The sequence below is a fragment of the Acinetobacter sp. genome (assembly GCF_036666595.1).
GTDB lineage: Bacteria > Pseudomonadota > Gammaproteobacteria > Pseudomonadales > Moraxellaceae > Acinetobacter.
Genome location: NZ_JAVWVO010000017.1, coordinates 1 through 48,892, shown reverse-complemented (window position 1 = coordinate 48,892; position 48,892 = coordinate 1). Strand labels below are relative to the sequence as shown.

At 42.0% G+C, this 48,892-nt stretch carries 46 protein-coding genes; 22 read left to right on the top strand and 24 right to left on the bottom strand.

The window, feature by feature from the left end; all coding sequences use genetic code 11:
* Positions 1-988 precede the first annotated feature (988 nt).
* Complete coding sequence (gene tyrS / locus RR876_RS16060) at positions 989-2,221, bottom strand: tyrosine--tRNA ligase (RefSeq protein WP_332481924.1); 1,233 nt, start codon at positions 2,219-2,221, stop codon at positions 989-991.
* A 63-nt stretch (positions 2,222-2,284) separates the two neighbouring features.
* Here tyrS and RR876_RS16055 point away from each other — a divergent pair, with 63 nt between their 5' ends.
* On the top strand, positions 2,285-3,412 hold the full coding sequence (locus RR876_RS16055; protein WP_332478405.1) for an anhydro-N-acetylmuramic acid kinase: 1,128 nt from the start codon (positions 2,285-2,287) through the stop codon (positions 3,410-3,412).
* A gap of 111 nt (positions 3,413-3,523) precedes the next feature.
* Here RR876_RS16055 and RR876_RS16050 read toward each other — a convergent pair whose 3' ends face one another.
* From RR876_RS16050 to RR876_RS16035, 4 genes are all read right to left on the bottom strand, one after another.
* A complete protein-coding gene (locus tag RR876_RS16050) occupies positions 3,524-4,807 on the bottom strand; it encodes a lytic murein transglycosylase (protein ID WP_332478406.1) in 1,284 nt (427 codons plus the stop codon).
* A gap of 763 nt (positions 4,808-5,570) precedes the next feature.
* Positions 5,571-6,692, bottom strand: coding sequence for a 5-(carboxyamino)imidazole ribonucleotide synthase (locus RR876_RS16045; RefSeq protein WP_332637105.1), 1,122 nt, complete (start codon positions 6,690-6,692; stop codon positions 5,571-5,573).
* A gap of 15 nt (positions 6,693-6,707) precedes the next feature.
* Entirely contained in the window at positions 6,708-7,220 is a 513-nt protein-coding gene (gene purE, locus RR876_RS16040; RefSeq protein ID WP_004697498.1) for a 5-(carboxyamino)imidazole ribonucleotide mutase, read from the bottom strand.
* Between the two features lie 192 nt (positions 7,221-7,412).
* On the bottom strand, positions 7,413-7,751 hold the full coding sequence (locus RR876_RS16035) for a DMT family protein (RefSeq protein WP_004977754.1): 339 nt from the start codon (positions 7,749-7,751) through the stop codon (positions 7,413-7,415).
* A gap of 255 nt (positions 7,752-8,006) precedes the next feature.
* Here RR876_RS16035 and mpl point away from each other — a divergent pair, with 255 nt between their 5' ends.
* Entirely contained in the window at positions 8,007-9,374 is a 1,368-nt protein-coding gene (mpl, locus tag RR876_RS16030) for a UDP-N-acetylmuramate:L-alanyl-gamma-D-glutamyl-meso-diaminopimelate ligase (RefSeq protein WP_332478409.1), read from the top strand.
* A gap of 58 nt (positions 9,375-9,432) precedes the next feature.
* On the opposite strand, the gene RR876_RS16025 is transcribed toward mpl, so the two are convergent.
* The 3 genes from RR876_RS16025 to RR876_RS16015 form a co-directional block, all read right to left on the bottom strand.
* Positions 9,433-9,810: a hypothetical protein gene (locus RR876_RS16025; RefSeq protein ID WP_332478410.1), complete on the bottom strand. Its 378-nt coding sequence runs from the start codon at positions 9,808-9,810 to the stop codon at positions 9,433-9,435.
* Positions 9,811-9,902: 92 nt separating this feature from the next.
* Positions 9,903-10,187, bottom strand: coding sequence for a GNAT family N-acetyltransferase (locus RR876_RS16020; RefSeq protein ID WP_332637104.1), 285 nt, complete (start codon positions 10,185-10,187; stop codon positions 9,903-9,905).
* Positions 10,188-10,226: 39 nt separating this feature from the next.
* Positions 10,227-10,511 carry a GNAT family N-acetyltransferase gene (locus tag RR876_RS16015; RefSeq protein ID WP_062031177.1) on the bottom strand — a complete coding sequence of 95 codons (285 nt, stop codon included), beginning with the start codon at positions 10,509-10,511 and terminating at the stop codon, positions 10,227-10,229.
* 398 nt (positions 10,512-10,909) lie between these two features.
* Here RR876_RS16015 and RR876_RS16010 point away from each other — a divergent pair, with 398 nt between their 5' ends.
* From RR876_RS16010 to RR876_RS16000, 3 genes are all read left to right on the top strand, one after another.
* The gene (locus tag RR876_RS16010) at positions 10,910-11,875 is read left to right on the top strand and encodes a TerC family protein (RefSeq protein WP_087015033.1); all 966 of its coding nucleotides are present in this window, start codon (positions 10,910-10,912) and stop codon (positions 11,873-11,875) included.
* Between the two features lie 184 nt (positions 11,876-12,059).
* A complete protein-coding gene (locus tag RR876_RS16005) occupies positions 12,060-12,422 on the top strand; it encodes a hypothetical protein (protein ID WP_332478412.1) in 363 nt (120 codons plus the stop codon).
* Positions 12,423-12,425: 3 nt separating this feature from the next.
* Positions 12,426-13,586, top strand: a complete 1,161-nt coding sequence (locus RR876_RS16000) for a glutathionylspermidine synthase family protein (RefSeq protein ID WP_332478413.1) — start codon at positions 12,426-12,428, stop codon at positions 13,584-13,586.
* Positions 13,587-13,967: 381 nt separating this feature from the next.
* On the opposite strand, the gene RR876_RS15995 is transcribed toward RR876_RS16000, so the two are convergent.
* Entirely contained in the window at positions 13,968-14,441 is a 474-nt protein-coding gene (locus tag RR876_RS15995) for a hypothetical protein (RefSeq protein ID WP_004697483.1), read from the bottom strand.
* Positions 14,442-14,769: 328 nt separating this feature from the next.
* Here RR876_RS15995 and guaD point away from each other — a divergent pair, with 328 nt between their 5' ends.
* From guaD to RR876_RS15980, 3 genes are all read left to right on the top strand, one after another.
* Positions 14,770-16,086: a guanine deaminase gene (gene guaD / locus RR876_RS15990; protein WP_332478414.1), complete on the top strand. Its 1,317-nt coding sequence runs from the start codon at positions 14,770-14,772 to the stop codon at positions 16,084-16,086.
* A gap of 226 nt (positions 16,087-16,312) precedes the next feature.
* Positions 16,313-16,840, top strand: a complete 528-nt coding sequence (hpt, locus tag RR876_RS15985; RefSeq protein WP_004697480.1) for a hypoxanthine phosphoribosyltransferase — start codon at positions 16,313-16,315, stop codon at positions 16,838-16,840.
* 173 nt (positions 16,841-17,013) lie between these two features.
* On the top strand, positions 17,014-17,265 hold the full coding sequence (locus RR876_RS15980; protein WP_004977734.1) for a GlsB/YeaQ/YmgE family stress response membrane protein: 252 nt from the start codon (positions 17,014-17,016) through the stop codon (positions 17,263-17,265).
* A 61-nt stretch (positions 17,266-17,326) separates the two neighbouring features.
* Here the strand turns inward: RR876_RS15980 and RR876_RS15975 are convergent, their stop codons facing one another.
* Together RR876_RS15975 and dmeF are read right to left on the bottom strand one after the other, a co-directional pair.
* Positions 17,327-18,028, bottom strand: coding sequence for a DsbC family protein (locus RR876_RS15975; RefSeq protein ID WP_005401779.1), 702 nt, complete (start codon positions 18,026-18,028; stop codon positions 17,327-17,329).
* Positions 18,029-18,134: 106 nt separating this feature from the next.
* A complete protein-coding gene (dmeF, locus tag RR876_RS15970; protein WP_332637103.1) occupies positions 18,135-19,154 on the bottom strand; it encodes a CDF family Co(II)/Ni(II) efflux transporter DmeF in 1,020 nt (339 codons plus the stop codon).
* A gap of 56 nt (positions 19,155-19,210) precedes the next feature.
* Between dmeF and RR876_RS15965 the strand changes: the two genes are divergently transcribed.
* Positions 19,211-19,477: a metal/formaldehyde-sensitive transcriptional repressor gene (locus RR876_RS15965; protein ID WP_332478417.1), complete on the top strand. Its 267-nt coding sequence runs from the start codon at positions 19,211-19,213 to the stop codon at positions 19,475-19,477.
* A 166-nt stretch (positions 19,478-19,643) separates the two neighbouring features.
* The gene (locus RR876_RS15960; protein WP_332478424.1) at positions 19,644-20,789 is read left to right on the top strand and encodes an MFS transporter; all 1,146 of its coding nucleotides are present in this window, start codon (positions 19,644-19,646) and stop codon (positions 20,787-20,789) included.
* A 43-nt stretch (positions 20,790-20,832) separates the two neighbouring features.
* Here the strand turns inward: RR876_RS15960 and mnmE are convergent, their stop codons facing one another.
* The 5 genes from mnmE to rpmH all read right to left on the bottom strand — a co-directional run bounded on the left by mnmE (position 20,833) and on the right by rpmH (position 24,944).
* Positions 20,833-22,188, bottom strand: coding sequence for a tRNA uridine-5-carboxymethylaminomethyl(34) synthesis GTPase MnmE (gene mnmE, locus RR876_RS15955; protein WP_332478418.1), 1,356 nt, complete (start codon positions 22,186-22,188; stop codon positions 20,833-20,835).
* Positions 22,189-22,287: 99 nt separating this feature from the next.
* Positions 22,288-24,051 (bottom strand): membrane protein insertase YidC, encoded by a 1,764-nt coding sequence (gene yidC, locus RR876_RS15950; protein WP_332478419.1) that lies wholly within the window; start codon positions 24,049-24,051, stop codon positions 22,288-22,290.
* A 5-nt stretch (positions 24,052-24,056) separates the two neighbouring features.
* Positions 24,057-24,377 (bottom strand): membrane protein insertion efficiency factor YidD, encoded by a 321-nt coding sequence (gene yidD / locus RR876_RS15945; RefSeq protein WP_279745446.1) that lies wholly within the window; start codon positions 24,375-24,377, stop codon positions 24,057-24,059.
* Positions 24,378-24,386: 9 nt separating this feature from the next.
* Positions 24,387-24,776, bottom strand: a complete 390-nt coding sequence (gene rnpA, locus RR876_RS15940; RefSeq protein WP_039890852.1) for a ribonuclease P protein component — start codon at positions 24,774-24,776, stop codon at positions 24,387-24,389.
* A gap of 33 nt (positions 24,777-24,809) precedes the next feature.
* The gene (gene rpmH / locus RR876_RS15935) at positions 24,810-24,944 is read right to left on the bottom strand and encodes a 50S ribosomal protein L34 (protein WP_000831329.1); all 135 of its coding nucleotides are present in this window, start codon (positions 24,942-24,944) and stop codon (positions 24,810-24,812) included.
* A 672-nt stretch (positions 24,945-25,616) separates the two neighbouring features.
* Between rpmH and dnaA the strand changes: the two genes are divergently transcribed.
* The 5 genes from dnaA (at position 25,617) to RR876_RS15910 (ending at position 32,414) form a co-directional block, all read left to right on the top strand.
* Positions 25,617-26,996 (top strand): chromosomal replication initiator protein DnaA, encoded by a 1,380-nt coding sequence (gene dnaA / locus RR876_RS15930; protein ID WP_332478420.1) that lies wholly within the window; start codon positions 25,617-25,619, stop codon positions 26,994-26,996.
* A 110-nt stretch (positions 26,997-27,106) separates the two neighbouring features.
* A complete protein-coding gene (dnaN, locus tag RR876_RS15925; RefSeq protein ID WP_004977721.1) occupies positions 27,107-28,255 on the top strand; it encodes a DNA polymerase III subunit beta in 1,149 nt (382 codons plus the stop codon).
* Between the two features lie 15 nt (positions 28,256-28,270).
* On the top strand, positions 28,271-29,353 hold the full coding sequence (recF, locus tag RR876_RS15920; RefSeq protein ID WP_332478421.1) for a DNA replication/repair protein RecF: 1,083 nt from the start codon (positions 28,271-28,273) through the stop codon (positions 29,351-29,353).
* 52 nt (positions 29,354-29,405) lie between these two features.
* Entirely contained in the window at positions 29,406-31,877 is a 2,472-nt protein-coding gene (gyrB, locus tag RR876_RS15915) for a DNA topoisomerase (ATP-hydrolyzing) subunit B (RefSeq protein WP_004697421.1), read from the top strand.
* Positions 31,878-32,045: 168 nt separating this feature from the next.
* The gene (locus RR876_RS15910) at positions 32,046-32,414 is read left to right on the top strand and encodes a hypothetical protein (protein WP_332478422.1); all 369 of its coding nucleotides are present in this window, start codon (positions 32,046-32,048) and stop codon (positions 32,412-32,414) included.
* 637 nt (positions 32,415-33,051) lie between these two features.
* Here RR876_RS15910 and RR876_RS15905 read toward each other — a convergent pair.
* Positions 33,052-34,992, bottom strand: a complete 1,941-nt coding sequence (locus RR876_RS15905; RefSeq protein ID WP_332481929.1) for an ATP-binding cassette domain-containing protein — start codon at positions 34,990-34,992, stop codon at positions 33,052-33,054.
* Positions 34,993-35,280: 288 nt separating this feature from the next.
* Between RR876_RS15905 and RR876_RS15900 the strand changes: the two genes are divergently transcribed.
* From RR876_RS15900 to erpA, 4 genes are all read left to right on the top strand, one after another.
* Entirely contained in the window at positions 35,281-36,234 is a 954-nt protein-coding gene (locus RR876_RS15900) for a putative solute-binding protein (protein WP_332478437.1), read from the top strand.
* A gap of 254 nt (positions 36,235-36,488) precedes the next feature.
* Positions 36,489-37,499 (top strand): putative solute-binding protein, encoded by a 1,011-nt coding sequence (locus RR876_RS15895; protein ID WP_332478430.1) that lies wholly within the window; start codon positions 36,489-36,491, stop codon positions 37,497-37,499.
* 219 nt (positions 37,500-37,718) lie between these two features.
* Positions 37,719-38,732, top strand: coding sequence for a putative solute-binding protein (locus tag RR876_RS15890; RefSeq protein ID WP_332478431.1), 1,014 nt, complete (start codon positions 37,719-37,721; stop codon positions 38,730-38,732).
* 118 nt (positions 38,733-38,850) lie between these two features.
* The gene (gene erpA / locus RR876_RS15885; RefSeq protein WP_004697409.1) at positions 38,851-39,186 is read left to right on the top strand and encodes an iron-sulfur cluster insertion protein ErpA; all 336 of its coding nucleotides are present in this window, start codon (positions 38,851-38,853) and stop codon (positions 39,184-39,186) included.
* 60 nt (positions 39,187-39,246) lie between these two features.
* On the opposite strand, the gene RR876_RS15880 is transcribed toward erpA, so the two are convergent.
* The 5 genes from RR876_RS15880 to grpE all read right to left on the bottom strand — a co-directional run bounded on the left by RR876_RS15880 (position 39,247) and on the right by grpE (position 44,267).
* Positions 39,247-39,621 (bottom strand): hypothetical protein, encoded by a 375-nt coding sequence (locus tag RR876_RS15880; RefSeq protein WP_005401765.1) that lies wholly within the window; start codon positions 39,619-39,621, stop codon positions 39,247-39,249.
* Between the two features lie 114 nt (positions 39,622-39,735).
* Positions 39,736-40,647, bottom strand: coding sequence for a matrixin family metalloprotease (locus RR876_RS15875; protein ID WP_332478432.1), 912 nt, complete (start codon positions 40,645-40,647; stop codon positions 39,736-39,738).
* An 81-nt stretch (positions 40,648-40,728) separates the two neighbouring features.
* Complete coding sequence (blaOXA, locus tag RR876_RS15870; RefSeq protein ID WP_332478433.1) at positions 40,729-41,553, bottom strand: OXA-211 family carbapenem-hydrolyzing class D beta-lactamase; 825 nt, start codon at positions 41,551-41,553, stop codon at positions 40,729-40,731.
* A gap of 114 nt (positions 41,554-41,667) precedes the next feature.
* Entirely contained in the window at positions 41,668-43,608 is a 1,941-nt protein-coding gene (dnaK, locus tag RR876_RS15865; protein WP_086210894.1) for a molecular chaperone DnaK, read from the bottom strand.
* Positions 43,609-43,727: 119 nt separating this feature from the next.
* Positions 43,728-44,267, bottom strand: a complete 540-nt coding sequence (gene grpE, locus RR876_RS15860; protein ID WP_332481931.1) for a nucleotide exchange factor GrpE — start codon at positions 44,265-44,267, stop codon at positions 43,728-43,730.
* Between the two features lie 922 nt (positions 44,268-45,189).
* On the opposite strand from grpE, the gene RR876_RS15855 reads away from it, so the two are divergent.
* On the top strand, positions 45,190-45,417 hold the full coding sequence (locus RR876_RS15855) for a hypothetical protein (protein WP_183176007.1): 228 nt from the start codon (positions 45,190-45,192) through the stop codon (positions 45,415-45,417).
* A gap of 137 nt (positions 45,418-45,554) precedes the next feature.
* Here the strand turns inward: RR876_RS15855 and RR876_RS15850 are convergent, their stop codons facing one another.
* Positions 45,555-46,103: a hypothetical protein gene (locus RR876_RS15850; protein ID WP_332481930.1), complete on the bottom strand. Its 549-nt coding sequence runs from the start codon at positions 46,101-46,103 to the stop codon at positions 45,555-45,557.
* Between the two features lie 198 nt (positions 46,104-46,301).
* On the opposite strand from RR876_RS15850, the gene RR876_RS15845 reads away from it, so the two are divergent.
* Positions 46,302-47,375, top strand: a complete 1,074-nt coding sequence (locus RR876_RS15845) for an alpha/beta hydrolase (RefSeq protein WP_125275021.1) — start codon at positions 46,302-46,304, stop codon at positions 47,373-47,375.
* A gap of 48 nt (positions 47,376-47,423) precedes the next feature.
* On the opposite strand, the gene RR876_RS15840 is transcribed toward RR876_RS15845, so the two are convergent.
* Positions 47,424-48,092 carry an acetoacetate decarboxylase family protein gene (locus tag RR876_RS15840; protein ID WP_332478435.1) on the bottom strand — a complete coding sequence of 223 codons (669 nt, stop codon included), beginning with the start codon at positions 48,090-48,092 and terminating at the stop codon, positions 47,424-47,426.
* Between the two features lie 96 nt (positions 48,093-48,188).
* On the opposite strand from RR876_RS15840, the gene RR876_RS15835 reads away from it, so the two are divergent.
* A complete protein-coding gene (locus RR876_RS15835) occupies positions 48,189-48,758 on the top strand; it encodes a peptidylprolyl isomerase (RefSeq protein ID WP_332478436.1) in 570 nt (189 codons plus the stop codon).
* Positions 48,759-48,892 lie beyond the last annotated feature (134 nt).

Sequence of the window (48,892 nt, the reverse complement as noted above, 5' to 3'; positions counted from 1 at the left end):
CCCCCAAATTCACTTATTTGAAACGGGCGTTGGTTTTTTCTACAAAATTTAAGAAAAACCGTATTTTTCATCTATTTTTTGATCATATTTATAATTTTTTCTCTTATTTCTTTCAATATGAGCCTTTCATTTCCAATCTTTAAAAGTCTTTTAAGCTTAAAATTTAAGCCTTAACATTTATTTTTTCTTTAGGATGAGTCTTATCAATCTTCTAGTAACGTTTTCAGACTTAAAATCACTCTGTATTTCTTTCATCTCTGTATTTTTGATAAATCATCTTTCTAAAGACATAGTTCTTTTATATTTAATACGCGCCTAAGCTGAAAAACTGCCACATCGCTATAAAAGCACCTAATATTTAGCAAGAATGGAATGCTTAGTCTGTTTTTATTTCATTCGCGTAATAGCAAAGCCCTCTTCTATCTATACCATGGTCAAGATAATTCAAGACAGAGCTGAAATAACAGCCACGATAAAGCTTGATGATACGAAGCATCTGGATATAAGTAAAAAACGCAGTGCTATATACCTGTAAAGCTGATGACCAGCTTTATTTAAAAGTCTGTTGCACCTAACTTTTATGACAGCTCGTTATTTGTCTGCGAGAAACTGATTTTAAAAACTAAATTTTTGCCAATAAAAAAGGAAGAGATCTCTCCCAAAACCTCTTCCTCGGAGTTAGATCGTTATCTGATCCATAGATGTCATTATTATAGTTATCTTAAAAAAAGTCCCTTGGGGAAGAGACTTGAAAACTGTGGAGAGTTATTCTTATTGACCCTTCTAGCGATGTTAAAAACATTGACTAGACGTTGAAATCTTATACACACTCATTTTAAATTGCAATATTTTTGGAAAAAATTAAGCATTGTTTTTATAAGGTTTTTTTTGAATTTGCTTATTTGATTTTTTTATAAAGATTAAAAAATTAAAAGCAGACCGAAGCCTGCTTTTATATCAATAACTTAAAGCATATATATGTACTGACTTAGTCAGTAAAAGTGACTTTCGCAATGGCTTTTTTACCCGACTGGATAATTAAAGTGACATTTTCTTTAACAGAGAAACTCATATCGACCACGTTCCAGTCGACTTTGACCGCGCCACGACCAACAGCATCTTTTGCTGCTGCAGCATTTGGGTTTAAGCCCGCTACGCGAAGAATCGTTGCAATAAACAACTCGCCACCGAATTCTGCACGTGAAATCGTCACTTCAGGTGTCCCTTCGGGTAGTTCACCCTCAGTAATCAGATTACCTGCACCTTTATGTGCATTTTCTGCCGCTTCTGCACCGTGGAAACGCTCTACCAACTCAAGGGCTAGAATTTTCTTCACTTCTTGAGGATTACGCCCTTCAGCAATTTCGTTTAGCAGGACTTTAATTTCTTCAACGGATTTAAAGCTGAGTAAATCGAAATAGCGTTCAATTAAAGCATCTGGCATCGAAAGAACTTTTTGATACATCGCCCCTGGTGCATCAAATACGCCAATATAGTTACCCAAAGACTTAGACATTTTGTTCACACCGTCTAAACCCTCAAGGATTGGCACAGTAATACAGACCTGCGCTTCTTGATCATAACGACCTTGAAGTGTACGCCCCATCAATAAGTTAAAGGTTTGGTCTGTACCACCTAATTCAACATCCGCCTCAAGGGCAATCGAGTCATAGCCTTGAACCAATGGATATAAAAATTCATGAATTGCAATCGGTTGATGGTTGTTATAACGCTTGGTGAAATCATCACGCTCAAGCATACGAGCAACCGTTTGCTGTGAAGCCAATTGAATCAGGTCAGCAGCCGTTTTTTCGGCAAACCATTCAGAGTTAAAACGCACTTTGGTTTTGTTCGGATCAAGAATTTTAAACACCTGTTCTTGATAAGTTTTTGCATTTTCAAGCACTTGCTCACGCGATAATGGTGGGCGTGTTGCACTTTTTCCAGTCGGGTCACCGATCATTGCGGTATAGTCCCCAATCAGGAAAGTCACGTCATGACCCAAGTCTTGGAAAGTTCTCAGTTTATTAATTAAAACCGTATGCCCCAAGTGCAAGTCAGGCGCAGTCGGGTCAAAGCCCGCTTTAATTTTTAAAGGACGATTTTCTTTTAATTTCTTCAGAAGATCTTCTTCAGAAATAATTTCATGCGTGCCTCGTTGAATGAGAGCAAGTTGTTCTTCAGCCGGCAGGAAATTTGACATCACAAAACCCAAACACATCAGTTATTCAATTTGTGCGATATACTAACACTTTTTCAGCACATTGCAGGCTTTAGAATAATCATGACAGCGATCTATATTGGGGTAATGACTGGCACCAGCATGGATGGTGTTGATATTGTTGCTGCTTCTTTTGATCCATTGCAGCTTCACGCCACCCTCACTCTTTCTTTCGACCCTGATTTACGCGATGAACTGATGGCACTCACTTTGCCTGGTGACAACGAAATCGACCGTATGGGCAAGGCAGATGTGGCTTTAGCAAAGATGATTGGCGAAGGCATCAATCAACTGATTGAACAAAGTCATTTAGATCGTAGTCAAATCAAAGCTATTGGCTCACATGGACAAACCATTCGCCACCGTCCAGAGCACGGTTTTACCCTGCAAATTGGTGACCCAAACATCATCACTGAAATCACCCAAATTCCTGTGATTTCAGATTTTCGACGTCGTGATATGGCCGCAGGTGGCCAAGGTGCCCCGCTGGTTCCTGCTTTTCACCAAGATATATTCCAACATGAGAGCATTCATCGCGTCATCTTAAACCTAGGCGGCATCGCCAATGTCAGCATGTTGCCCGCAGGCCAACCTGATCAGGTCTACGGTTTTGATACAGGCCCAGCCAACATTTTAATGGACGCTTGGTGTGAACGCTTTACTGGACAGCCCTATGATGAAAATGGCAATTGGGCAGCTTATGGCCATCCGATTCGTAGCCTACTCGATCGCCTACAATCACATGAGTATTTTTCCAAAGAACCACCGAAAAGTACCGGCCGTGAAGACTTCAACCTCGAATGGCTAGATGAACAAATTGCCGACTGGCGCAATGACCTTGAATACGACGAGCTTGAAGACAGTCCTGAAAATGTTCAGGCCACCTTAATGAAGCTCACCACGCGCGCCATTAAAAAAGCCATCTATCGCTCCGATATGGATACCGGTGAAGTCTACGTCTGTGGTGGTGGTGCCTATAATTCACACCTTTTAGAACAATTACGTTGGCGCTTACGTAAGCACAATTGGTCTGTACAAACCACCTCCGCGATAGGCTTAGCCCCAACGTGGGTGGAAGCAACCGCCTTTGCTTGGTTGGCCATGCGCTTTATCCAACAACTCAGTGGCAATTTGCCGACAGTGACAGGTGCACAAGGTAACCGTATTCTCGGGACAATTACCGCAGTTTAAACATCACAGTGCTTCTGACCTTTTAGTCGCAACCAGTGCAAATCAAAAAAGCCAGTCAGGTGAATAACCGACTGGCTTTTTATCTATCTCAGCGATTTTTTGCTGTTAATGTTAACGCATCATCGACTTGGCATTTTCCTGCCGAAAGGCTTTTAAAATTTGCTGTCCTGCTCGTCCAGTAGGACTTAAACCTAAACGGATTTGCTCCTGTCGAATCGCTTGACGAGTTTTATCACCAATCAAACCATCCACCGCGCCAATATCATAGCCACGATTCAGTAAAAACTGCTGAATTTCACGACGTTCAGAACGTGAAGTGCCTGCATCATCGGTTGGCCAAGTTGTACTAAACCCGCCTTGCCCTTGTAAGCGGTCTGATAAATGCGCAATCGCTAATGCATAACTTTCTGCAGCGTTATAACTATAGATTGCATCAAAGTTTTTAAACACTAAAAACAGTGGACCATTTTCACCAGCGGGCGCCATCAACCCCGCTTGCGAGCTAGAGGATAAATTACCTTGAATTAACGCTGAGCCATCTGCGCGTACCAAGCCATTTTGCATCCAGTAAGATAAGGACTTCTTATTGCGACGACTTTCACCACTCAGAGAGATCGCTTGTGGATTTTTCACTTCAAATCCCCAAGGTTGCCCAGTTTGCCAACCGCGTTTTTTGAGGAAATTGGCTGTTGATGCCAAAGCATCTGTGGTACTCGACACCAAATCACGGCGTCCATCACCATCAAAATCAACGGCCAGCTCTTCATACGTCGATGGCATAAACTGGGTATGACCAAACGCGCCTGCCCACGAGCCTTTCAGTTGTGATTCAGTTAAATCACCACGCTGTAAAATGCGCATAGCGGCAAAAAACTCACCACGGAAATAGCTTTGACGGCGCCCCTCACAGCTCAATGTACCTAGCGCTTGTAATAATGGATATTTACCTGAAATATCACCAAAATTACTTTCCACGCCCCACACAGCAACCACGGTCTCCGCAGGCACACCATACGCTGCCGCAACGCGATTCAGCACTTCACGATGCTGCGCCAATTTTTGCTGACCCACTGCAACACGCTCATCATCCACCAGTCCTGACAAATAATCCCAAATCGGCGTGGAAAATTCAGGTTGGTAATTTAATTTTTCAATCACAGAATAATCAGGCGCTAAATTTTGCGTGTAGCGATCATAAGTGAACGCAGACACCCCATTCGCCATCGCTTGGCTTTTTAAGTTGGCAATACAGCTTTGAAATGAGTTCTGAGGGCTATAATCGGAAGTTGCGACATTTGAACTGCCTGTAACTTTTTGACCATTAATAATGAGCTCAGCATTCGCCTGAGTCGCCGCTAAAAAAAATGAACCTAAAAGAAAAGCAAAACGGTGCATAAAATCCCTAATAATTCTTTATCTCTAAATTATGCTTTTTACCTTAACACTTTCGATTTCACTTTTCTGAATCAAAACGTAAATGAATATTCATTCTGGTTTAAATTCAAAACCCTCTTTTAAATTTAAAACCACTTATCCACAACACCACAGACCTCAACTTTTGAATTCAAAAACAATCTCTAGTTCAGCAAGTACTTTAAATTCAATCATCTTGTTTTAAATTCATTTTATCCATATTTTCTTTAACATTAATAATCAACAATATACAGAGAATTAAACTTCAAAACCCAAGCTCAATATTTTAAATTTAAAACTTTAAATTCATTCACCAGTCTTTAAATTTATTATTTTGAATTTAAATTCAAAACAGCATCAAAACTTTTAAATTCATTTTAAATTTAAACGCTCGATTTAAATTTAAAACTCACTTTTGAATTCAAAACATACTTAAAAAGATATCCACAAACCCAAGTTGACTGAGATTCCTGCTATTTCAGCATTTTTTAGGTGAAAATCAGGGTCACATTCAATTGTGGGCTCTGTTTTAAACGTGCTTCTCCACACAAAACTCGCTTTATTTTACTTTCAGTTTATTTTTCTATGCGCTGATTTTATCTAAACGGATAAAAAACACGCAATTTATTTTAATTTTGATCCGATTAACGGTCACTTTTTTCGAAGAGGCGCAATCATGCCTGAATGAATCCAAATAAAAAAGCGACCACTCTTGTGATCGCTTTTTTTAACAACAACTGAAGCTTTAGATGGTCATATCTTCACTCAGTGCCAATGGATTCGGTAAGATTTTTGCCAACTGACGACATAGAGTCGTGAGTTGAGCGGTATCATTCGGCATTAAAGTCAGGTGACCAATCTTACGACCTTCACGTTCTTCCTTATTATAAAGATGCAGATGTACACCGTCTAAGGCCAAGACTTGTTCAGACTGTGGATACTGACCAATAATATTGATCATGACCGTAGGGCGAACCACTTCAGTTGAACCCAAGGGTAAGCCTGCGACTGCACGAATATGGTTTTCAAACTGAGAGCATACTGCGCCTTCAATCGACCAGTGTCCTGAGTTATGCACACGTGGCGCCATTTCATTGGCATACAAACCTTTGTCTGTGACAAACAGTTCTAAGGTCAACACGCCAACATAATTCAAATGATTCAATAGGCGAGTGATGTAGTCTTGTGCAACGGGTTGTAAGTCCGCACTATTCGGTGCAGGGACAATCGAGTGCGACAAAATACCATGATGGTGATGGTTTTCAGCCAATGGCCACGTTTTCACATCGCCATTTTGACCCCGTACCGCAATGATCGAAACTTCACGCGAGAAGGTCACAAAGCTTTCTGCAATTAAACTGCCAGCAGGGCCCAATTCAGCCCATGCTTGTTCAGTTTGTTGTTCAGAACGCAATACAAACTGACCTTTGCCATCATAGCCACCTGTGGCTGTCTTCAGCACAATCGGTAAACCTAGCTCAGCAACCGCAGCACTTAAGCTTTCTAGGGAATCTACCGCTTTATAAGGCGCAACAGGAATCTCAAGCGCATCAAATAACGCTTTTTCAGACAAGCGATGCTGTGCAATGGCTAAAGCCTGACGCGGCGGATGCATATCTTTTTGCTTGGTCAAAACATCAACATCAGACAAAGGTGTATTTTCAAACTCAAGGCTGAAGACATCTGCACTAGCAATAAAGTCTTGTAAACCATTTTCAGTTTTGCTTGAAATCACCGTGCCTAAAGCTGCTGAAGGGCAGTCTGTACTCGCATCAAAGAACGTACATTGAATATTTAGTGGCAAAGCCGCTTGCGCCATCATGCGACCCAGCTGCCCACCACCAAAAATACCGATGGTTTTATTCATGAGGAATGCCCCGTATTAAGCTTGGCCTGGAATATTGTTGCTTGCGACTTTGTCGGTTTGTGCAGCACGGAAATCGGCTACATTTTTTGCAATTTCAGGACGTGTCAGACCTAAAATTTGCGCTGCCATAATCGCGGCATTGGTTGCACCTGCTGGACCAATCGCCAAAGTACCTACTGCAATACCTGCTGGCATTTGCACAATCGATAACAGTGAATCGACACCGTTTAAAATCGAAGACTTCACTGGTACACCCAGTACAGGCAAATCAGTTTTCGCCGCACACATTCCTGGTAAATGCGCCGCACCGCCTGCACCCGCAATAATCACTTGAATACCACGGTCACGTGCTTGTTCAGCATATTCAAAAAGACGATCTGGCGTACGGTGCGCAGACACAACTTCCGCTTCAAATGGGACACCAAGTTGCTTAAGCATATTGGCAGTGTGTTCGAGAGTGGCCCAATCTGATTGAGAACCCATGATAATTCCAACGAGAGGAGTGTCTTGTGAAGCGGCCGCATTCATTGCAATGTTTCCAGAGATAGTTAAGAGAGATAAATCTCGACTAGCGCCAAGCTTTAATAAGAGCCCCGTATTATAGACTGATTTTTCAGCTCTCCAAAATTTAACCGTGCAACTAAATGCAGATTTTTCTTGTTTTTTTATTTCGTAGCATAAAACTTAAATAAAAAGAGTACTGTAGCCTCATTTTTTGAATTATTGGCTGCGAAAAACAAAATACACACAACCAAATAAACAAAGTCCGGCCCACAAATAATCGAGCTTAAAAGGCTGTTTAAATAAGAAAAGCATAAACGGTACAAAAACCAATAACGTCACCACTTCTTGGGTGATTTTCATTTCGCCCATCGACCAGCCTTGCTGTGACAGCATACGGGTCGCAGGAATCATAAAACTGTATTCCACCAATGCAATGAACCAGCTAAATAAAATGGCTTGCCAAAGCGGCACACCCGGCAAAAATTTTAAGTGTCCATACCATGCAAGTGTCATAAAACAGTTGGCAATAATCAATAAAATAAAGGGCAGGGACATGAAGCAAGATCGCCGAATTTAGGAGCATTTTATTCTACGTTTTTTGCTAGAAAATTCAGCAAATATTGCACTTTTCAGCCGACTTTTTTACAAAATAAAAGCACTGCTCAAGCCGCAGAATAATTAAACGATTAGATACAAGAATCACTATCTTTTCGCTAAGCGCCTTGCTATGGTTGCTTTCACATCGAATTAATCACGACAACAGCACCAACAATACGTGATGTGTCTATAAAAGCAGTGGAGTGAGGCGGAATGCATCTGCATATTTTGGGTATTTGTGGCACCTTTATGGGGTCTTTAGCGCTTTTAGCACGTGATCTTGGCCACACAGTGACGGGTTCGGATCTAAACGTTTATCCTCCCATGTCCACCCAGCTCGAAAATGCAGGCATTACCTTAATGCAAGGTTATGACCGCAGTCATTTACAACCGCATCCTGATTTAGTCATCGTCGGCAATGCGATGAAACGTGGGATTGATGCAGTTGAATACATGCTTAATGAAGGCTTGCCATATATTTCAGGCCCACAATTTTTGGCCGATCATGTGCTCCAAGGCAAACACGTACTTGGCGTAGCAGGAACCCATGGTAAAACCACCACCACCACCATGTTGGCTTGGGTATTGGATCAGGCGGGTTTAGAACCGGGTTTCCTGATTGGCGGTGTACCTTTAGGTTTCTCTGAAAGTGCGCGTTTAGGTGGTGGCAAATACTTCTGTGTCGAAGCCGATGAATATGATTCTGCCTTTTTCGACAAACGTTCGAAGTTCGTGCATTACCACCCAAAAACAGCCATTTTAAATAACCTTGAATTTGACCATGCCGATATTTTTGATGATCTAGCAGCGATTCAAAAACAATTCCATCACTTGGTTCGTACCATTCCAAGTGAGGGTCGTATCATTGCTCCGATTACTGAAAGCAATATTGATGAAGTTTTAGAGCAGGGCTGTTGGACACCTGTGGTTCGTACCTCTTTAGAGGCCCACAACAAGTCTGAATTGTATGCCGAACAACTCAGTGCTGATGGTTCACACTTTAAAGTACTCCAACACGGCGTGGTGAAAGGCATCGTGCAATGGAACATGACAGGGCAGCACAGCGTAGCCAATGCTTTGGCGACTATCGCTGCGGCTGAACATGTTGGCGTAAGCATTGAAACAGCGTGCGAAGCACTGTCTAACTTTGGCGGCGTGAAGCGCCGTATGGAGCTTTTAGGCACGGTACGTGGCGTTGAAGTGTATGATGACTTTGCTCATCACCCAACCGCAATAGATACGACGCTGGAAGGCGCACGTAAGCGTTTAGGCGAACGTAAGTTGTGGGCAATTATTGAGCCTCGTTCAAATACCATGCGCATGGGAAGCCATAAAGATGGACTTGCGCACTCTGCGCGTTTGGCCGATGAAGTGATTTGGTATCAACCAGAAGGTTTGGACTGGGACTTGCAACCTGTCATTGCGGCTGCACCCAACAAGGCCGTGGTTGCACGCACTTTGGATGACATTATCCAGACCATCGTCAGTGATGCAGGCGAGGGCGATGCTGTCGTGATCATGTCCAATGGTGGCTTTGGTGGTTTACACCAAAAATTGATTAGCGCCTTGAACGCAGAATAGGTTGTCCCATTAGAAGAAAAAACCCGCATATGGCGGGTTTTTTTACAAGCTTATCCAATTAAAAACCAGACATCGTACCCGTATATTCAAAATCTTTTAGTTTTGACCAACCTTGAACCGTGTCTCCCAAGCGTTTACTAAAATACATGATCGAAACCCACTGTTCTTGGCCATCATCATAGGTGCTATAAGCAGTGATATGGTCATTTTTAATCATAAACAGATCTTTGATTTTACAAGCATTGCTCGGTGCTGAATGAAAATACACTCTTGTTGGAGCAATCACTTTCATGCCCCAACGTGGAATGATCTGAACTTCTTCTTGTTCTGCCTTTTCCTCAAGTTTTACACAATCTTCAGCATGCAATAAAGGGGAAACTGAACAGAATAGGGCAATAGATAAAAGCGTCTTCATATACTTTAATTTCACCATCATTCAGCGCTGCAAAACACAAAATAGAACTGTAATGGCAGCTATATCGATCTTATTTTGGCTTAACCTTTAGAATTGCGATGAATGGCGAACAATTAAGCAGCAACATCCTCAAAACTTTTCTCACGGCGAAACATCACATCGACATAAGAACAGGTCGGGATAATCTTCAGGTTTTTCTCACGCGAAAAATTAACCAGAGTATCCAACAGCAAACGCGCCACACCTTGACCCCGCAGTGAATCATCGACCCAAGTATGGTTGGCATCACTGGTTGTCTCGTCCCGCCAAATATAGCTAATTTCAGCAATGCGCTGACCGTCTGCATTATTTAAAAAAAACTCACCTTTTTGATCGCGATCTACATGTTGAAATTGCATAGCACACTCGTTGAATGGATTGATTTATCGTTCTCTATCTTAGTGGAATAAAACATCATGAATAGATGGATCTTTGTCGAATACCGATTTGGAAAAAGGACATAAGGGTAAAATTTTCACGCCCTTATCACGGGCAAAGTTAACCAAAACATCCAATAACTGACGCCCCACATGTTGCCCACGGAGCAACTCACTGACCCAAGTGTGGTCAATGATAAATTTATCATCCCCAGCCCAACTATAAGTCATTTCCGCCACACGCTCGTTTTCTTGCTCAACAAAAACTTCGCCTTTACTACCTGTTTCTTGATGTTGAATTTTCATTATTATTCCTCTTTGGTTTACTGTTTTTTTTAGCTTGCCACAAATTGAAGCAAAATTTTGTCTCATTTATATTTCATCTACAATTTTCTTTAATATTTGCTCAAACCATAAAAATATGCGATGCTTAGCTCACTTTTGGATCAAATCCAAAACCAAATTTATGTTGAACAAGGGGAGTAGCCTCCTCCAAACGTGAAAAATCAATGCTATGCATAACTTTCACGTGTCAGATTATCGTCATTACACTTTGCAAAAAGTCGGTATCTGAGCATTTTAGCGCACAAAATACATACGCTAAAATGTAGGCAAGACCTTGATCATGTTGTCACAGATGTTTTATTTCATCTGGCAGCAGGTCAAGGTTTTTTTGTGGCCGATTGCTGGATGTGGAGGATTTCATGGAATCTATCGGCAATTTATGGCTATACCTTGCTTTTTTCGGCATTGTTACCGTGATGCTACTGATCGACTTTTTAGGCTTTAAACAAAAAGAAGGCCAAGAAGTCAAAATCAAAACAGCTGCATTATGGAGTGTTGCGTGGGTCTCCGTCGCATCACTCTTTGGTGCAGGTCTCTGGTTGTATTTACAACAAACTGCAGGTGTCACTGTGGCCAATACTAAGGTCATGGAGTACTTCGCAGGTTATTTACTTGAAAAATCTTTAGCCGTCGACAACGTCTTTGTCTGGCTGATGATCTTTGCTGCTTTTGCCATTCCACCAGCACTACAACGCCAATTACTACTGTATGGTGTATTGGGCGCGATTATTCTACGTACCATCTTTATTTTTATTGGCGCGTGGTTTGTACAAGAGTTCTCATGGATTCTGTATATCTTCGGTGCGTTCTTGGTATATACGGGCTTCAAATTCTTCAAAGGGCAAAACGAAGAAGAAACCAATATCGAAGATATGGCGATCTTAAAATGGCTACGTAAACATATGCGGATTACCCCGCAAATGCATGGCAATAAGTTCTTTGTTCGTCAAAACGGGATGTTGTGGGCAACGCCGCTGTTCTTGGTGTTGATTTTAGTTGAAGCGTCGGATGTGATTTTCGCGGTGGACTCCATTCCTGCAATTTTCGCGGTGACTTCTGATCCGTTTATTGTGTTGACTGCAAACTTAATGGCAATTTTGGGTCTACGTGCGATGTTCTTCTTGTTGTCTGGTGCAGCAACCAAGATGCATTATCTCCCGTATGGTTTAGGTATTATCTTGGTATTCATCGGCTTTAAGATGCTCATGCTGGATGTGTTCCATATGCCAATTTGGATTTCACTGGGCTTTATTGTGTTGGTGCTGACCATTACTGCGATCTTGTCGATTCGATACAGTAAGAAACATCATCAAACCACCCTCTAATATTTTAAAAAAGCCTTCCTCTGAGAAGGCTTTTTTATGACCAAATTTTAGTATGCATAAGACTTAATCCTATGATTTTCTGTGCAAATGCACTGTACTTTATGCAAACAGCTCCCTATGATAAGCGGGCTTAAAACCCTTGGTTTTACCTGTAAAAATAAAAGAACCCGAAGGTTGCTCATCCATGCGTACCAAAAAATTAACTCTTGTTGTAGTGCCGGTTTTACTCACGGCATGTAGCGGTTCTAAAACCCTACAACAGGATGTTTACAATAACCAATACAACTGCTACCAAGACTGGCATTTTGAACTGTGCGAACCTGCTAACGAAAATAGTGAATCGAGCTATAGTGGCTCTACTGGGGTTTATATCGGCCCACAATATTATAAAAACAACCGTAAAGTCCGTTACATGGGCCAAGTATTGAAAGCTCGCGGACGTCATTCGACGGGCACACCTAAAATCTCGACTCACGTTTTTAGCCATGCCAAATCCCAACCCATTCGTGGAGGATTTGGCCGTGGCGGCGGTTCGTTCGGAGGTTAATACATGAAACGAGTTCTACTGCCTGAGCGAGCAAACTGGCAACAGACACATCAAGAGATTGGTTTTGACTACTACAACTTGCCGTCGCGGGATGGTTCAATGTATTGGTCAGAAGGGGTGGCCTATGAGTTTAGCCTCAAGCAAATTGAACAGCTTGAAGATGCCTCGAACGAATTACACCAAATGTGCCTTGAAGTGGCAGGGGATATGATTCAACGTGGTCATTATCCCGAATATTTTCAACTCCCCCCAGCAGCGATTCCTCTGATTGAGCACTCATGGAAAAACCAAGCGCCAATGCTGTATGGCCGTTTCGATTTTGCCTATGATGGTCAAGCCATCAAAATGCTAGAATACAATGCCGATACGCCAACAGGCTTACTCGAAGCCTCTGTTGCACAGTGGCATTGGATTGAACAAGTCGAAAACATTGCAAACCGTGATCAATTCAACAGCATTCATGAAAAGCTGATTGAGCGCTGGAAACAGCTTTATCCGGCACGTAGCCGTGTCCATTTCGCAGCCTGTCAAGAAGCAGGGCGTGAAGATTGGGGTAATTTAGAATACCTCATGGATACTGCTTTTCAGGCAGGCTTAAATGTCAGCGAACTGTCGATGGAAAACATCGGTTGGAATGGCACAGCCTTTGTCGATTTGCATCAGCAAGAGATTCAGCATTTATTTAAGCTGTATCCGTGGGAATGGATTTGGGAAGAAAATTTTTCGCAATTTCTCAAACCCGAAACCGAATGGATTGAACCGTGTTGGAAAATGCTGCTCTCCAATAAAGCCCTGTTGATCGAGCTATGGAAACGCTTTCCAAATCATCCATTGTTGTTAGAAACCCATGCTTATGATGCGCACGCCCACTACGCAGGGAAATGGGTGCGTAAGCCCATCTTAGCGCGCGAAGGCGCAAATATTCATATCTTACAAAACAATGTCGATTGCGGCGCAGCCTCAGGTAGTTTTTACTTCGATGACTACGACAAATATGGCTATGTCATGCAGCGCTGGGTAAAAACTCCGTTGCATGAAGGTATGCTGCCCACTTTGGGACTTTGGATGGTCGGTGATGAATGTGCGGGGATGTCACTGCGTGAAGATGTGTTTGATGTGATTGGCAATGATGCGCATTTTGCTGCGCATTATTTTGTGGAATAAAATGGCGCTCTAAATCACCTATTTAAAATAGGTGTCCAAAGATTAATGCGGGTCTGTTCAGGCGTTTTAGTAGAAGCACTATCACTTTTAGGTTATTCACGGCGGAGTCTTATCTTTTTTAAGTTCAATACTGGGAGCTCAATTATTCTTTTGTTTCGCCAAATGAGAAGCGAAGCTTCGTAAGAAAAGCATTTGTCCTCCGCAAAACCTGTTCACTTTCTATAATTAAAAAATTTGTGTTGCAAAAACAATTTATTCCAAACACTACGCAGGTTGCGGATGACGCTTCCGTGTATCAAATAAAGTTTAAATTGAAAAAGAAAATGCCTGTCAAATCTAAAACTGACAGGCATACATTCGAAGACAATATTTTTTTCAAGCTTAAATGGTATGCGCTTTGACCCGCTTCATATAAGACACCAAACGCGTGAAAAACAAGATTTGCAGGAAGATGGTAAACAGCGAAATAGTCCATTCATACCAATCATCAAACGCCGTGCCTTCTAGATTAAAAGCAAAATAAAGCCCCAATAACACTGCACCAAAGACAACACCAGCCACAGTGGTTTGTACCAAAATGGGAAAAGACAACGCTGTGATTCGACCTAAGAAATGCTCACCCTCATCGCCACCATTGGCTTTATAAGCGCTTTGAATCCCGATAAACATAATCAATAAAGTCAGAAGTCCCTCAACACCAATCACACGGACATCACCATAGGGTGAATACATGCCGTAGTAATACACCACTGAAACCAGTAAGGCCGTGACTAAGTAATAATTTTTATAATGCTTTTTATCGAGGGTATTGCTAGATAATTCATGTGCTAATGCTTTGGTATTCCAAAAATACATGCGGGTCATGGTCTCTTATTTTATCAATGTCGACACTGTACTGACTCAGCATTTAAAGATAAAGGCTTTCTCAACAAAATTTTGCGAATAGATTGAATCATTTAAGCTCAAAGCTTGTGCGTATGTATTACATAAAAAATCATGATCTTATCGATGGCACGGATACATGTTTAACCTTAAAACAGTTCAATTTTTTAGAAAATACTGCTCCAGTCTTTCATTTAAAATGCAGCGTTCACAACACACACAAAAACTTCAGTAAATAGCCGTGAAAAAAATCCAGTTTACGGTACAATCAATCGAAAAAAAGTCAAAACGCAGGTTTAAAATGTCTTCTGTAGTTGCAACGACGGCGGTTCGCGGTCGCTTCCTAGATATTCAGAATACGGTTGCCCAAGCGCGTGAAATTCACGACCAAGTGCGTTACGTAGAAGATGGTTTACTGATTACCCAAAATGGCAAAATCCAATGGTTTGGATCTTGGCAGGAGGGGCAACAGCACCTTCCTATTGGCGTCGAGGTTCAGCACTATCCTGAACAATTGATTGTGCCGGGCTTTATCGACACCCACATTCATTTTCCACAAACAGAAATGGTGGGGGCCTATGGTGAACAGCTACTCGAATGGCTCAATACCTATACCTTCCCAACCGAATTACAATTTTCCGATAAAGCCTATGCCGACCGGATTGCCCAATTCTTTGTGCAAGAACTGCTGAAAAATGGAACCACCACAGCCTTGGTCTTCTGTACTGTGCATACCGAATCAGTTGATGCTTTATTTGAAGCAGCAGAGCAGCACCAGATGCGCCTGATCGCAGGTAAAGTCATGATGGACCGTCATGCACCTGAAAGTCTTTGCGACACGCCTGACAGTGCTTATACAGACTCTAAGGTACTGATTGAGAAATGGCATGGCAAAGGCCGTAACCTGTATGCGATTACGCCACGCTTTGCTCCAACATCAACACCAGAGCAATTGGCTAAAGCAGGGCAGCTCAAAGCTGAATACCCAGATGTGTATGTGCATACGCATTTAAGTGAAAATAAAAATGAAATCGCTTGGGTAAAAGACTTATTCCCTGAGCAGCAAGGTTATCTCGATGTTTATCATCACTTTGGCTTAACTGGTTCGCATTCGGTCTTTGCCCACTGCGTGCATTTAGAAGACGCGGAGTGGGACTGCATGCATCAGACGGATTCAGCTATTGCTTTCTGTCCGACCTCCAACCTATTTTTAGGTAGTGGTTTATTTCCGTTGAACAAGACTTGGGACAAGCAGGTAAAAGTTGGACTAGGTACCGATATTGGTGCAGGAACCTCTTTTAACCAACTACAAACCCTCAATGAAGCCTATAAAGTACAGCAACTTCAAGGTGATAAACTGTCCGCATTTGAATCGCTTTATCACGCTACGCTGGGCGGTGCCAAAGCACTGAGCTTGGATGATAAGCTCGGTAACTTTAATTTGGGCAAAGAAGCCGACTTTGTGGTGCTCGACCTTAAAGCAACCGCGCTGCAAGCATTACGTCAGCAACGTGCAAAAGGGATTGAAGATGCGTTATTTGCCCTGATGACCATGGGTGATGACCGTAATATTCATGCGACTTATATTTTTGGTCAGAAAGCCTATGTGCAAAACTGAGTAGCAAATAGCGAAAATTTAAGCAGCTAATCGAGTTTTGAAACAACTTTGATTTTCGCCTCTAAACCAAGCAGCATCCCGCCTGCAATGAAATGATTACATTTCCAGCGGGCAAAAAGGGGTGCATCTCGTTTAGAGATATATTAAAATTAATGCATATATAGAGGTGTTGCAGGTCAACGCCTTTTTTATTTTTGATTTTTTTTAATTTTTTAGGTATCTACCCATGACCGTTCAAATGAGCGTAATGATTTCTACTGAAGAGATTCAAGCGAAAGTAAAAGAGCTTGGTGCACAAATCGATGCGCATTATGCAAACAGTGATAAGGAACTCGTACTGATTGGTTTATTACGTGGTTCAGTCATTTTCATGGCAGACTTATGTCGTACCATTTCAAAACCCCATGAACTCGATTTCATGACGGTTTCGAGCTACGGTGGCGGTACGGTATCTTCACGTGATGTAAAAATTTTAAAAGATTTAGACGGTGAAATTCGTGGTAAAGATGTCTTGGTCATTGAAGACATCATCGACTCAGGCAACACCTTGAGCAAAGTATTAGAAATTTTAGAAACACGCTCTCCAAACTCAATTGAGCTATGCACTTTAGTCAGCAAACCTTCACGCCGTGAAATTGAACTCGATGTGAAGTTTTTAGGCTTTAACGTTGAAGATCGATTCATTGTGGGTTATGGCCTAGACTATGACCAAAAGTACCGTCATTTGCCATTTATTGGTGAAATTGGTCTTTAAGACCAATCGAGAAAAGAGTGGCCGAAGGCCACTTTTTTTATTTTTATCGTGAGCTAAGTACATAAAACATACAGTTTTTAGCAGATTCGCTCTACTGCACAGTCGCATTATACCTGATGATATTTTTGCACATGATGTAAAAACAAAGACATGATAAAAAAAGGAGCTGGCTCATGTGGTCACTTATTGTTGCAATCGTGATTGGTTTTATTGCAGGTCTCATCGCACGTGCTATCCATCCTGGCGATGACAAAGCGGGATTTATTGTCACCACTTTACTGGGGATTGCAGGTTCTCTCGTAGCCACTTATGGTGGTCGTTTACTTGGTCTCTATAGTGAAGGCTCTGCCGCAGGCTTTATTGCGTCAGTTATTGGAGCCATTGTTATTTTATTCATCTACAACATGGTCACCAAAAAAACCTAAACTGATCCATTAAAAAAAGCACCGTTTCAGGTGCTTTTTATATGTATATTTGAACTCTCTCTTATAAGCCCAGTTCACGCCACATATTTTCAATAGTCGTTGAAGGCACAGCACCATTCACTTTAAAGCCATTTGAGAAAATAACCACGGGCGTCCCTTGTAAACCCAGACTACGACCGAGTTCAATGTTGCGCTCAATTGGATTGGCACACGGTTTTTTCGACGTCGGTTGAGTCCCTTTAGCAATCAAATTTTTCCATGCGAGGGCAGGGTCTGCTTCACAAAACACTTGTTTCGACGGTGCAATCGATTGCGCCTTAATGGCATAAATAAAGGTATAGATGGTCACATCATTCAGTTTATTCAGCTCAGCCTCTAACTGCTTACAGTAAGGACAGTTTGGGTCTGAAAAAACCGCCAATTGGCGTTTTCCGTTACCTTTAACGCTTTTAATGGCATCTTTTAGCGGCAGCTTGTTCCAATCGAGCGAATTCTGTTGCACATATAAGGCAGCACTTAAATTTTTCTGATCTTTTAAGCGTACCATCGAACCTGCAATCACATGCTCAGCCGCTTCTCCTAAATACACAATTTCGCCATCTAAAGATCCGCTATAAATGCCCGACATTTCTGTTTTTTGAATATTTTGAACATTAATATTTGGATAATTCTTTTTTAAGTTAGCTTGAACACTTTCTACACTGGCCATACTCATGCTTGCAATTGCACTTGTGAGTAGTGCCAAACCCAGTTTTTTTATCATCACTTTTTGCTCTTTCAATCGGAGAACCACGGCGCTAGTGTAGAGCGTATTATTCAAGCATTGAATCATTTTTTCCTTGGCTTTACCGAAACCCAACACGCCGTGCTTATGAACTGGCCAAAGTTTCACGTGGAACAGTTAGAGCCGTGTTATTAATTTCCACCGAGACATGAACAATTTCTTCATGAAACGAGAGCATTGCCCGCACGCGATCCGCAGTTAAGTCTACCGTCGTTTCTAAAGCCAAAATGCAGGAAAACTTGCCTTTTCCTACTTTCCAAACATGTAAATCGGTCAATGTCGTATGCGGTAGTTCTGCCACCACCTCTCGAATTTCATCCACCACATGATGATCCATTTCAGCATCTAACAAGGTTTTTCCCGTTTCTTGCATTAAGCTCAATGCCCATTTCGCCACCAGTATTGACCCCACGATTCCAAGGGCCGCATCGAGAAAATCCCAGCCCAAATATTTACCAAAAATCAGCGCGATAATGGCAAAAATGGAAGTCACTGCATCTGCCACCACATGCATAAATGCAGCTTTCTGATTTAAATCATGATGATGGCTATGTACTTCTACTCCATGATCATGAGCGTGATGGTGATGGTGATGGTGATGGTGATGGTGATGGTGATGGTGATGGTGATGGTGATGGTGATGGTGATGGTGATGGTGACCATCGTGCAGCAACCATGCACAGATTAAATTCACTAATAAGCCTAAAATCGCAATTGGAATCGCTTCGTTATAATGAATTTGTACAGGCGAGAATAGACGCTGAATCGAGTGAAAAGCCATAAAACCCGCCACCACCATCAGCAAAATAGCGCTGCTGTAGCCTGCAAGAATTTCAATTTTCCATGTGCCGAAACTAAAGCGCTGATCATGAGCATAATGCCGCGCAGCACGATACGCAAAATAAGCCAAACCCAGTGCCAACATATGCGAACTCATATGCCAACCATCCGCCAGCAAAGCCATTGATTGGAAAATCCATCCACCAATCACTTCTAATAACATCATGACTGCCGTTAAAATGGTCGCCATTAAAATCCGTTTTTGTGCCAGTGGATTACCGTCATCAAAATGATGCGTATGCTGACGTGATGGGGTATTTTGCATTTAAAATCATTCACCAATATACTCCCCATCAGTATATTTATTTTTGGAGCAATGTGTTGAGTCATTTGCATAAAGATAAAAAAATTTTAAACCGTGTGAAACGCTTACAAGGGCAGGTCAACGCCGTTGAACTCTCGATCACACATCCCGACGCCAGTTGTATCGATGTTTTACAACAAGTCGCTGCCATTAAAGGCGCGGTCAATGGACTAATGAATGAACTGGTTGAAGCACACTTACGCCATCATGTTTTAGCACAAGCTGAACAGGTCAATGAAGACGAGTTGGCTGAGTTCTTAAAACTGCTGAAACGCTATGGCTAAGTCTTATTGCGTTCTTTTTCAAGTTTTTAGTTGACCATTTTTTCCACAAACCGATACACTGTTGCTCTCTATCCTTTTTCTCTTGGGCATCAAAATATTCTTGTTTTGACTGAGAGAGCCGCAAGGCATTTGCATGACAACAACCACTTCTTGGCGTCCATTTTGTATGGTCAGCCTCGCCTTAATGATGGGAACGATGGGGACTGCCTTAGCCAGTCCACTTTACCCGCTGTATCAAGCCTTATGGCATCTGGTGCCGAGTCAGATCACCTATATTTTTGTGGCTTATATGTTTGGTTGTCTCGCTACTTTACTGTTTCTTGGCCGGACCAGTAATAGCATTGGCTATTTACGCACCTTACAAGTAGGGTTGGTGTTTATCAGCATCGGGTTGGTGATTTCCGCCTATGCTTCTGATGCACTCATTTTATCTTTGGGGCGTTTTATTATTGGTATTGCATCTGGTTTGATGACCACTTCGGCCTTACTGGGGCTGATGTATACCGTGCCCAAAAGCCATCAACAGATTGCACCGCAACTGAGTTCGATTATTACCGCTGTAGGCTTTGGCTTAGGCCCGCTGATTGGTGGCCTGATTGCTCAATTTTCAGAATATCCTTTGGTCAGCCCTTATCTCCCCGTCATTCTTGGCGCTGTACTGTGTTTCTTTGGCTTATTTTGGGTTGAGTCTCCCACGTTTACCGCACAGCCCTTTAGTATTGCTCCGAAACTGCTCCGACCTGAAGTGCAATATCAGCAGTTATTTTTGATTGTCGGATTTACCGCATTTAGTGCCTTTGCCGCGTTTAGTTTATTTGCATCCTTATCCCCGTCATTTGTGCGGGATATTTTGCCTTGGCACGGTCCCCTCATTAGCGGTTCAGCCATTACCAGCATTTTGATTGTCTCTGCCGTGGTGCAGTATTTTGCCAGAAGCATTCCAGCTTATAAGTGCCTCAACTATGGCTTAATTACCTTGATCGCAAGCTTAGGCATTTTGGCGCTGTGTATGCTATTTCAACTGAGTGCATTTTTCTTTATCAGTGATTTTCTCGTTGGTGTCGGACATGGCCTGACCTTGATTGGTTCCTTTGGTCTCATTCATGCCATGACCAGCTTAGAGAATCGTGCTGCAGTGATGTCGACTTATCTTTTTATTGGTTATTTGGGTACGATTGTGCCAATTGTGGCCGTCGGATATCTAGCGGATCACTTTGGATTAAGTTTCGGGGTCATTAGCTTTTGCATTGCCATCGCTTTATTGTGTTTTTATCTGTGGTTTGCACATAAAGGCAGTATACGTCTGGCTTAAAAATAAAAAGCCCTGATCACAGGGCTTTTTATACACAGAAGTGTCACTTTCCAATACAAAACGATCCAAAAATTTTCCCAAGCAAATCATCCGCACTAAAATCACCAGTAATTTCACCTAAGGCATTTTGCGCCAAACGTAGCGACTCTGCGACCAACTCACCCGCGTTATACACCACCAATTGTTCACGAGCTTCTGCAAGGTAGAGCTGAGTACGTTTCATTGCGTCTAAATGGCGTGTACGTGCAATAAAGGTATCTTCTTCTGGCTGGAAGCCTGCATGTGCTGTAATCGCTTCTATGAGCGCTTGAACTCCAGTTTCTTGCTTTGCCGAAACCATAATATGACGGAAGCCGTTAAAATCTTCAATATGCGATGTTGTTTCCATCAAATCACACTTATTACCAATCAACATTAAACGTTTCGGTTCAATATGCTCAGCAAAATATTCTTGTGCTAGTTCGAGTGGGTCTTCACCTTGGCTTAAGTCATAAACTAAGAGCAAGAGATCGGCTTGTTCAATTTCTTTAATGGCACGACGAATCCCTTCTTTTTCCACGATATCACCCGTTTCACGTAAACCCGCGGTATCGGTTAAGGTAATGGGTAAGCCATTCAGGGTAATTTTTTCATGTAAGACATCCCGTGTTGTACCCGCAATATCCGTCACAATGGCGCGTTCAATGCCCGCTAATGCATTGAGCAGTGATGACTTACCCGCATTCGGTTTTCCTGCAATCACCACTTGTAAACCTTCACGCAGCAACTGTCCTTGACGAGCCGATTGTTGCACTTGGTTCACAGCAGCTGTAACACCATCTAAAAGATTTAAAATTTTCCCATCTGCGAGAAAATCAATTTCTTCTTCAGGAAAATCAATCGCAGCTTCCACATGCAAACGTAGATGAATCAATTGCTCCAACACACGATTCACTTTAGTTGAAAATGCGCCTTGTAATGAACGTACCGCAGAACGTGCAGCCGCTTGAGACGTCGCATCAATCAAGTCAGCGATCGCTTCAGCCTGTACCAAATCCAGTTTGCCATTTTCAAAAGCACGCATAGAAAACTCACCCGCTTTTGCAGCAATCACTCCGAGCTCCAATAAACGCCCCAGTAAAGCATTTTGAATGACAGGGCCACCATGACCTTGCAACTCAACCACATCTTCACCAGTGAACGAATTCGGGTTCGGAAAACAAATCGCTAAACCCTCATCCATCACTTCGCCAGATGCATCATAAAACTGACGAAAACCTGCAAAACGCGCTTTAGGCAAGTCTTTTAGAGTCAAGGCCTGTGCAATCTCATAAGACTTGGGACCAGATAGGCGAATGACCCCCACACCACCACGCCCAGGTGGTGTTGCAATGGCAGCAATCGTGGTTCGGTTGTACATAACATTCACCTAAAATCTTAAAAGTCACACAATGAAAAATCCGCCTAAGATTACCATCTTAAGCGGATTTATTCAGCTTTTCGCGAAAAGTTGCCTCGATTAACTCGACGCACTTTCCTTATTCAAGCGGTCTTTTTCAACAGATTTGTTGATCAAGGTCTGCTGAATAATCGTGATACTGTTATTGACAATCCAGTACAACACGAGACCCGCAGGGAAGAACAACATAAAGACTGTGAAAACAATCGGCATGATTTTGAAAACTTTCGCTTGCATTGGATCAGCCGGTTGTGGATTTAAAGACTGCTGAATGAACATCGTTGCGCCCATTAACAGCGGTAAAATAAACCACGGATCCATCGCCGACAAATCTTGAATCCAAAGTAACCATGGCGCATGACGAAGCTCAACAGACTCCATCAACACCCAGTACAACGCAAGGAAGATTGGCATTTGTAATAACAATGGCAAACAACCCGCAAGCGGATTGACTTGTTCACGTTTATATAGTGCCATCATTTCTTGAGAGAAGCGCATACGGTCTTCACCGAACTCTTCTTTCATACGCTGCATTTCAGGTGCAATAACACGCATTTTCGCCATTGAGCGATAGCTCTTAGACGACAATGGCCAAAGAATCAGTTTCACCAAGACCGTTAACAAAATAATTGCCCAGCCCCAGTTACCCACTAAACCGTGGAAGAACTCAAGACCCAAGAACAATAATTTCGCAATTGGCCATAACCAACCATAATCAACAGTTTGGTTTAACCCTGTTGCGAGCTCTTTTAACTCAGATTGAACTTTAGGACCTGAATAGAAAGTCGCGTCAATCTCAGCCACTGTACCACCAGGCACAGTAATCGTCGGCGAAGTAAAACCAATGATATTCATATCATCCGTTGACTTACGCGACTCTAATTTCGCGACATAAGGTTGACCATTGGCTTGCGTCAATTTTAAATCACCAGGAATCCAAGCACTCACAAAGTAGTGCTGAACCATAGCAACCCAGCCGCCTTTCGCTTCAACATTCAATTTTTCTTCATTGAAGTTAGCAAATTTAAGCTTGTTATAATGTTCTTCAGGCGAACCCCAAGCACCACCTAAGAAAGTGCCCAGCGTGAAAATACCTTGATCCGATTTGCCTGGATCATCAGAGTTGTCACGTTTGAGTTGACCAAACATTTGACCCTGCCAGTTTTGACCACTGCGGTTCACCACTTTATGGTTCACAACAACAGGATATTCACCTTGCTTAAAGGTAAAGGTTTTAATGATTTCCACACCATCAGCTGTTTTCAGTACCATCGGTACGGTTAACACTTTGATGCTTTTTCCATCTTCAGTTTGAACCGCTTTGGCATCATTCAATGTATAAGCAGATTTTTCAATCTCATACATTGGGCGACCGCTACGGTTACTGTCTGGACCATTAAGACCAATTAAACCAGACTGCGCCACATAAGTACGTTTTGCATCACTTTCAAGCATGACAAATGCTTCGTTGCTGTCTTTGCTCTTGTCATGGTTTAACAATTCAATACGAACAATATCACCACCTTTAGGATTAATCCAAAGATGATAAAGGTCAGTTTGTACTGAAATAAGCTGTTGATTTACAGATGCTTTTGCTTCTGTAGCTGGTTGCTGAGTCGCGATATTTGCTTGTGGCATATCAGACGCTGCTGAAGCCGTTTGAGCATTTGGCAAATCTGCAGATACTTCATGTGAAACTGCTGCAGCCTGTTGTGGCTGTGGCTGAGTCTCAGCATGTCCATAATCTTTTTGCCAAGCCAAAATGAGCAAATAAGCGACAACAAACATGGCCCCGAGAATGGCAAACCTGGCCCATTGTTGCATATCGATTACCCCAAGTGGTTAGAGTGATTTTGGTTCAAGAAACAATCACGAAAGGGTACAGCAACCAGATGCTTTTGAGAATCTATTTGCTGAAAAGAGATAAAACGAATCCTTTTGGCTGGAACAGGGTCATACCCCGATCCACCCCAAGGATGACAACGGCAAATACGTTTAGTAGCCAACCACACACCACGCACAGCACCATGTGTATGGACTGCTTCCAATGAATATTGAGAACATGTAGGGATATAACGACAACGCGGTCCAAGTAAAGGACTAATCGCAATTTGATAAAATCGAATTAACCAATGCAGTAACCGGACCATTGGCCATCTCTACTTTTGCAGGGAGGGAGCTATTTTTTGATGCTTTTTGGCAAGACGTTGTAATTTTTGCCAAGCAAATTGTAATTGCTGGTGCAACTCTGCATTAGGCACTGTTTCTATCCCCATTTTAGGCATAACCACAATATCTAAAGTTAATTGCTGTTGATGCAAGCGAAAACTTTCGCGAGCCAAACGTTTTACTCTATTTCTTTCGTGTGCACGACGCACTTTCTTTTTAGCAACAACAATACCCAAACGACTTTGAGGTTGTTCGGTCAGTTTTGCTAGAAATAAGAAATGGGGCTGATGCACTTTAAAAAGCGCACCATCGAAGACACTTTTATAATCGGCAGCACAGCGAATACGAACCTCTGTGCTGAAGCCATAAAGTGTAGTCATAACACCCAAAATCGCTTAAGCGTTAACTATTGATTAAACAGTTAAGCTGTGACGACCTTTTGCACGACGACGAGCTAATACTTGGCGACCAGCTTTAGTAGCCATACGAGCACGGAAACCATGAACGCGCTTACGCTTTAATTCAGATGGTTGGAATGTACGTTTCATATCGAAACTCCAAAAATGATCATTCAATGAAGGTTCGCGAGTTTAGTGTTCATTGCTTGAGCTGTCAATGAAAAACCGATTTTCTTGTGAAATTAAGCCTTTTTATTTGTAACAGCAGTTTGAGCTTGCTCTTTTCTCGATAACGTTTAAACAACTGCACTTTTTCCTTATACACAACCTAGACTATTGTTTATTAAAGTGATATAAGTTACCAACAAGATTACCCACATAATTATCCACAAGTTTTTAAATTCACGCACCATGCACGGTTTTAAATTTAAATTCATTCTAGACCCCCAGTTATCCCCAGAAAACAGGTCCCTTATAAATAAATTCAAATTTATAAATTTAAATTTATTACTATTAGGATGGTCTTTTTCTGTGGAAATAGCACTTTTTTGATTATAAAACAATAAAATATGATGTGGATAAGATTGTTTTTATAAAATTAATAGTTTGTGGATAACTTTATGCTATATTCTATCCACAGTTTGCGGATAAGCTTATCCACACCACTATTTGAATTTAAATTTATTTTCATAAGCAGGCTTTTTGAACAACATCTGCAGAATTTTCCATGACAGATGTGGATAACTTGGTTAGAATGGCGACCCGCTTCGGTGGGTACATAGTGTTTTTATTAATTATCGATGGAATGAATAGGGGTTTCACATGCTTTGGACGGACTGCTTAACTCGCTTGCGACAAGAGCTCTCTGGGAATGTCTTTACAATGTGGATACGCCCTTTAGTTGCAGAAGAGTTAAATGACACACTACGTCTTTACGCTCCGAATCCCTATTGGACACGTTACATTCAAGAACATCACCTAGAGTTGATTACAATTTTAGTGGAGCAGCTATCTGAAGGGCGTGTACGTAAAGTTGAAATTTTAGTCGACTCACGCCCAGGTGCAATTTTATCTGCGAGTGAGCAACCTGCAACGACGACTGCGGCTTTAGAGTCTGCTCCAGCACCTGTTGTACGTCCGAAAAAAGAAAAAGAAGAGGGGAATTCTAAAAACAGCCGTAAACGGCTGTTAAATCCTTTATTTTCCTTCTCACTTTTTGTGGAGGGTCGTTCAAACCAAATGGCTGCTGAAACATGTCGTAAGGTTTTAACCCAGTTAGGTGCTTCTCAGCACAATCCCTTATTTTTATATGGCCCCACTGGTTTAGGTAAAACACACTTAATGCAAGCAGTGGGCAATGCCTTGTTACAAGCCAAACCGAATGCACGTGTCATGTATATGACGGCAGAAAGCTTTGTTCAAGACTTCGTTAGCTCTTTACAACAAGGCAAAGTGGAAGAATTTAAGAAAAATTGTCGATCATTAGATCTATTGTTGGTCGATGATATTCATTTGCTGGCGGGTAAAGAGGCAAGTTTAGTTGAGTTTTTCTATACTTTTAACGCACTTTTAGATGAATCTAAGCAAATTATTCTGACTTCTGATCGTTATCCAAAAGAATTAACGGAATTAGATCCACGCTTGGTTTCACGGTTTTCTTGGGGCTTGTCGGTTGGGGTTGAGCCACCAGATATTGAAACTCGTATTGAAATTTTGCTGAAAAAAGCAGAAAGCAATGATGTGGAATTACCGCGAAACTGTGCATTATTTATTGCACAACAAGTGGTTGCAAACGTACGTGAATTGGAAGGTGCACTGAATAAAGTGGTGGCTATTTCACGCTTTAAGGGCACAGCCATTGATTTGGATGTTGTGCGTGAGTCTTTAAAAGATGTTTTGGCCATTCGTGCGCGAACCATCAGTACTGAAAATATTCAACGTGTGGTGAGTGAGTACTTTAGAATCCCACTCAAAGAGTTGGTTGGGCCTAAACGTACCCGTATTTATGCTCGTCCACGCCAATTGGCAATGGGCTTGGCACGTGAGTTAACTGGCGACAGTTTCCCTGAAATTGGTATGGCCTTTGGCGGTCGTGATCACAGTACTGTCATGCATGCTTGTGAAAAAGTTTTAAGTCTGCGTGATGAAGATCCGATCTTCAATGAGGACTATAAAAACTTGCAACGCTTGCTGCAAAGTTAAGCGAAATTGCTCAAATTCTATTCTTGCAATGCGGCATGTTCTGCCGCATAGTACACTGCTAAAAACACATTTATTTATTATTTTATCTTCAGTTTTTCGAGGAATGTATCGTGCGTTTAAAAATCGCGAAAGAAAGCTTACTTAATGTTCTATCACATGTCGTAGGAGCGGTTGAACGTCGCCATACTTTAAATATTCTTTCAAATGTTAAAGTGCAAGTGAGCCAAGCGTCTTTGACGATTACAGGTTCAGACCTAGAAGTTGAATTGGTTGCAAGCACTACTCTTGCCGAGGGGGCGTGTTTGCAAGCGGGTGAAACCACTGTTCCTGCGCGCAAGCTGATGGATATTTGCAAATCTTTACCGACTGCAGCACTGATAGATTTACAAATTACTGAAGATCAACGTTGTATTTTAAAGTCTGGTAATAGCCGTTTTGTGTTGGGGACTCTACCGGCTGAAGATTACCCTTTATTGACCACAGAGAACACTCAAGGCACACAAGTTGCGGTGACACAGCGTGAATTAAAGCGCCTATTTGAAAAAACTGCATTTGCTATGGCAGTGCAGGATGTGCGTTTTTATCTCACAGGAACCTTGCTCGAAATTGATAATAATCAACTGCGTGCAGTGACTACAGACGGCCACCGTTTGGCTCTGTGTGAAACTGTCGCCAGCTCAAATGCCACTCAATTGATTCAAGCGATTGTTCCACGTAAAGCAGTGGGCGAATTACAGCGTTTATTGAGCATTGAAGATGAACAATTGGCGTTGTTGATTGGTCGTGAACTATTGAATGTGACCATTTCTATTGCCAGTCGTGACAAAGAACAAGGGGATACCACTGTTCGTTTCACCACGAAACTGATTGATGGTAAGTTCCCTGATTATCGCCGTGTGATTCCACGTGGTGGGGATAAAAATGTGTTAATTGCACATGATGTTTTTAAGCAATCTTTACAACGTGTTTCGATTTTAAGTAATGAAAAACTACGTGGTGTGTTCTTAAACTTTGCCGCAGATACTTTGCAACTACGTGCCAATAACCCAGAGCAAGATGAAGCCGTAGAAGATTTGGCGATTCAATATAATAATGCGCCGATGGAAATGTCTTTTAATGCCCAATACATCTTGGAAGTCTTAGGCGCATTGGATGGCGATGATGTGTCAATGACGATGACCGAAGCAAATCAATCGGTTCTAGTGCAAGACCCAGCCCACCAAGATCAGACCTATGTGGTCATGCCAATGCGTGTTTAAGCCCTAGGTTCAGGCATGCAAATCACGCGTTTAAACATCGAACGTGTTCGAAATCTCAGAACGGTTGCTCTCCATGGATTGCAACCGTTTAATGTTTTTTATGGACAAAATGGTTCAGGTAAAACCTCAATTTTAGAAGCCATTCATCTGCTGGCGACAGGGCGTTCCTTTCGTACCCATATTCCGAAACACTATATTCAAACCGATACCCAAGACGCGATTGTCTTTGCCCAATCCTGTTCTGAAAAAATTGGGATGCAAAAGCTGTTGTCTGGTGAACAGCTCATCAAGGTCAATGGCGACAACATTGCCACTCAAGGTCAGTTGGCTAAAATTCTTCCTTTGCAACTGATTGATCCTCAAAGTACCGATATTATTGATCATGGTGCTAAGCCCAGACGGCAGTTATTAGATTGGTTGATGTTCCACGTGGAACCTGAGTTTTATCATGCATGGCAATATTATTCACGGGCATTAAAACAGCGTAATAGTTTACTGAAAACACGACGGAATCTAAGTCTGGTAGATTTGGAGCCGTGGAACAAAATGCTCAGTGACTATGGGGAAATGCTGCATTCGCAGCGCGTCAGCATTGTGGAGCAGTGGAAGGGCTTTTTTGAGCAAGATTTAAAACACCTGCTGCCAGATATCGAGGTTCAGTTAGAATATAGCCCAGGTTTTCATACCGAGTTGGGGCTACTGAATGACCTGCAAAGTCACCATCAAAAAGACCTTGAACGGCGCTATACCGAGTATGGTCCACACAAGGCAGATTTACGTTTAAAAACAAGCCTTGGCGATGCCGATGTAGTGCTGTCACGTGGACAAAAAAAGCTGTTAATCATAGCCTTAAAACTGTCACAGATTGCAATGCTGCATGCTTGTAATAAGGAAACTGTGGTATTATTAGATGATCTGACAGCAGAATTAGATTTAACAGCACAACAACGTTTAATTGAGCGATTGAGCCAACTGGGTAGTCAAGTTTTTATTACCACTTTAGAGTATGAATCAGTCAAAAATCACTTACATGATTTATCTATTTCTTATCAATTATTCTGTGTTGAAAACGGTCAAGTTCAAGTTGTCGCACAATGATTTTAGATTTTACCCATCACGGGATAGACCTATTTTTCGCTAGGGAGAAACCATGAGTTCAGAAGATCAACAAGCTGCTTCTCAAACGGAACAAACCACAGAAAAAGCTTATGATTCCTCTAGTATCAAAGTATTACGTGGATTGGACGCAGTACGTAAACGTCCGGGTATGTATATTGGTGATACGGATGATGGTTCAGGCTTACACCATATGGTGTTTGAGGTGGTGGATAATGCGATCGATGAGGCGCTTGCAGGTCACTGTGATGAAATTTTGGTGACGATTCACGAAGATGAATCTGTAAGTGTATCGGACAATGGGCGCGGTATTCCGACCGATATTCACCCTGAAGAAGGTGTTTCTGCCGCAGAAGTGATTTTAACCATTCTGCATGCAGGTGGTAAGTTTGATGACAATAGCTACAAGGTTTCCGGTGGTCTACATGGTGTAGGCGTATCGGTTGTGAATGCCTTGTCGCGTAAGTTGGAACTGACGATTCATCGTGCAGGTCATATTCATCAACAGGAATATAAACACGGTGATCCGGTTTACCCACTGACTGTTGTGGGGGATACGGATACGACAGGGACAACTGTCCGTTTTTGGCCAAGTGCTGAAACTTTTAGCCAAACCATTTTCAATGTTGATATTTTGGCACGTCGTTTACGTGAATTGTCTTTCTTAAACGCGGGCGTGCGCATTGTTTTGCGTGACGAGCGTATTCATGCAGAACATGTGTTTGACTATGAAGGCGGCTTGTCTGAGTTTGTCAAATATATAAACCAAGGCAAAACTCATCTGAATGACATTTTCCATTTCACAGTACAGGCGGAAAATGGCATTGGTGTTGAAGTGGCGTTGCAGTGGAATGATACCTATCAGGAAAACGTACGTTGCTTTACCAACAACATTCCACAAAAAGATGGTGGAACGCATTTAGCGGGTTTCCGTGCGGCATTAACGCGTGGTCTAAACAGCTACATGGAAAACGAAAACTTACTCAAAAAAGAGAAAGTAGCCGTTTCTGGTGATGATGCCCGTGAAGGTTTAACCGCGATTGTTTCAGTGAAAGTGCCTGATCCAAAATTCTCTTCACAAACCAAAGAAAAGTTGGTTTCAAGCGAAGTGAAACCTGCGGTTGAACAGGCAATGAATAAATCATTCTCTGAATATTTGCTTGAAAACCCACAAGCTGCAAAATCGATTGCTGGAAAAATCATTGATGCGGCACGTGCCCGTGATGCGGCACGTAAAGCGCGTGAAATGACACGTCGTAAAAGTGCGTTAGATATTGCAGGCTTACCAGGTAAGCTCGCTGATTGCCAAGAAAAAGATCCAGCCTTGTCTGAATTGTATCTAGTCGAGGGTGACTCTGCAGGCGGTTCAGCAAAACAAGGCCGTAACCGTAAGATGCAAGCGATTTTACCGTTGAAAGGTAAAATCCTAAACGTGGAACGTGCGCGTTTTGACAAGATGATTTCATCTCAAGAAGTCGGCACGCTGATCACGGCATTGGGTTGTGGTATTGGTCGTGAAGAGTACAATCCGGACAAATTGCGTTATCACAAAATCATCATCATGACCGATGCTGACGTGGATGGTTCGCACATTCGTACCCTATTGTTGACCTTCTTCTTCCGTCAAATGCCTGAACTGGTGGAACGTGGTTATATCTATATCGCTCAGCCACCGCTGTATAAGCTGAAAAAAGGCAAGCAAGAGCAGTATCTTAAAGATAATGATGCGCTTGAAACCTATTTAATTTCAAACGCCATTGATGAGCTTGAATTGCATATCAGTGACGCTGCACCTGCAATCCGTGGTGAAGCTTTAGCGAATGTGATTGCAGACTATCAAACGTCTCAGAAGAGCCTACAGCGTTTAACTGTACGTTATCCTGCCAGTGTCTTAGATGCGTTGATTTCGGTTGAAGGCTTTAAACTTGATCAAAACCATGACCGAGCTTATGTCGAGCAATGGGCTGAACAAGTGCGCAGTGCTGTGGCAGAGATTCAACCGAGCTTGCGTCCTGAGTTAAGCTTAGAAACGTTTGAAAAAGAACTGGCGGATGGCCAAAAGATCGAGACTTACTTGCCTCGTATCACCATCTATGTACACAATCTGCCGCACAGCTATTTATTAGATGCAGGCTTATTGGGTTCTGGTGAATATGCACGTTTGTTGAAAAACTCCAAGAGCTGGTTCACGTTGTTGGAAGACGGTGCTTACCTGCAAAAAGGCGATCGCAAGATTGCAGTCACCAACTTCCATCAGGTATGGCAGCATATTTTGTCTGATTCACGTCGTGGCATGATGATTCAGCGCTATAAAGGCTTGGGTGAGATGAATGCGGACCAGCTTTGGGAAACCACTATGGATCCTGAAAACCGCAACATGTTGCAAGTTACCATTCAGGATGCGATTGAAGCCGATCGTATGTTCTCTTGTTTGATGGGTGACGATGTGGAACCACGTCGTGCATTCATTGAAGAAAATGCATTGAATGCGGATATTGATGCCTAAGCGCTTTACAAAATAAGCCATAAAAGCACCCTACGGGGTGCTTTTTTTTACAGCATTTTTTATGTTTTTGAATAAAATATAAGCAATGCGCACTGTTATTAAACTGACTTATAGCGATGTCATGATGTGAGTATCAAGTCTTTTGCACAGTGAAAATGTGAGGTCATTATGATGGATAACCAACTAGAACAAGTACGCGACATTTGGGTGAATGCATTTTTTACGGGCAATTATGAAGTTTTAGCTCAATATGAAGATGAGCATTTTAAAGTGGTCTATGAGCAAGCTGATCGTGTAGAGAGTAACTATACGCGTTATGAAAAGATCGCACATGCTGTGAAAAATGGGGTTTGGAAACCTCAAAAACCCGATGTCGAATTCGAAGAATTTGAGTTTAACCGTGACCAAACACGCTGTCAGGTCTTGATCGGTTTGGTTGAAAATCGCCAACAAATCCAAGAAACATGGGTCTTCGATCAGGGTTGGAAAATACAAGAATTACGTTTTTTAAAGGCACAAAGAGCCATATTAAATTAAGGAAAAAGAGCGCAAAAAAGAGAATGGATTTGCCTAAAACAATGGAATAAATAAACAGCATTAGCCTGTGGATAAATAAAAATAGCACTTTATATCAGCTGCTAAAATACGTATAATTTTATCCACAGATGTTTTAAGTGCGGTCTCTAAATTTAAAACCTTGCCTTATTTTTAAATTTAAATCAGATCTTTTAAATTTATTCCCTCTTTTTAAATTCAAAACTTGTTGTGCTGAAAGGTGTATGCCTGCACATGATGGATATTTGCTGTCTGTTGTGACGGCTGTGTTTGGCTTTAAGCTGTGAAATTCATGGAAATAGTACTGTATATAGTTGAATATTCAATTAATTAAGCTAAATTAAACAATCTTGTTTTTTGCTTTTTAAGAATATCTAAATAATAAAAATCAATCAATTTATCGCTTTATTTTTTAATAAATAATTTTAATTTCAATCACTTATATATTTTTAAAATGTTCAGACTATGTGGGTGCATGTCCTATTGAATTACATGCATAGACCGAAAAGGCACGTTTGGGGATAAATTGGTGTTGCAGCAAAGTAAATCAATCAAAATGGTTAAGACATAAAAATGCCCGCCATGCATAAACAGAGCGGGCAGGGTGTATGAGGAAAGATTATTCGTTTTCGAATGAGCTTTCGAGCTCTTCAAGTTCCATCATCAGCTCTAGCATTTGTTCTTCAGCTTTACTGACTTGGTTTTTAAGTTCGGTTTGCTCATTCATCAGTTTCATGAGTTCATCTTTGCGTGCAGCGTCATATAGGCCAGCATCACCGAGTAAACTTTCGATGTCGAGTAAACGTGGTTGGTGCTTTGCCAGTAGGTTTTCACATTTTTCGATATTTTTACGAATCGGGCGCGTTTGTTCACGGCGCTGTGCGGCCAATTTACGCTGTGCTTCTTTATCAACTTTGGAAACCAAAGTTTTTTGTGCACTGACTTTAGACACGATCGGCGCTACGATTCCGCCTTGTTTAATCATCTCTAGACGTGCTTGGCGTAACCAGTTGGCATAATCGTGTAGATCGCCTTCAAATTCGGTCGATTTTCCAGCATGGACTAAAATGAGGTCATCGCACACGCTGGCAATCAGTTGGCGTTCGTGCGAAACCAAGACCACAGCGCCTTCATAGTCTTGCAAAGCCATGGTTAGGGCATGGCGCATATCTAAGTCTAAATGGTTGGTCGGTTCATCTAGAATCAAGACATTGGGACGTAACCATACGATTAAAGCCAATGCCAAACGTGCACGTTCACCACCAGAGAAGCTCTCGCATGGGGTATCCATTCGCTCGCCACTAAAGCCGAAACTGCCTAAAAAGGCACGTAAGGTCGCTTCACTGATTTTTTTATCCGCAATCCGTGCCAATTGCAGCATTGGGCTGGCCGACTCATCCAGTGAATCCATTTGATGCTGTGCAAAATAGCCAATATTCAGCAGTTCTGAGGCTTTGCGTTGTCCTGCCAATAAAGGTAAATCACCGACCAAGGATTTGATTAAAGTTGATTTACCTGCACCATTCATCCCCAATAAGCCAATTCGGCTCGTCGGGGTGATTTGTATGTTGATATTGGTGGCAATCAGTTTATCACCATAACCAATATCAGCCTGTTCTAAAGTCAGCAATGGTGAACTCATTTTGGTGGGTTCACGGAAGCTAAAGGTAAATGGGGTATCGACATGTGCAGGAGCAAGCAGCTGCATCCGTTCCAGTTGTTTAATTCGGCTTTGTGCCTGACGCGCTTTAGTGGCTTGGGCTTTAAAGCGATCAATATATTTTTGAATATGTGCCCGTGTTTCGAGCTGCTTTTCATAGGCTTGTTGTTGTTGTGCCAAACGTTCTGCACGAGTGGTTTCAAACGTAGAATAGTTACCGCTATAGAGAGTGAGTTCTTGATTTTCGATATGCAAAATACGGTTGGTAATGGCATCTAAGAAATCGCGGTCATGCGAAATTAAAATTAGGGTACCTGTATAGGCATTTAACCAATCTTCTAACCATAAAATAGCATCGAGATCTAAGTGGTTGGTTGGTTCATCCAGTAATAATAGATCCGAACGGCTCATCAAAGTACGCGCTAAGTTTAAGCGCATCCGCCATCCACCAGAGAAACTCGAAACCAAGAGTTGGTTTTGATGTTCCATAAAACCCAGACCCGCCATAAGCTGAGCGGCTTTAGCGGGTGCGGAATAACCGTTAATTTCGTCGAATCGGCCATGTAAATCAGCCAGTTCAGTGTCAGTTAACTGTTCAGGATGGTTGAGCTGTTGTTGAATGTTCCAATATTCTTCATCACCGGTCAGGACGAAATCAATTGCAGCCATATCTAAGGCTTTTACTTCCTGTGCCATGTGTGCCACTGTCCATACGGCAGGGCGGCTTAGGGTGCCATCATCAGGACCTATCGAGCCTAAGAGAGCAGCAAACAGGGTTGATTTTCCAGCACCGTTGACACCGGTGAGACCAACTTTCCAACCCGGATGGATTTGCATGGAGGCTTTTTGAAATAACACTCGTCCACCACGGCGCAATGAAACTTGATCAAGCTGAATCATGGAACTATCAAATATCAGAAAAAGGTGCGCCTATTCTAATGGATGCGTCAGCAAAAGACTAAACATTCAAAATTTATCTGAACTGAAATCTCTACGCGTTTCTTTATAAGGGGAGGATGAAATCATTTGACCTTTGGTCGGAAAGCTAAAAGTTGACCTTTTTTGACCTATATTGAGGAATAGCACACAGATATATTTCTCCAGTAAAACAAAAAATATGAAGGGATAATAATGAAAAGAAAAGGATTTTTTATTTTATCGACGCTCGCACTGTGCGCTTTCTCTAATATGGTGCAAGCGAAGCAGCAGGTGTGTGTCTTCGACCTACTGGGTAAAGCAGGGGAATCTTATAAATTCTTAGAAGAATGGGCTTTGGTCAGTAAAAAATGGGGCGCACAGGTACAATTGATTTCGTTTCAGGACGAAGACTTAGCCGATAAAGCCTTTCAAAATGATAAATGCGATGCGGTGTATATGACCTCGATGCGCGCGCGCACCTATAACAAGTTCGCAGGTTCGATTGATGCCTTAGGCGGAGTGCCGAGCAATAAAATTGCACAAAAGGCAGTGGAGTATGTGCTGGATCCTAGAAATACCAAGCGCATGACCACCACGCTGCAAGGGGAAAATTATGAAGTGGCAGGTATTGGTTTGATTGGTTCAGCCTATATTTTTGTAAAAGACCGAAGTCTGAATACCATCGAAAAAGCGCAAGGTAAAAAATTTGCCATACTGCACTACGACCGTGCACAACGGGTGATGGTGGAGCGGGTAGGAGCTATACCTGTAATGTCGGATATTTCCAACTTTATAAAAAAGTTTAATACAGGCGAAGTCGATGTGGTTGCTGCACCTGCATATGCGTATAAACCCTTAGAAATTGAAAAAGGTCTAGGCTTTAAAGGGGCTATGCTTAACTTTCCCGTGGTCAATGTCACTGCAGATTTAATTGTAAGACCCGAGCGTTTTCCTGCTCAATTTGGCGAGCAATCACGGCAATGGTTTTTGCAAAAAATTCCGCAATCCTTTGCTATGGTGCAGCGACTTGAAGCTGCCATTCCCAGTAAAATCAAAATGCAGCTCAGCAAAGAAGACAAAGAAAAATATCAGCGCTTGCTACGGGAAGGGCGCATTGATTTAACCAAACAAGGGGTCTATGACCCAGGCATGATGCGCGTGCTGAAAAAAGCCCGTTGTACGGTTGAACGCACTAACTTTGAATGTTCATTGGGCGGTGAATAAGGCGAAAATCTGTATTTCTTTGTAATATTAAGCATCATTCATGTAAAACGGATGATGCAGAGTTTTTATTTTAATATGTTGAATTTAAAATGCTTTTACTAATCCTGTGAAAATAAAAATGAGAGAAAAGAAAAAAATTTGCCCAATTGACAGTAGTTTTTGAGTAAATGCTCTATTTTTTTAATTTTAACTTGCTTAATATTTTACATGTGTATGGACACCTGTCAAACAACAAAACGAACAAGGACACAAGAATGAAAAAATTAACCCTCGCACTCGCTGCTTTTTCTGCTTTTGGTGTAGCGTCGACAGCACAAGCGGCCAAAGTGGACATCTGTGTATTTGACTTGCTTGGCAAATCCGGTGAGTCCTATCAAATGGCGCAAGAATGGGCTTTGGCAGCAAAAGGCTGGGGAGCTGAAATTAATTTAATCCCTCGCCAAGATGAAGCCGTTGCCGACAACGACTTTAAAGCAGGGAAGTGTGATGGCGTGTTTATGACCGCTATGCGTGCGCGCCAGTACAATAAATTTGTCGGTTCTATTGATGCATTGGGCGGAGCGCCAAGCAATGCCATTGCACAACGTGCGATTACTTTTGCATTGGATCAGCGTAATGCAGCAAAAATGGTAACCAATCTTAGCGGTAAAAAATACGAAGTGGCAGGGATTGCGCCTTTAGGTTCGGCTTTTATTTTTGTACGAGATAAAAGTATTAATTCCATTGAAAAAGCTGCGGGTAAGAAGTTTGCAGTCTTGGGTTATGACGATGCCCAAAAAATCATGGTACAACGCGTCGGTGCGCAAGCGGTGATTTCCGATGTTTCTAACTTTGTGGCGAAGTTTAATAATGGTCAAGTCGATATGGTCGGGGCACCGGCTTATGCTTATAAACCTTTAGAAATTTATAAAGGTTTAGGCACGAACGGCGCCATGTTTAACTTCCCTGTATTACAAGTGACAGCTGACTTTGTGATTCGCCCAGATCAATTCCCTACAGGCTTTGGACAAAAATCGCGAGATTGGTTTGTGAAAAACCTCCCGAAAAGCATCGCAATGATTGGTCGTTTAGAAGCAGGCATTCCTGCAAAATACAAAATGAATCTCACAGCAGAAGACAAAACCAAATATCAAAAAATGTTACGTGATGGTCGGATGGATATGACCAAACGAGGCATTTATGATCCAGCAATGATGTCGGTCTTGAAAAAAGCTCGTTGCTCGGTGGATAAAGCCAATTTTGAATGCTCACTGGGCGGTGAGTAATTTGCCGAGTGTAATCAAAGAAAGCTCAGTTTAAATTGAGCTTTCTTTTTTGCTTTTAATCGACCGATTTAAATGGTCTTGAAGCTGCTAATTTGTATAGCGCGTAGGAAATGAGTGGTTTTGAACCGAGTGAACTGTCATTCGGGACATTAAAAAATAACAAAGAGCACAAGTGAATGGCTCATCACAATAAACAACAATAAGCCTAAAGGAAGATACATGAAACAGTGGATGAAAAGCCTCAGTGTCGGGACATTAGTCATTTCTGCAACAGCGATGGCACAGGCCAAACAAGTGGTTTGTGTATTCGACTTGGTCGGTAAAAATGGTGATGTGTATAGCCTGATGAAAGATTATCAGTTGGCGGCTAAAAATTGGGGAGCGGATATTGAACTGCGAGTCGGACAAAACGAAGCGGTGATTGCTGAGGATTTTAAAGCAGGAAAATGCGATGCAATTAGTGTTACAGGCATGCGTGGGCGCCAATTTAACGCGTTTACAGGTTCACTCGATGCTATTGGTGCGATTCCCGATCTCAACTTAGCTGTTAAAGTGATGCAAGGCTTGGCCAGCCCAGCTTTTGCCAAATATATGTTGAATGGTAAGTATGAAGTGGCAGGTGTGATTCCTGTGGGGGATGCCTTTTTATTGGTGAATGACCGTAGTATCAATACTGTAGCGAAAGCTGCAGGTAAGAAAATTGCGGTTTTAGACTATGATCAAGCACAAAAAGTCATGGTTCAACAAATTGGTGCGCAAGCTGTGACTGCCGATGTCACTAACTTTGGTGCAAAGTTCAATAATGGTCAAGTCGACATTATTGGTGCGCCTGCCGCGGTTTTTAAACCATTGGAATTACATAAAGGCTTGGGAACGAAAGGGGCAATTGTGAATTATCCGATTTTACAGGTCACAGGTAATATCATCATTCGTCCGGATAAATTTCCAGCAGGTTATGGACAAAAATCTCGGGAATGGGTCAAAGGCCAGTTGCCGCGTGCATTTGGTATTTTGGGTAAAATGAAAGCTGAAATTCCACAAAAATATTGGATGCAGGTGCCTGCTGCAGATCAACCGGGTTATCAAAAGATGATGCGGGAAGCACGGATTGATCTCACCAACCGCGGTATTTACGATAAGCGAATGATGAAACTGTTATGGCAATTCCGTTGTAAGCAAGCGGCGAAAAACTTTGAATGTGGACTACAGGATGAAAATTACAAACAATCTTGAGAAAATTAGTCTGATTTGACTTTAAATATTCAAATAGGGACCATATATTGAGTATGCTATACTCGAAATATGGTCTTTTTGATTTGAAAGACAGCTGAACCGAACTGAGGAATCTAAGATGAATGCCCAAGCACTTGAACTAAGCGACAATGCCGCAAATAAAGTACGTCAATTACGTGACAGTGAAGGGAATCAAGATTTAATGCTTCGTGTATATGTTACGGGCGGTGGTTGTTCAGGTTTTTCTTATGGTTTTAACTTTGCTGAAAACCAAAATGAAGACGATGCAGAATTTATCAATGGTGATGTCAAAATGTTGGTTGACTCATTGAGTTATCAATATTTGGTCGGTTCAGTGGTGGATTATATTGAAGGTTTGGAAGGTTCACGTTTCATCGTGCAAAACCCAAATGCAACCACGACCTGTGGTTGTGGTTCATCTTTCTCGATCTAAGCCTGATCTGATTAAAAAAGCCCTCATGATGAGGGCTTTTTTATGTGCAATCATTCGCTTTCAATCGAGTTTAATCGCATCGAGTAAGTCAAAAATAATCGTGGTGACATCTTGGCTTAAGTCACGGTTATTAAAAACTTCATAGGCAGTAATGGTGACATCGGTGTCACTCGGTAACAGTTTCTGCTCTTCTTCAATCAAGTCATTGATTGGTAAAAGCGTCTGTTTAACTTCCAGATGTAAAACATCCTTAAACTCTAAATTTTCATCTTCAAGTTCTAACAGCTGCTCATTAAAATAGGGCAATAGAATAGAATGGAGATAAGGTTGAATCTCAACAATATCAAAGATTTCGATATCACGAGTTTCTTCAATCGTACTGATGTGGTCATTTACTTCGATTAAGATATGGTAGTAACTCACATTCGTCTCCAAAGCTTCTAGTGGATATTCAATTATTTACAATAACACGAACCCGAGTCAAGATGTGCTGTGATTGTATTTCATACACCCATTGAAATTAGGGGATTTTTTTAGCAATTCATCATTTCAACGGGCATTAAACAACGCAATATCAGCACTTTGTAAACGAAAATGCTGCATATCTTGTTCCTCTAACATTGGATACATCAGGGCTTTTGGATCATTATGATGTTTCATTCCGAGGGTATGGCCAAATTCATGCGCTAAAGTCAGACGTAAGTCTTCTTTGGACTCAAACTCATAAATATGAATTTCACGCCCATTAAACAACCCTTTATCGAACAGACGGGGTTGGAAGCGTTGGTTGAACTGGTCGATGGCCAGATTATGGCCTTGATCTAAGCGGTTCAGTTCATCTACCTTTTGATTGTAGGCATTCACTTGCAGGTTAAAGCTGGCAATTTGTTGGTCTAAAACGTGTTGCTGTTGACGCAGCTGCACCAAACTCTGTTGTACGGCCGCTTGCTGCGAAGCAGGGACTCCGCCGTGCTGGTTATACTGACGGATCATGGCATTATAGTTTTGGCTAAGGTCTTGTAAACTCTGTTTTTGCACATCTAAAGCCCCTGAGTGACGTGCCAGATTTTGTTGCATGGCTTTGAGTTCAGTATTTTTTTGACTCAGCCCGTGTTCATTTTGTGTCAGTTTAGACAGTTGATCACGGCGTTGTACCGACTCATCTTGACGTTGGTCATAAATGAGTCGAATACTGAGCTGAGCATTGGGGTCATAGACAAAGTAGTCTTGGCCCAAACCCTGTTTCCAAATGTCCGTGGCTTGCTGGCTAATCTGCTTTAACTCATGTTCACTAAGACCAAAACGTGGATCGACTTCCGCAATACGATAGCGAATACGTTGATCGAAAGGATGGGTGAGTCGATCCAGCAGTGGATTGAGACGCAGCTGGGGCTGTTGCATATTTTGATACAGAATCAACCCTAAAAAGCCCAGTAAAGCAAACAAGAGACTTTGACGCATATTTCTTCATATATCTTTATTTTTAGCTACTTTAGCGTAAAAAATACCTTTGCAACATAAAAAAAGCGTCTTCTCTGTGGCTTAAATTATCCTCAGTGCTGTCAGACTTTGTTTGACCAGTTGCTCACGCACGCTGGCTGAAATCCCTGTTTTCATATGCATATTCAAAGCAAAATACACTTTTTCACCTGTTGCTGTTTCGACCCAGCCTGCCCACCAACCGACTTGCGGTTCTAGGTCCATGCCCCAGCCTGATTTTGCATAGAGTTTATAATTCGGTTTTTGTTCAATCAGCAGCATGTCTTGTACTGCATGTTGCACGTCGGGCTTAAAAGCGAGTTTTGTATTGGCCAGTTTCTCCACAAAAAGAACTTCTTGAACAGGCGTAATTTGCAGTGGACCGACTAACCAAAAATTATCGACAACGGTGCCAATCTGTTGATTGCCATATCCAATGCGCTGTACTTCTTTTTGCATCAGGTCTAGATCAATGCGCCGTGCAAGCTCCTGATAAACTGGAACAGCAGATGCTTGCATGGCTTGCCCTAAAGTCATGTCTTTTTCCCAGGCAGGGAAACTACGCTTTTGACCATCCCATTTAAACACCTCAGTGTTGGTTGCTTTACCATGCTCTAGTCCGATTAAGGCATTCAGCATTTTAAAGGTAGAGGCGGGTACATACGGTGTCTGAGCACGGCTCAAGTCATTGCCGTAGCTGTGTAAGCCATGCTTATCTTTAATGACAATCACCCCAGTGGTTTGGAGTTGATCGAAGGCCTGTTGGATCTGCTGCTGCGCACTTTGTTGCTGCTGGTTTTTAGCTGTTTCTACGGAGGGGCTTATTGTGGTACACGCGGAACCGAAGGCTGTAATGAGGGTGATGAGTCCCAACTGTAAAGTTTTCATGGGTGGCTAAGGTCTAAATTTTTTATCAGCCTAATGTAAAAGTGGAATGTGAAACAACAATATTTAGGTAATAAAAAACCGCGCTTTCGCGCGGTTTTTGACTAAAGCGACAAATTATTTTTTGTCATCTTTTACTTCAGTGAACTCAGCATCTACAACGCCATCGTCCGCTTTTTGTTGTTGACCAGCATCACCACCGAATGCATTTGGGTCGAAACCTTCAGCACCGCCTTGACCTTGCGCAGCTTCATAAGCACGTTGCGTGATCGGCATGATGATGTTTTGAAGTGCTTCAGTTTTCGCTTTGATGTCTTCTACATCATTTTCTTTAGTCGAAGTTTCAAGCTCAGCGACTGCAGTTTCAACAGCAGTTTTTTCGTCGCTGGTTACTTGCTCGCCTAGATCTTTCACTGCTTTTTGAGCAGAAGATACCAATGCATCCGCTTCGTTACGTGCTTTTGCTAGTTCTTCGAATTTACGATCTTCTTCAGCATTCGCTTCAGCATCTTTGATCATCGCTTCGATTTCAGCATCAGACAAACCTGAGTTTGCTTTAATCTGGATCGATTGCTCTTTACCAGTGCTCTTATCTTTAGCCGATACTTTTAAGATACCGTCAGCGTTGATATCGAACGATACTTCAATTTGTGGCACACCACGTGGAGCAGGTGGAATGTCGCCCAATTGGAAGTTACCCAACAATTTGTTTTGCTGTGCCATTTTACGTTCACCTTGGAACACAGAAATGTCTACAGCAGGTTGGTTGTCCGCAGCAGTTGAGAACACTTGAGATTTCTTCGCAGGAATCGTGGTGTTTTTCTCAATAATTGCTGTTAACACGCCACCCATGGTTTCGATACCAAGTGTCAACGGAGTCACGTCAAGAAGAAGTACGTCCGTTTTGTCGCCAGACAATACCGCACCTTGAATCGCAGCACCCATTGCTACCGCTTCGTCAGGGTTCACGTCTTTACGTGGTTCACGGCCGAAGAACTCTTGTACTTTTTGTTGTACAAGTGGCATACGAGACTGACCACCCACCAAGATCACATCAGAAATCTCAGAAGTTGAAAGACCTGCATCTTTAAGTGCAATACGGCAAGGTTCGATTGTACGTTCAACCAAATCAGCCACTAAACCTTCAAGTTTTGCACGCGTTACGTTGATCACTAAGTGTTTAGGACCAGTCGCATCTGCCGTGATGTACGGAAGGTTAATTTCAGTTGCATTTGATGAAGAAAGCTCAATTTTTGCTTTTTCAGCAGCTTCTTTTAAACGTTGTAATGCAAGTGGATCATTTTTCAAGTTCACACTTTGTTCTTTCTTGAATTCTTCAACCAAGAATTCAATTAACGCGTTATCAAAGTCTTCACCACCTAGGAAGGTATCACCATTGGTTGATAACACTTCGATTTGTTGGTCGCCATCAAGGTCTGCGATTTCAATGATTGATACGTCAAAAGTACCACCACCTAAGTCGTAAACCGCGATTTTACGGTCACCTTCTTTTTTGTCCATACCGAACGCAAGTGCAGCAGCCGTTGGTTCGTTGATGATACGTTTAACATCAAGACCTGCAATTTTACCTGCATCTTTAGTCGCTTGACGCTGTGCATCGTTAAAGTAAGCAGGAACAGTAATCACCGCTTCAGTAACCGTTTCACCTAAATAATCTTCTGCAGTTTTCTTCATCTTTTTCAAGATTTCAGCAGAGATTTGTTGTGGTGCAAGTTTCTTGTCGTTTACATCAACCCAAGCATCGCCATTGTCTGCTTTGATAATTTTGTAAGGGACAAGACCGATGTCCTTTTGAACCGCTTGGTCTTGATACTTACGACCGATCAAACGTTTGATCGCGAATAATGTGTTTTTAGGGTTAGTCACTGCTTGACGTTTTGCAGACTGACCCACCAAGATTTCGCCATCTTTATACGCAATAATCGATGGTGTTGTACGTGCACCTTCAGCGTTGTCGATAACTTTAACTTTGTCGCCTTCAAGTACAGCGACACAAGAGTTTGTTGTACCTAAGTCAATACCAATGATTTTAGCCATTTGGATGATTCCTCAAAAATTTTTGCAATGTTTTTGCTTGTTATTCGATATGAGAGCCGTTCAATTTTTTTCAAGTGATAATCACGAAAAAATTTCACAAACTCTCGAATTTATAGGGCTTATGCGCCAACCATGACCATTGCTGGACGGAGCAAACGACCATTTAAGGTATAACCTTTTTGCAATACCGTTCCGATCTCGTTGGCTTTCGCATTTGGATCAATCCCGACTGCTTGATGTAAGTCCGCATTGAAACCATTTGCTGTATCAACTGCAACCACACCAAATTTTTCTAGTGCAGTCAGTAACGATTTCAACGTCAGTTCCACACCTTCAAACATTGGTGTTTTTTCTTCACCTGATGCGCTAATGGCACGTTCTAAATTATCCACTGAGTCGAGTAACTCTTTTGCGAATTTTTCGAGAACGGTGTCTTTATGCTTATCTGATTCACGTTGAATACGCTCTACACTTTTTTGTGCTTCGTATACAGCATTTGCAGTGCGTGCTTTTTCAAGCTTTAAGCTTTCTTCAAGATTGGTAATTTGAGCTTGTAAATCCTCAACTGAAACTTCAGCTTGCTCCGTTTCAGCTTGAGTTTGCGGGTCTGCTTGCTCTTGCCCTAGATCTTGAGCTTCTTGATTGTGCTCAGTCGCCATTGATTTACTCCGTTTAAATGGGTTCTTAAACATGTACAGTCCTTCAGGCATCAGTGTTAACTGGGTTAATCTGAACTGCCATGCGTTATTGAATTCAGGATTACTACAAAAGGTCGGGGCAACAGCCAAAAATTCAAGCGGCTTCAGTGATTAATTCATGCATTTTTGGTAAAAAATTGCTGAAATCAGGCTTTCTTGGTGCTTATTCTGTCCGAAGGTCCATTTCCAATCCTGCTTGAGTTTTTTTATGTTGAAAAAGGCTAATCGTTACATTGAATTATTTTAATCAAATTTATCTGTTTTACTAATTTTTCGATTGTCCACATAATGAGTGTATCAGCGGTGATCATACTTTGTGGAGAGAGCAAAGTATGGTGACTGCGACCTATTTGGATAGCTTGGGGAAACCCTCCTAATTTAGAGATTTAGGTTTTTGAATAGTACGTCTCCCAAAAGTACTTTATTCAGCGCAAAGGTGTAATTCTGTCAGGATGCTTCGAGCTTTGCGCTCAAAATTCGATTTTTAAGGCTGTAGTTTTTTTATTTTTGTATGCTTTTTCGAGCTTAATCCACCTTGGATTAAGCTTTTTTTTACTTCAAATTTAAAAATAACATTATTTAATCGTGTATCAGCATACAAGAGTTCTGCAATGCTGAAGAGTTGAGATGCTCAGTATAGATTTCCTTTTGTGCTGTTAATCGAAGAGAGAAACAATGAAGAATCAGCACATTAACTTGCATTGCTGTTGAGATGTAGTACTAAGGCGGCATTTTCGCCCAATTAATAAAAAATTGCACAAGTTGTACTCGAGTCTGCAAAAACTACAACTCAGCACGTGTGTAAAAGTTTTCAGATTTGACAAATATAGGCAAGGCAAAGTTTGGCTTTGCTATTTTGTATGACGTAAAAGGAAATGAAAGAATGTTAAATAAGAAAACTGCATTATTGTCTCTAGCGCTCTTAGGTTCAGCATTTGCGATTGTGGGCTGTAGCTCAAATGAAACCACTACAGCGCCTGAGTCCGCTCAAGTGACCACTGCACCAGATGCAACAGCAACCGTTGAGGGAAGTGCTGGAGTAGAGGTTCAAGCAGATCCTGCTGCTCAGATTGAACCCATCCAATCTACACCTGCGACAACGCAACAATAAAGCTTAAAAGAGAACTTCTCTTAAACTCGCTGTGTTAAAGACCTTCACAGGATGCCGTGAAGGTCTTTTTTTAGGGAGTAAATAATTAGAAGCTGTTCAGCTGTGTTATTTCGTCAGTCTGATGTGCGATGACGATTTTATCGTTCTTGACGTGAGTTATCCCAACCTTTGTTTTGATCGCGGCGTTGATCATCGGTACGTTGTTTACGATCGCTATTGGATTGTTTGCGTCGATCTTCAGTACGTTGACGCTCTTGATCACGACGTTGGTGTTCGGCATTTTGTCGTTGCTGACGTTCAGCATCATAACGTTTACGTTCTTGGTTTAATCGCTCTTGATCACGCTTTTTCTGTTGCCAGTCTTGATGGCGTTGATTGGCGATCCGTTTGCGCTCAGCTTCAATACGTTGCCGTTCTTGTTCGCGGTTCTGGCGTTCCCATTCGGCATGTCTTTGGCGGTTTCGGTCTGCCTCACGACGTTCGCGCTCGATGCGGTTTTGCCGTTGTTGGTATTCCCAACGTTGGCGGTCTCGTTCACGTTCATAGCGATCATGCTGGTCGTAGCGTCGATCATCATAATCATAGCGGTGGTCGTAGCGTCCGTCATAATAGCCATCCTCAGGAAAAGCTACACAGCCAACAAACAAGGTGCTGATGAGCGAGAGGAATATTATTTTTTTAGTCATGGCAGGTCTCCTTCATAAAACGGAGTAGCAAAACACTCCTAAATCGGCATAAAAATTGTCAATGACAAGCTCTTAAAAGAAGATTAGCGTATAGGGCGTATTGCTATGTATCTTGATGTGAAGACTTATATAAGAGAATGGTCACGTAAGTGCTGATCATGTAGAGAATATGAAGAACGATAAAAGGATATTATTGACATGGGCGTGTTGAATCAAACTTTACAACAATGGATGGAACAAGGCCAAGGCAGTGCGGCACGAGTGATTGATCGCTTACCGACGGTGGCACAAGAAGGCTTGGTGAAAGCGCTGGGTTATCCTCACCAGTTTGAGCAACTGGATCCCTTTATCAAATGCTTAATGGCGGCTCAATATAAGCAAGGCAAATCAGGCTTTATTTTTGAAGACTACCATCGTTCGCGTAAACTGTTTGATCATCAAATTCAAATGTTGACTGCGAAACCCAGCGCGGTAAAACAAGTGGAGGATTTACGTCTACCTTTACAAAGTGGAACTGTGTTTGCACGGCATTATCATCCTGCACCGAATAAGAAACTTCCGATGCTGGTGTTTTATCATGGCGGTGGCTTTGTGGTTGGCAGCCTCGACAGCCATGATGAAGTCTGTCGCTTACTGGCGATCCATGCCAAAGTGCAGGTGCTCAGTATTGACTATCCTTTGGCGCCAGAAGTTGGCCCGAATTTATTAATTCAATCTTGTGAAGATGCTTTGGCTTGGGTCTATCAAAACCGTCGTCAGTTCAAAATTTTGAAAAACCGAATTGCGGTGGCAGGCGATAGTGCTGGTGGTAATATCAGTGCCGTGGTGGCACAGAGAACTGCGGCAAAAGCTTATGCGCCAAGTGCACAACTGTTAATTTACCCCGTGGTCGATTTCAAAAGCCGCCATCCATCGTTCTTTGCTTATAAAGATGGACTGACCTTAACTGGGCAAGATGTCGATAGAGTGACCTCGTTGTATGCTGAACAACATCAGGTAGCTCTGGATGATCCTATTGTTTCGCCAACCTATGGCGTATTAAAAAGTGTCGCTCCCGCTTTTGTCATCACCGCAGGTCATGATTTATTGCATGATGAAGGTGAAATTTATGCCATCAAATTAAAGCAACAGGGCAATAAGGTTTATTATCAGAATTATCTAGATCAACCCCATGGGTTTGTGAACTTCACCATCATTTCTCGTCGGGCAAAAAAAATCACCATAGAAATGGCAAAGAATTTTAGAAAATTTTGGGATAAGAATGCTAAATAAAGATGCATGAATTGGAAAAAAGAATGTTTCACGTGGAACATTCTTTTTTTATTTAGAGCGGACTTTGGCTTCTGGAAAAACGAGCTGAAAGCTCGGGACATAAAAACTTTGTAGAGCCTTGGCTTGGCCAAAGTCTGGAAAGAGAGTGGTATGGTTTTGCCATTCAAATTTTTTCAGTTTCATTAGCTTCGCGCGAAACTGAGGGGAAAACTCATAACGTTGACCCTGCCACGCTTGCTGTATTTTGAGCATGGAACGTGGAATGTGATGACTATTAATATAAAACGGACGTGCCTTTTTACATTGGGTGAGTGTTAAACACAGGGTTTGATTTTGAGTATTGAGTTGGCATTGTGTTGTTTCATTCTGCATCTTCCAATCAAACTGAGCAAACTCTTTCGGGATGCCCCAAAGTTGTTGACCATGTTCAACTGAAATCTGTGTAGACACATAAATTTTAGGAATCGAGCTTAAACGCCGTTTGCTCAGTAAAGGATGGTCAAGCAAAAGCAGTTCATCATAAGGTCCAACAGGGGATTGATGATAACGAACCAGCATGATCTGAACCACACGACCAATCGGGGAAGGAGCGATACGAAACGCTTTATATTGTCGGATAAATTGCGGACTAATCCAATAATTCAAAATAAAGGCTTCACCTTGTAAATGCCAAGGTGGAAATTGACTCAATTGAGACAGGGCTAAAGCTTCATTCATCGTTATTCTCGTTTTCTTAGAAGAAGTAGTGTTTTATTTATACTGAACGATTAATATACCGAAATCTAATAAGATCTGAATGCTGTGAGTAACGAAATGTTAAAGAAGAGTTTAGTTGCAGTGGCGGCTACATGTATGAGTATGGCGGTCATGGCAAATAACACAATTGTTGAAATGAAAACATCAATGGGCAACATCGAAATTGAACTGTTTAATGATAAAGCACCAATCTCAGCAAAAAACTTTGAAGACTATACGAAAGCTAAGTTTTATAACGGAACGATCTTTCATCGCGTCATTCCAGGTTTCATGGTGCAAGGTGGGGGCATGACTGCTGACCTTGTGGAAAAGCCAACACGACCAGCCATTCGAAATGAATCAAACAATGGTTTATCCAATAAACGTGGTACTTTGGCGATGGCACGAACTAACCTACCGCATTCTGCAACCAGTCAGTTCTTTATTAATGTGGTGGATAATAACTTTCTAGATAGAAGTACCAATAACGCAGGTTATGCGGTTTTTGGTCAGGTCACTAAAGGTATGGATGTGGTGGATAAGATCACTAAAGTACCGACAGGACGTGCAGGGCCACATCAAGATGTACCGAAACAACCTGTCAAAATTCTCAGTGTGAATATTAAAGCAGCAACAGTGCAAAAGTAATGAAAAAAGAGAGCAGAAATATTAAATCTATATTTCTGCTTTAAAATTATTGAGTTAAGTTCATGGTTGTGTGTTTTTGAATCTTTTTAGTGCATAAAAATACAACATCCGATAAAACAACCAGTTAAAAGCAC

Bases quoted from the DNA above. Each gene is read 5' to 3' on its own strand.
- guaD (WP_332478414.1), top strand. From the start codon at position 14,770: ATGTCTTCTGTAGTTGCAACGACGGCGGTTCGCGGTCGCTTCCTAGAT.
- RR876_RS15855 (WP_183176007.1), top strand. From the start codon at position 45,190: ATGTTAAATAAGAAAACTGCATTATTGTCTCTAGCGCTCTTAGGTTCA.
- RR876_RS16020 (WP_332637104.1), bottom strand. From the start codon at position 10,187: ATGCAATTTCAACATGTAGATCGCGATCAAAAAGGTGAGTTTTTTTTA.
- blaOXA (WP_332478433.1), bottom strand. From the start codon at position 41,553: ATGAAAACTTTACAGTTGGGACTCATCACCCTCATTACAGCCTTCGGT.
- dmeF (WP_332637103.1), bottom strand. From the start codon at position 19,154: ATGCAAAATACCCCATCACGTCAGCATACGCATCATTTTGATGACGGT.
- RR876_RS15975 (WP_005401779.1), bottom strand. From the start codon at position 18,028: ATGATAAAAAAACTGGGTTTGGCACTACTCACAAGTGCAATTGCAAGC.
- yidC (WP_332478419.1), bottom strand. From the start codon at position 24,051: ATGCAACAATGGGCCAGGTTTGCCATTCTCGGGGCCATGTTTGTTGTC.
- RR876_RS15905 (WP_332481929.1), bottom strand. From the start codon at position 34,992: ATGATTCAGCTTGATCAAGTTTCATTGCGCCGTGGTGGACGAGTGTTA.
- RR876_RS15835 (WP_332478436.1), top strand. From the start codon at position 48,189: ATGTTAAAGAAGAGTTTAGTTGCAGTGGCGGCTACATGTATGAGTATG.
- dnaK (WP_086210894.1), bottom strand. From the start codon at position 43,608: ATGGCTAAAATCATTGGTATTGACTTAGGTACAACAAACTCTTGTGTC.
- mpl (WP_332478409.1), top strand. From the start codon at position 8,007: ATGCATCTGCATATTTTGGGTATTTGTGGCACCTTTATGGGGTCTTTA.
- RR876_RS15875 (WP_332478432.1), bottom strand. From the start codon at position 40,647: ATGCGTCAAAGTCTCTTGTTTGCTTTACTGGGCTTTTTAGGGTTGATT.
- RR876_RS15890 (WP_332478431.1), top strand. From the start codon at position 37,719: ATGAAACAGTGGATGAAAAGCCTCAGTGTCGGGACATTAGTCATTTCT.
- RR876_RS16050 (WP_332478406.1), bottom strand. From the start codon at position 4,807: ATGCACCGTTTTGCTTTTCTTTTAGGTTCATTTTTTTTAGCGGCGACT.
- RR876_RS15840 (WP_332478435.1), bottom strand. From the start codon at position 48,092: ATGAATGAAGCTTTAGCCCTGTCTCAATTGAGTCAATTTCCACCTTGG.
- purE (WP_004697498.1), bottom strand. From the start codon at position 7,220: ATGAATGCGGCCGCTTCACAAGACACTCCTCTCGTTGGAATTATCATG.
- RR876_RS16010 (WP_087015033.1), top strand. From the start codon at position 10,910: ATGGAATCTATCGGCAATTTATGGCTATACCTTGCTTTTTTCGGCATT.
- RR876_RS15995 (WP_004697483.1), bottom strand. From the start codon at position 14,441: ATGTATTTTTGGAATACCAAAGCATTAGCACATGAATTATCTAGCAAT.
- RR876_RS16015 (WP_062031177.1), bottom strand. From the start codon at position 10,511: ATGAAAATTCAACATCAAGAAACAGGTAGTAAAGGCGAAGTTTTTGTT.
- rpmH (WP_000831329.1), bottom strand. From the start codon at position 24,944: ATGAAACGTACATTCCAACCATCTGAATTAAAGCGTAAGCGCGTTCAT.
- dnaA (WP_332478420.1), top strand. From the start codon at position 25,617: ATGCTTTGGACGGACTGCTTAACTCGCTTGCGACAAGAGCTCTCTGGG.
- RR876_RS15960 (WP_332478424.1), top strand. From the start codon at position 19,644: ATGGTCAGCCTCGCCTTAATGATGGGAACGATGGGGACTGCCTTAGCC.
- RR876_RS16045 (WP_332637105.1), bottom strand. From the start codon at position 6,692: ATGAATAAAACCATCGGTATTTTTGGTGGTGGGCAGCTGGGTCGCATG.
- gyrB (WP_004697421.1), top strand. From the start codon at position 29,406: ATGAGTTCAGAAGATCAACAAGCTGCTTCTCAAACGGAACAAACCACA.
- RR876_RS15910 (WP_332478422.1), top strand. From the start codon at position 32,046: ATGATGGATAACCAACTAGAACAAGTACGCGACATTTGGGTGAATGCA.
- erpA (WP_004697409.1), top strand. From the start codon at position 38,851: ATGAATGCCCAAGCACTTGAACTAAGCGACAATGCCGCAAATAAAGTA.
- mnmE (WP_332478418.1), bottom strand. From the start codon at position 22,188: ATGTACAACCGAACCACGATTGCTGCCATTGCAACACCACCTGGGCGT.
- hpt (WP_004697480.1), top strand. From the start codon at position 16,313: ATGACCGTTCAAATGAGCGTAATGATTTCTACTGAAGAGATTCAAGCG.
- RR876_RS16055 (WP_332478405.1), top strand. From the start codon at position 2,285: ATGACAGCGATCTATATTGGGGTAATGACTGGCACCAGCATGGATGGT.
- RR876_RS15900 (WP_332478437.1), top strand. From the start codon at position 35,281: ATGGTGCAAGCGAAGCAGCAGGTGTGTGTCTTCGACCTACTGGGTAAA.
- yidD (WP_279745446.1), bottom strand. From the start codon at position 24,377: ATGGTCCGGTTACTGCATTGGTTAATTCGATTTTATCAAATTGCGATT.
- grpE (WP_332481931.1), bottom strand. From the start codon at position 44,267: ATGGCGACTGAGCACAATCAAGAAGCTCAAGATCTAGGGCAAGAGCAA.
- RR876_RS16005 (WP_332478412.1), top strand. From the start codon at position 12,060: ATGCGTACCAAAAAATTAACTCTTGTTGTAGTGCCGGTTTTACTCACG.
- recF (WP_332478421.1), top strand. From the start codon at position 28,271: ATGCAAATCACGCGTTTAAACATCGAACGTGTTCGAAATCTCAGAACG.
- RR876_RS15850 (WP_332481930.1), bottom strand. From the start codon at position 46,103: ATGACTAAAAAAATAATATTCCTCTCGCTCATCAGCACCTTGTTTGTT.
- RR876_RS15845 (WP_125275021.1), top strand. From the start codon at position 46,302: ATGGGCGTGTTGAATCAAACTTTACAACAATGGATGGAACAAGGCCAA.
- RR876_RS16035 (WP_004977754.1), bottom strand. From the start codon at position 7,751: ATGTCCCTGCCCTTTATTTTATTGATTATTGCCAACTGTTTTATGACA.
- RR876_RS16000 (WP_332478413.1), top strand. From the start codon at position 12,426: ATGAAACGAGTTCTACTGCCTGAGCGAGCAAACTGGCAACAGACACAT.
- RR876_RS15980 (WP_004977734.1), top strand. From the start codon at position 17,014: ATGTGGTCACTTATTGTTGCAATCGTGATTGGTTTTATTGCAGGTCTC.
- rnpA (WP_039890852.1), bottom strand. From the start codon at position 24,776: ATGACTACACTTTATGGCTTCAGCACAGAGGTTCGTATTCGCTGTGCT.
- tyrS (WP_332481924.1), bottom strand. From the start codon at position 2,221: ATGTGTTTGGGTTTTGTGATGTCAAATTTCCTGCCGGCTGAAGAACAA.
- RR876_RS15895 (WP_332478430.1), top strand. From the start codon at position 36,489: ATGAAAAAATTAACCCTCGCACTCGCTGCTTTTTCTGCTTTTGGTGTA.
- RR876_RS16025 (WP_332478410.1), bottom strand. From the start codon at position 9,810: ATGATGGTGAAATTAAAGTATATGAAGACGCTTTTATCTATTGCCCTA.